Consider the following 56,849-nt stretch of genomic DNA (forward strand, 5'->3'; position numbering starts at 1 on the left):
CGCCAGCAGTAGCGGACCCTCACACAGACGACGACCGCCACCGGTCGCCCGCTGGACGTGACAACGCTCCAGGGACCGGACTACGGCAGGATCCGCTCCACGAACCGCGACTTCCTCGCATCCTGCGCCCACTACTACGTGTGCAACGACGCGGTCGTCTGCGGCCGGTTCGGCGACAGCCGGGCCGCCAGCAGCGGACGCAGCCGCCCAGCAGTGTCTCGGCCGCCCAGCAGCGGCTTCGGTCAACCGGCAGGGGACTCGGTCCCCAGCAGTGTCCCAGCCGCTCAGCAACTGGTTCAGCCGCCCAGCAGCGGGTTCGGCAGGGGCAGATAGCGGGCCGCCGCGCCGTCCGCGTCCGTCCAGCGCAGCAGCAGGTTGGTCTTGCCGGGCAGGGTGGGCGCGGCGAGCAGGGCGGGGATCTCGGGCAGGTCGTGGCGGGCGAGTTCACGGCGGGCGGCGGGCCAGGGGTCGAAGCCGGGGTGGTGTTCGGCCAGGGCCGCGGCGATCTCACCGAGATGGTTGACGACCAGGCAGTACACGAGCCGCTCCCAGCCGGCGGCGCGGGAGACGTCCGCCAGCAGTTTGGCGCCCTCGGCGTCCCGGAACAGCGCCTGCACCGGCGTGCCGGCCCGGTCCACGGCGACCAGGGTGTTCTGCAGGTGCGCCTCGACGACGACCCCGTGGTCGCCGAACGCCGTGAGGGTGGGCGGGACCACCTGCCGCAGGTACGCCTCCCACCAGGCCTGCGAATCGGTTGCGGCGGTCAGCGGGCTGCCCTCGAAGCCCTCCGCGAGCCCGGCAGCGAGCAGCGGGGTGGCGCCGCCCCGGAGGTGGCCGCGCAGCCCGTCCCGGACGAGTACGGCCAGTTCCTCGAAGGCGAAGGCGGCCGTGCGGTAGCCGCGGTCGCTCAGCCAGGCCGCGGGCCCGCCCATGGCGGCGAAGGCACCGGTGGCGGCCGCGTCGGTGCGGCGCAGTTCCAGCAGGTCGTGGCGCCACAGACGGCGGATGTCGTTGGTGATGCGCACGTCGAGGCTGAACTTGAGGAACAGGTCGCGGCGGGGCTCGTACACCGTGCGGATCGCCGCGGTCGGCCAGGTGTCGAAGGCGGTGGTGCCGATCCGGACCAGGCGGCCGTCGGCGAAGGCGGGGGCGAGGTCGTCGGCGACGAGGCCGAGCTGCCAGGGGTGGGCGGGCAGCAGCCGGTAGCCGGGCGGAGCCGTGCCGAGGGCGTCCAGGGCGCGGGTGTCGCCCTCCTCGGCCACCTGGTCCTCGCGGACGCCGAGCAGCACCAGCGGGAAGCGGGCGTGCGCCTCGGGGGCGTACGGCAGCCAGGCCGCGACCGGGCCGCCGCCGCGCGCCTTGGGGGCGGGGTGGCAGGGGTGGCCGGTGATCAGGGACTGCTCGGAGCGCAGGTAGGGGTCCTCGGGCGCGCTCGCCCGGGTGCGGGCGGTGAGCAGGGCGGCGACAGCGTCCCGGCTGTCGATCATCTCGGCGGGCAGGTCGCCGCCCGCCAGCCCGGTGCGCCGGCGCAGTTCCTCGGCGACCAGTTTGACCAGTTCGGTGTGGCCGAGGCGGTGCCAGGCCCCGGCGGCGTACAGCTCGGGGTCGGCGGGTCGCCGGCCGGGGCGCACCCGCAGCAGCCGGCCCGTACCGGGCAACCGGTAGGCCGGCCGGCCGTCGGCGTCCGGGAGGGGTTCGGCGACCTCCCGCAGCAGGCAGTTGAGCAGGGGGGCAGCCGCATAGGCGTCGGCGCGCCGGCCGACGTTGCCGGCGGGGGGGTTGAGGTCCACGCGTTCCATTCGTTCTTCGTCCGGGCCCGTGTGAACAGTATGTCCTCCGTCCCCGACAATCGTGCCCCGCGCTGCCCGTCCCCGAGGAGCCCAGACCGTGTACCAGTCCCCCACCGCCGAGGCCGAGATCGCCGAGGAGCTGGCCGCCGTCCGGCCCGGCCTGCTGCCCCGGTACACGGCCGAGCTGCCGGGTGCCCGCGCCGCGGTGCTGACCCGCCTGTGGCGTGCGCTCGCCCATGAGCCGCTGCCGTGGGTGACCGGCAGGGTGCGCGGGGCGCACAGCCTCGCCCTGCGGCTGGCCGACGGCCGGACCCTGCACGGCCCGCACGCGGACCCGTACGCGACCCGTTCCTACGTCACCGCCGTCCGCCTGGACCGCGAGCGCCACGACGATCCGGCGCGGCTGATGGCCGGCCTCGCGGTGCCGCACGCGACGGGCTTCGCGGTCGAGCTCGGGCACAGCGTGGCCTCGCTGGCGCTGTCCCGCGCGGATGCGGATCACCCGAAGGGGTGGTCCGAACGGGACTGGCAGTGGGAGCAGCGGGTGGTCGACGGCCATCCCTTCCACCCCAACTGCCGTTCCCGGCCGGGCTTCTCGGTGGCGGACCAGCTGGCGTACGGTCCGGAGCACCGCCCGGTGGTCGAGCTGGGCACGGTCGCCGTGCCGGCCTCCGAGTGCCTGGTGTCCGGGCAGTGGCCCGGGGAGCTGCGGGACGGGGACGACCTGTTGCTGCCGGTGCATCCGTGGCAGGCGGCCCATGTGCTCAAGCGGGCGGCCGTGCCGTGGCGGAGCGCCCACCCGCTGATGTCCCTGCGCACGCTGGCCGTGCCCGGCGGCCCGCACGTCAAGACCGCTCTCAGCGCCCGGCTCACCTCCTCGGTCCGGGACATCTCCACGTACTCGGTCGGGGCGTCCGCGGCCCTGTCGGCCCTCGCCACGGACCTCGCCGCGCGCACGGACGGGCTGCTGCACATCACCCGTACCTTCGGCGCGGCGACCGCCCACTCCCCCGATCTGGCCGCGCTGCTGCGTCAGTCGCCGGAGGTTTTCGCGGGCCCGGGCGAGCGGGTGGTTCCGGTGGCGGCACTGCCCGCCACCGGGCTGCCGGACTCCCCCGCCTGGCTGGCCGCCTTCGCCCGCCTCGCTCTCACCGTCGGTCTGCGTCTGCTGGACATCGGGGTGGCTCTGGAGGCCCACGGCCAGAACCTCCTGGTGGTCCTGTCGGCCGACCACACCCCCGTCCGGCTCGTCTACCGCGACCTCGCCGACATCCGCATCAGCCCCGCCCGTCTCTCCCGCCACGGCATCACCCCGCCGGCGCTGACGGGCCGGCTGATCACGGACGACGAGACGGCGCTGCGCCGCAAACTGTTCGGCTCACTGGTAGCCGGCGCGCTCGCCGGCACGGCGGGCTCGGGCCGGGCACTGGGCGCGGCACTGGCAGCGGCCGCACCGCACCTGCCGGCCACGCCCGACCTGGCGGCACTACTCGAAGGCCCGGTCCCGGCCAAGGCCCTGACACTGATGCGGCTGTCCCCGGACATCCCCGGCGACCAGTGGACCTCGCTGCCGAACCCGCTCGTTTTGGAGCCCGGCGCCCGGGATCAATAAGATCCGCCGATGATCAGAAGACAACGGCTGGCGGCGGGCGTCTGTGCTCTGCTTGCCGCCCTGACGGCGGGGCTCGCGTTCCCGGCCCCGGCTGCGGCCGACGAGACGGAACAGGCCGCTCCGAAGGTCGAACTCGTGCTGGACGTCAGCGGTTCCATGCGGGCGCGGGACATCGACGGCGGCTCGCGGATGGCGGCGGCGAAGCAGGCGTTCAACGAGGTGCTCGACGCGACGCCGAAGGAGGTCCGACTCGGCATCCGCACCCTGGGCGCCAACTACCGCGGCAACGACCGCCAGACGGGCTGCAAGGACACCCAACTGCTCTACCCGGTCGGCCCGCTGGACCGGACCGAGGCGAAGACGGCGGTGGCCACGCTGGCGCCGACCGGCTGGACGCCGATCGGCCCGGCGCTGCTGAAGGCGGCCTCCGACCTCGACGGCGGCGACGGCACCCGCCGTATCGTCCTGATCAGCGACGGCGAGGACACCTGCCAGCCGCTCGACCCCTGTGAGGTGGCCCGCGAGATAGCGGCCAAGGGCATCGGGCTGACCATCGACACCCTCGGTCTGGTGCCGGACGCCAAGACCCGCAACCAGCTCAGCTGCATCGCGCACGCGACCGGCGGCACCTACACCTCCGTCCAGCACAAGGAGGAACTGACCGACCGGGTCGGCCAGTTGGTGGACCGGGCCGCCGATCCGGTGGTGACGCCGGTGGCGGCGCAGGGCGCCGACGAGTGCACGAACGCGCCGGCCCTCAAGTCCGGTCTGTACACGGACCGCGAGGAGTTCGGGCAGCAGCGCTGGTACAAGGTGGACGTCAAGCCCGGCCAGGAGCTGCGGGCTTCGGTCAGCGTGGCCGACGACCGGGCGGTCGCCCCCGGCTACGGGGTGCTGCTGCGGGCGGTGACCGAGCACGGCCGGGAGATCGTGCGCGGTGAGGCGGCGGGCAACGGCCGTACGGACGTCGCCTCCACCGGTCTGAGGTACCCGAAGGCCGAGAGCGACGACGAGAACGCCCCCGCCGAGACCGTGTGTCTCCAGGTGACCAACTCCTTCTCGGCCGCCTCGGGCGTCAAGACGTCCCCGGGCCTGCCGCTGGAGCTGACCGTCGATGTCGTGCACGGCCCTGACCAGGCGGGCGACGTGGCCTCCTTCGGTCTCGGGCGCGGCTGGTGGCTGCTCGGCGCACTGGTGCTGGCCGGCTTCGTGGCGGGTCTGCTGTGGGGCTGGCTGTCGCGCTGGCGGATCGCGGTCTGGAGGACGAACTGATGCGTATCACGCGAGTACTGGGGGGCGCACTGCTGGCGCTCGGGCTGGCCGCGGGACCCGCGGCGGCCGACGCCTCGCCGTCGCCGAGCGCCTCGGAGGACGCCAAGGCGCCCACCCAGGCGGGCACGTCGTTCCGTACGGCGACCGAGATCGAGCAGGGGCAGCGGGCGACCGCCTCCGCCTCCACCGGTGACTACCTGTACTGGTCGTTCCCCGCGGACGCCGGGCAGCGCCCGACGGTCAAGGCGACCGTGAAGCTGCCCCCGACGCACGGGGCGCAGACCTGGCAGATCGACGTGTACGACGGTCTGCGCCGCCGCCAGGCCTGCCAGTACGGCGCCGCCACCCGCACCGCGGCGCAGGACGCGTCCTCGGTCGAGCTGGCCTGCGTGCTGCGTACGGTGCGCGCCTGGTCGGAGCCGTGGGCCAACGACCCGCTGCCGGGCACGTACTACGTCCGGCTGACGGTGACGGATCTCGCCGGTTCCGCCGACCTCGGCCTGCCGGTGAGCACCGAGGTGCACGTGGACTCCAAGGACATCGGCGGCGCGGCGGCGGTGGACGGCTCGCTGGCCAAGCCGCTCGTGCCGGGCATCGCCGTCAAGTCCGGTGCGGAGCAGGACGGTTCGAAGGCGGCGAAGCTCTTCAGCATCGAACCCGACGACGGCTGGTCCTCCGGCTGGTGGACCGACCGCTGGGTGTGGACCGCGGTGGGCGGCCTGCTCGCCGCGCTCGCCGGCATCGGCGGATACGTGCTCACGCGCGGCTCGGGGCGGCCGTCCCGGGTGCCGCCGAGCGCCTGAGTCACCGGAAGGCCCGCCCACCCGGCGGGCCTTCTGCTCTCCCGGGCCTCCCGCACCGCCTCTTCCCCAGGCCTCCCGGGGTGCCACGCCCTCGGGCCTCGCGCAGGGCCTCCCCCAGATCTCCCGGGGTGCCTTCTCCTCAGGCCCCGCGCAGCGCCTCTCCCCCAGGCATTCCAAGGGCCGTTCCCCAGGCCTCCCGGGAGCCTGTTTCTCAGGCCTCCCGCAGATCCTTCGCCAGTGTGCCGTCACCGGTGACGGTGACCAGTCCGGCGCGGACGGCCTGGCGCAGGGTGGACTCGCCGCGGGCGACGGCCGCACAGGTCCCGGCGTCCATGACGAGCCGCGCGTCCGCCGTACCGGGCGCGGGTCCGTCGCCGTAGACCGGTCCGTCCCCGGCGCCGACGCGCAGATGGAAGTCCCCCTCCTCCAGGCCGACTTCGACGAGTCCCTCGCCCTCCAGGGAGCGCAGCAGGGGCAGCGCGAACCAGTGGGCGCGCACCGCGTCCGTGGGCCGCCGCTCGCCCAGCTCGGCCTGCCCCCACTCCCCCAGCGCCTGCAGCACCGGCAGCAACTGCCGCCCCCGCTGGGTGAGTTCGTAGACGGAGGCGGCGCCGGGCGGGGGCAGCCGGCGCCGGGTGGCCAGTCCGTCGCGCTCCATGTCCTTCAGCCGTGAGGCGAGGACGTCCGTGCTCACCCCGGGCAGGTCCGCGTGCAGGTCCGTGTAGCGGCGGGGGCCGGCGAGCAGTTCCCGGACGATCAGCAAGGTCCAGCGGTCGCCGACGAGGTCGAGCGCACGGGCCGCGGAGCAGTACTGGTCGTAGCTTCGGCGAGGTGGCATGCGACGCAGTCTAGACGGGTTGTTGGACTTTCCAAGCTCCCACTTGGTAAAACCAAGCAACACGAGTTTCCGGAGGGGCGCAATGGAGTTCCGGCAGTCGAACAAGCTCAGCGAGGTCTGTTACGAGATCCGCGGCCCGGTGATCGAGCACGCCAACGCGCTGGAGGAGGCGGGGCACAGCGTGCTGCGCCTGAACACCGGCAACCCCGCGCTGTTCGGGTTCGAGGCGCCCGACGAGATCCTCCAGGACATGATCCGGATGCTCCCGCAGGCACACGGCTACACCGACTCCCGCGGCATCCTCTCCGCCCGCCGGGCGGTCGCCCAGCGCTACCAGAACCTCGGTCTGGAGGTGGACGTCGACGACGTGTTCCTCGGCAACGGCGTATCGGAGCTGGTGTCCATGGCCGTCCAGGCGCTGGTCGAGGACGGTGACGAGATCCTGATCCCGGCGCCGGACTTCCCGCTCTGGACGGCGGTGACGACCCTGGCCGGCGGCAAGGCGGTGCACTACGTGTGCGACGAGCAGGCCGAGTGGAACCCGGACCTGGCCGACATGGCGTCGAAGATCACCGACCGCACCAAGGCCGTGGTCATCATCAACCCCAACAACCCGACGGGAGCGGTGTACCCGAAGGAGGTCGTGGAGGGCATCCTCGACCTGGCCCGCCGCCACGGCCTGATGGTCTTCGCCGACGAGATCTACGACCAGATCCTGTACGACGACGCCGTCCACCACTCGGCCGCCTCCCTCGCCCCCGACCTGGTGGTCCTCACCTTCTGCGGCCTGTCGAAGACGTACCGGGTGGCGGGCTTCCGCTCCGGCTGGCTGGTCGTCACCGGCCCCAGGCAGCACGCGAAGGACTACCTGGAGGGCCTGACCATGCTGGCCTCCATGCGGCTGTGCGCCAACGCGCCGGCCCAGTACGCCATCCAGGCCGCGCTCGGCGGCCGCCAGTCCATCCGTGAACTCGCCGCTCCCGGCGGACGGCTGTACGAGCAGCGGAACGTGGCCTGGGAGAAGCTCAACGAGATCCCGGGGGTGTCCTGCGTGAAGCCCAAGGGAGCGCTGTACGCCTTCCCGCGGCTGGACCCCAAGGTCCACCGGATCCATGACGACGAGAAGTTCGTCCTGGACCTCCTCCTGCGCGAGAAGATCCAGGTCGTGCAGGGCACGGGCTTCAACTGGCCCGCCCCCGACCACTTCCGCATCCTCACCCTGCCGCACGCGGAGGACCTGGAGGCGGCCATCGGTCGGATCGGGCGGTTCCTCGGCGGATACCGGCAGTGAACGGGTGCCCCGGACCGGAGCGGGGCCGCCGGGCCGCACGGCCGGCGGCCCCGGGGCCTCATCCCGCGAGCCGGTCCAGTTCCTCGCCGATCGCCGCGCGCAGGGCATCGTGGCGCGGACCGAGCAGGTGCCTGCCGTCGCTCCAGGTCTCCCGGGGGTACAGCCATACGGGAAGACCCACGAGACCGGCCGGCTCCCACTCGTACCGGGGCCACACGTGAGCGTGCAGGAACGTGTCCGTGTTGCCGAGGATCTCCAGGTTCACCCGCCGCAGTGCCGGATCCAGCCGCCTGCACGCACGCTCGACGGCCTCACCGAGCCGGTCCATGCCGTCCAGGAAACTCATGCGCCGGGCCTTCGGCAGGTCCGACAGCCGGTCCACGGCGGGGTCGTCGGCCAGCAGTACCGAGTACCCGGGCAGGAACTGGACGTCCCCGATCACCGCGAATCCCGCGTCCAGCCGTCGCAGCACCGTGGGGTTCTCCCCCCGAAGGGCACTGCCGATCCGGTCCTTGCGCCAGTCATCGGTCATGGTCCGACCCTACGGACCGCCCGGGACCGCCTCGCCGCCGGGGACCTCGTACTCGGCGGCCCGTCCGGCCCAGTCCGCCCTGCGGGAGCCGGGCACCGTGTGGCACGGTGCCCTCGGGGCGGGCGTGCCCCGAGAGCGAACGGGAAAGGCGCTGACGTGGGTGACCTCTTTCTCGTCCGGCACGGTGAGACCGAGTGGTCGCGGTCCGGACGGCACACCGGCTGGACCGACGTGCCCCTGACCGAGCACGGGCGGGAGGAGGCACGCCGGCTGGTGCCGCTGATCCGCTCCGAGCGGATCGGCGCCGCCTTCGTCAGCCCTCTGCAACGGGCCCGGGAGACCGCCGAACTCATCGGGATCCACGACGCCCGGATCGACGCCGACCTGCACGAATGGGACTACGGGGGCTACGAGGGCGTGACCACTGTGGAGATCCAGCGGACCATGCCCGACTGGTTCCTGTTCACGGACGGGGTGGCGCCGGGGCCGCCCGAGCACCCCGGGGAGAGCCCGGAGCAGGTCGGGGAGCGCGCCGACCGGATGCTCGGCAAGGTGGACGCCGCCCTCGCCGACACGGACGGCGTCGTCGTCCTGGTCGCCCACGGCCACTTCCTGCGCGTCCTGACCGCCCGCCGGCTCGGCCTGCCCCCGCAGCACGGCGCCCTGTTCCAGCTGGCGACCGGCTCGCTGGGCCGCTTGGGCACCGAGCACGGGCGGCCGGTGGTGGCGGGGTGGAACATCCGGCCACCCGGCTGACCGCCGCGTCAGGCAGGGCCCCGGCCCGTTGTCGGACCCCGGTCGTACGCTTTCGGACGGGCCGCCTTTCCGGCGGTCGCCGAACGACGCACCGGAGGGAGCACGCCGTGACCCGACCGCCGACCGCCGCGCAGCGACGGGTGATCGATGCCGCCGACCCGGTCACCGGGCGCCTGCGCGGGACGGAGGCACAGCTGCTCGCGCTGGTGGGGCGGGGCCTGGCCTTCCGGCATCCGCGGCCGCCGCACGACCACTTCCTCACTCCGGCGGGGCACCGGATACGAGAGGCGGCGCCCGGGGCCCCGGCCCGCCCCGCACCGTCCGCCGAGGTCACCACGCCGCCCGCTCGCGCCATCACGCCGTCTGACGGCGTCTGCGCACCCTCCGTCGGCGTCTCCGCAACTTCCGCCGGGGTCTTCGCGGCGCGTGTCGGCGGCGAGGGACCGGAGGAGGCATCCGCGTCCGGCCCGGCCCGGCTGCGCGAGGTGCACAGCGCCTGGCAGGGGCTGCTGGAGCTGCGCCGGATGACCAACAAGGACGGGGCCACCGACCGTCCGTGCGACTGGGAGCGGACGCATCTGGTACGAGCCGCCGCACTCGCCCTGGAGGCGGCCGGGCACCGGCCGGCGGGCCCCCACGGCGACGGCTACCGGGTGCGGGCGACCCCTCAGCCGGAGGCGGTCGCCGTGCACGGGCCGGACGAGGAGACCCTGCGGTCCTGTGCGGCCACGCTGGAGCGGGCGGGCTGGCAGGCCGGCGCGTACACCGAGCCGCGCACCCGGGTGCGCTATCTGCTGGCCTCCCCGCGCCGGATGTGAGCCGCGTGACAGGATCGGTGGCCCGGAAGAACCGAGCGCGAGAAGGGCAGGCCGTGTCCGAACCGTTTTCCGTCCGTGTGACCGTCCGCGGCTACGAGACCGATGTGCAGGGCCACCTCAATCAGGCGGTGTACCTCAACTACGCCGAACACGCCCGCTGGTCGCTGCTCCAGGCCGCCGGGGTGAGCCAGGCCGAGCTCGTGGGCCGGGGCGTGGGGCCGGTGACCCTGGAGACGACGATCCGCTACCGGCACGAGCTGCTCGCCGGTGACGAGGCCGACGTCACCTGTGCGTTCGAGTGGGGCAGCGGCAAGACCTTCCGGATCCTGCAGCAGATACACAGGGCCGACGGCACGGTGGCCGCCGAGATCACCGCGGTGTGCGGCCTGATGGACCTGAAGGAGCGCAAGCTGCTCGCCGACCCCGGCGAGGCGTTCAGGGAGCTGGCGAAGGACCCCGGCCACTTCGGCCTCTAGCCTCCCGCGGGGCTGTGCGCCGAGCGGCTCGGGAGGCTCCCGCGGGCCTATGCGTCGAGCAGCTCGGGCTGGTGCTCGGCGTCGTAGGCCGCCCGTGCCTCGGCGATGTACAGCCGGTTGTGCTCGGCCCAGTCGGTCAGCCGCTGCAGCGTCTCGTGCAACTCATGGGCGACCGGGGTGAGTTCGTACTCCACCTTCGGCGGGACCGTCGGGTGCACGGTGCGCGTGACCAGGCCGTCGCGCTCCAGGTTGCGCAGGGTCAGCGTGAGCATGCGACGGCTGATGCCCTCGATGCCGCGCTCCAGCTCCGTGAAGCGGATGGGTCCCCGGGCGGCCGCGACGAGGATCTGCACGCTCCATTTGCCGGCCACCCTGTCAAGAACCTCTCGGATGGGGCAGGCGTGCGCGTTCACTGCCTGGACGGTAACACCGGTGTTCCTCTGGGACATCCGACTGCCTCCTTACGCCGGCCTCCATGGTCACTCACGATGGACTCCGTTACAAGTCGTGCACCTAGGTGCACTTGAGGAACGGGGAGCCATGTCGGCCGCGATCGAGAACAGCCCGTCACCGGCAACGGTGGCACCTTCACGAACATACCCCCGCCGGGCCTCCCTCGCCGTTCTGTGCGCGGGCACACTGATGACGGTCCTGGACGGCAACATCGTCACGGTGGCCATGCCGGCCATCCAGAACGACCTCGGCTTCAGCGGGGCCGGCCTCGCCTGGGTCGTCAACGCGTACCTCATCGCCTTCGGCGGGCTGCTCCTGCTGCTGGGCCGGCTCGGTGACCTGGTGGGCCGCAAGCGGATGTTCACGGCGGGGCTCGCCGTGTTCACCGCGGCCTCGGTGCTGTGCGGGGCCGCGACCGGGCAGGGGGTGCTGATCGCCGCGCGGGCCCTGCAGGGCGCGGGCGGGGCGATGGCCTCGGCCGTGGTCCTCGGCATGCTGGTCGCCCTCTTCCCCGAACCCCGGGAACAGGCCCGCGCCATCGCGGTGTTCAGCGCGGTCGGCGCGGCCGGCGGGGCGCTCGGCACCTTCCTCGGCGGCGCCCTCACCCAGGCCCTGGACTGGCACTGGATCTTCCTGATCAACCTGCCCATCGGCGTGGCCGCCTGGCTGGCGGCGGTGCGCGTTCTCGCCCCCGAGCGCGGGGCCGGGCTCGGCAGGGGCGCCGACTATCCGGGGGCCGCGCTGGTGACGGGCGCGCTGATGCTCACGGTGTACGTCATCGTGGGTGCCGGGAGCCGCTCCCCGGCCGCCACCGGGCTCCTGGCGGCCGCGGCGCTCGCCCTGTTCGCGGGGTTCACCCTGCGCCAGGCCCGGGCGGCCCGCCCGCTGCTCAGGCTGCGCCTGTTCCGCTCGCGCGCGCTGTCCGGTGCGAACGCGGTCCAGATGCTGATGATCGCCACGATGTACGGCTTCCAGTTCATCGGCGCGCTGTATCTGCAACGGGTCCTCGGCTACGGCGAGCTGGCCACCGGTACCGCCTTCCTTCCGGCTCCGATCGCCATCGGCCTGCTCATGCTGGGCCTGTCGGCACGGACCGTCGCCCGGTTCGGCGGACACCGGGTGCTGGTGGCCGGCCTGGTGCTGGTCGCCGCAGGCATGGCCCTGCTGGGCCGCGCGCCCACCGACGGCTCGTACCCCCTCGACGTGCTGCCGCCGCTGCTGTTGCTGTCCGCGGGATTCGCTGCGGCGATGCCCGCGCTGACCGGGCTGGCGATGTCGGGGGCACGGGAGGAGGACGCCGGGCTGGCGTCGGGCCTCTTCAACACCACGCAGGTGGTGGGTGGTTCGCTGGGCCTCGCCTCCCTGAGCGCGCTGGCCGCCGCCCGCACCGAGACCCTGGTCGGCCGCGGCGAGGAACTGATCCCGGCCACGGCCGCGGGATACCGGCTTGCGTTCCGGGTTGCTACGGGCATCGCGGTGGCGGCGCTGGTGCTGGCGGCGGCGGTGCTGCGGACGGACGGCGAGTGACAGCCGGCTACCCGGCCGCGAACGCCTCCCTGTGGTCCTCGGCCCACTCCTGGAAGGACCGGGCCGGCCGGCCCAGCACCTCCGGCACGTCCTCGGTGACCAGCGCGTTGCGGCCCTCACGGACGTAGGCGACACCCGTCAGGACGCCTTCGGCCCGTGCCTCGTCGAACCCCCAGGCGGAGCGGAGGAAGTCAAGGGTCTCGTCCGGCGACAGATCCCGTGTGCCGACCGGGCGGCCGAGGACCGCGGCGAGGACGGCGGCCTGGTCCGGCGCGCTGATCGCCTCGGGCCCGGTCAGGGTGTACGTCCGCCCGGCGTGCCGGCCGTCGAGCAGGGCCGACACCGCCACCTCGGCGATGTCGCGCGGGTCGATGACTCCCGACGCCCCGTCACCGGTCAGATTGGGCACCGGCTCGCCCCGGTGGACCGCCTCGGCCCAGCTCAAGGTGTTCGAGGCAAACGACGACGGCCGCAGGACCGTCCACTCGGCCCCGCTCGCCGCGACGGCCCGCTCGCCGTCCACGTGCCACGCGCCGGACGGACCGACCCCGGGCTCGCCCGTCCCGATGGCGGACAGTTTCACCAGCCGACGCACACCTGCCGCACCGGCCGCACCGACCAGCGCCGTGTCGTACCGTCCGGCATCGGGGCCGGGCGGGTTCACCAGGAACGCGGCATTCACCCCCGCCATCGCGCCCGCCAGCGAGTCCGGGTCGGAGTAGTCCCCGCGCACCGGCTCCACCCCGGAGGGCACCCGGGCCCGCGCCGGGTCGCGGGTCAGGGCGCGCACCTTCTCACCGCGCGCCGCGAGCTGTCGTACGACTTCACTGCCGGTGGTGCCCGTGGCACCCGTCACCAGAATCATGGGGTCCACGGTGGCCCGGGCACGGCGTACGGCTCTTGGAAATTCCGGCACGGTCCGCCCGGCCGGAAGGCGGTGCGGTGCCCTTACGGTGGAGGCGTGCCGAACGCCATCGCCGAGCAGGCGCTGACCACTCCTGGGATCTTGCGTCCCTGGATCTCCGGGATGCGGACCATGTCCGTCACCGCCCCGTCCGAGGAGCCCTTCGTCCGTCTTCCCGCCGCGGTCACCAAGGTGGTGCTCCGGGTGGACGCGGACGGGCGGCGCGACGTGCTCGCCGTCGGTCCTCGGGTGCGCGCCTCGTACCACGAGGGCAAGGCCCGCCTCTCCTGCGTCGAGCTGAGCCTCGCACCCGGCACGGCCCGTCCTCTTCTGGGTGTCCCGGCCACGGAACTGGTCGGCCGGGTGGTGCCGTTGCAGGCGCTGCCGGGCGAGGCGGCCGACCGGCTCGCGGCCGAGTTGCGGTGGCTGGACCCCCAGGAGGCCGTACCGCATCTGACCGAGACGCTGCCCGCGCTGCTGTCGGCCGCCGTGGACCCCTCCCGCACCGCGCTCCTGCGGGCCGGGGTCGACGCCCTGTCGGTCCATCCGGACCGGGGACCCGCGCAGGTCCGTGACGTAGCGCGGGAACTCGCGGTCAGCGAGCGCCAGTTGCGCAATCTCTTCGCCGAGGGCGTGGGCGTCTCCCCCAAGCACTACACGCGCATCGACCGCGTCCGCACGGTCGTCACCCGGGCATCGAGCGCCCCCTGGTCCCGGCTAGCGGCCAGTACCGGCTACTACGACCAGTCGCACATGACGTCCGACTTCCGTGCCCTGATGGGTGTGCCGCCGCGCTCGTACTTCACCGGCCGACTGCCCGCGCTCTCGCCCTGCCGGGCGGGCCTGCGCCGCTGAAACGGGATGCGTGGCAGGGCGCCGGCTGCCATGCTCCGGTGTCATGCCCGCTCGACGTGTCAGACCCAACCGCTGCATCTCCGTGGACATCGAGGCCGACGGCCCGATTCCGGGGCCGTACTCCATGCTCAGCCTGGGTGCGGCCGTCGCCGGCACCCAGGACGCCGACGGGTTCACTCCGGCCGACCCCGAACAGCAGACGTTCTACCGCGAACTGCGCCCGATCTCCGACGAGTTCGTGCCCGAGGCGCTGGCCGTCAGCGGCCTGGACCGGGACCGGCTGAAGACCGCGGGCGCCGAACCGGCAGCGGCCCTCGCCGACTTCACCGCCTGGGTCCGCGAGGTCAGTACGGGTGCCCAGCCGGTGATGTGCGGCTACCCGGCGTCGTACGACTGGACGTTCCTGTACTGGTACCTGATCCGCTTCACCGGTGAGAGCCCCTTCGGGCACTCGGGCTGCCTGGACATGAAGACGCTCTACGCCACCAAGGCGGGCCTGCCTCTGCGGGCGGTCGCGAAGGGCACGATGCCCAGGCATCTGCTGCCCAGGCGCCGCCACACGCACCACGCCCTGGACGACGCCGTCGAGCAGGCCGAGCTGCTCGCCGGTCTCATGGCGTGGCCGGGTCCCGGCGCGTAGGCACCGGGACCTGGTTGAACGCGTAGTACAGGGCGAGCAGGCCGTGCGCGGCCAGGGTCAGCGGTGCGGAGACGAACGCCAGGCCGACGGTCAGCGGATAGCCCAGGGAGCCGAGGGCGAAGCGGACCCGGGTGGCTCTGGCGGCCGAGGCGTCCACGCGGGCGTCGAAGAGATGACCGGTGCGGGTGAGGTGCCACCACAGGGCCTGGAAGGTGAGCGCCATCAGGACCATCACCAGGCTGTACACGGCGGCGGCCGCATGGGAGGCGTGGTCCTCGCGCAAGTACTCGGCGAGCATCGCGGTCGGCCAGGGCACCGCGGCCACCACCATGAGCAGGAGCAGGTTCAGGAACATCAGTGTCCGGTCGACACGGGCGACATAGCTGAAGACCTGGTGGTGGTTGACCCACATGATGCCGATGACCAGGAAGCTCACGACATAGGAGGCGTACGAGGGCCACTGGTCGGCCAACGCCCGCCACAAGCCGCCGTGTTCACCGGCCGCAGGGACCTTGATCTCCAGGATGAGCAGGGTGATGGCGATGGCGAAGACGCCGTCGCTGAAGGCCTCGACACGGCTGGACTCGTTCATGGTGGACTCCCCCGTCGGCGCACAGTGACTCCCCATCGTGCCGTACCCGCCGTACCGCACGCACCGCACGCCACACGGTGCTGCCCAGCCGGGCCGCCAAGACGATCTCGTCCCAGTGCTGGTGGACCAACTCGATGACATCCACGGCTCATTCCCTTCGTCCGCTGTCCGTACCGTCGCGCCCGACCGGGGTCTTAGGCCTCGCGGTTCCGGTCTACGTGGCGCGCTCGGCCGGCCTGAAGCAACGGCGGACAGCGGCCGGACACACCCACCGTGACCTGCGGAGAAGGTCGCCGTCCGGGTGTCCGAACGTGTCCGGGTCCGGACACCTGCGCGATCTGGGCGGACAAAACGGCAGACCGCGTAAGCTCGGTAGACGGCACCATGGGGGTGGAGGAGCGCATGAGGACGGGCCGGGAGCAGGAGACGCCGACCGGGGGACTGGTGTTGACGCCCATCGACCCGGAGGCCCCCGAGCAGATACGGGCGTTGGCTCTGCGGCTGCGGGGGCTCCTGTCCGCCGCCGGGTTCAGCAGCGTCCGGGAGATCGCCGCCACTTGCGCCGTGGGCCGGACGACCGTTTCGGACGCCCTGTCCGGGACCCGCGCGCCGACCTGGACGACCGTCACGACGCTGCTCAGGGGCAGCCGGGCGACGCCCGACGCGGGGTGGCGGCGCGCCGTGGACGCGGCGAAGGACGCGGAACGGGCACGGAAGAACGCCCGGCGTGGTGGACCGGCCACGGGCGCGGGGACACGGCCAGGGTCCTTCGGGCTCGCGGCGACCGTTCACGACGGCGATGTTTCTGTGCCCGGCACCTTCTCCGTCCGTGCGCCCTATGGGGAGCTTCCGGTCCAGGTACGGGGACGTGACGAGTTACTGGCCTCGCTGGAACGGGAGTTGCTGGAGGGCACCGACCAGGTCCAGGTGCTGCACGGGCTCGGAGGTAGCGGCAAGACGACGGTGGCCCTGTGGCTGGCCCAGCGGGCTCACCGCCAGGGGCGCCGGGTGTTCTGGATCTCGGCCACCACCCGGGACCGGCTGACCACCGGGATGCGTCAGGTGGCGCGGGAACTGGGGGTCTTGGAGCAGGAGGTCGAGGCCGCCTGGTCAGGACGGTCGAGCGCAACGGACCTGCTGTGGCGGGCCCTCGACCGGGCGGGCGAGCCGTGGCTGCTCGTGGTCGACAACGTCGACGAACCGGCGGTGGCCGCCTCGCAGGACGGTGCGGTGGGTGACGGCGCCGGCTGGATCCGGACCAGCCCGGCCGGGCTCACCGTCGTCACCACGCGGATCGGCAACCCGGTGGTGTGGGGTGGACAGGCTCTGTGCCGGGCCGTAGACGTCCTGTCACCGGCGGACGGGGCCGCCGTGCTGATGGACTTCGCTGGCGACGCGGGTCCGGCGACGGACGCCCGGCTGCTCGCCGAGCGGCTCGGCGGGCTGCCGCTGGCACTTCGGCTGGCGGGGTCGTACCTGGCACGCACCCGGCGAGGGTTCGGGCTCCTGCGCAACTGCGTACAGGACTTCGCCGGGTACGCGCGTGAACTCGAACTGCTGGGAACCGAGTTGCTGGACCGGGGCGAGCCCGAGGACGGGCCGACGGGAGAACGACAACTGCGCCGACTGGTCAGCCGCACCTGGGAGATGAGCCTCGACCTCCTCGCCGGGCAGGGGCTCCCGGAAGCGCGCGTGCTGATGCGGCTGCTGTCCTGTTTCGGCCGTGCGCCGTTTCCGGTGCCGGTGCTGCAGCTGGCCGTGGAGACGAAACCGGACTTCTTCCCCGAGGGGGCCGAGCGCTGCGAGGCGGCTCTGGAGGCGCTGGTGGACCTGAGTCTGCTCACGGTGGAGGGCGTCACGGCCTCGGTCGACCACGAGACCAGTACACGCAGTGTGATGCCGTGCCTGACGGCTCATCCCCTGGTGCTGGAGACGAATGCCCAGCAGATGCGGGTCGCCGCCGAACCCGCCCGCGTCGAGCTCTGGCGAGGTGCGTCCTCGATCGCCGATGTGCTGGCCGCGGTGTCGGTTGCCCCGGAGATGTGGAAGGTCTGGCAGCTCCTGGTACCTCATGTCATGGCCGGGATCCGCGCGGTGCCACCGGAGTACGGCACCTCGCTGGCCGCTTTCCTGAAGGCCGGCGTAGCGGCTGATTTCTTCAGCGCCTCGTCCAACAACCACGACCTCTCCATGGAACTGGTCGCCCTGCTGATGGAGCGCTCCGATGCGCTCCCGCCCGACGATCAGCTCAGGGCCACCATTCACCGCCTGCACCACGACGCTTTCAGGGGCCCCGAGTGGGTGGCTGCGGCGCACGAACTGTTCCTGGCGCTCCGCGAACAGCTGGGGCCCGACCACAAGGAGACGGTTCTGGCTCGCCTGGGATGGGCGAGAGCCCTGCGGAGCGTGGGCGAACTCCGGCAAGCCGAAACCGAGCTGAAGGGCACTGTCGCGTCGCTGCGGCAGGTGCAGCAGGCTTCGGGGCATGTGGTCGTGGCCGTGGCCGACCTGGTCAGCACTCTGGCCGCACTGGGCAGGACGGAGGAGGCCGCGGCCGAGGCGCATTCCCTGAAGCGAGAGATCATGCTGCGCGGGGACACGGTCGACGTCGCCCTGGCTCACCATGCGGCCCATGCCCTCGACGCTGCGCGCCTGCTGCCCGAAGCCGAGGAAGTGTATCGCGGCATTCTTGCCGAGCTGGAGGCGGCGGCGGAGACCCGATCACCGCTCTACCAGGACATGTCCAGGCACCTGGCCAACAATCTCGACCGCCAGGACCGCAGCCGCGAGGCGCTGGATCTGCTCGGCGAGGTGCTCGCACGCCACCGGTCGGACCCGCGCACCCCCGCCGACGCTCTTCCTGCCTTGGTCCATCTCCACCGTGCGCGTGTGGACCTGCAGGTCAAGCTGGGCGAAGCGGCCCGGGCTGAGACGGAGCTGCGGGCCTTGCTGGACCAGGATCTCGCCGCACTCGACTCCTCGGACACAGCCGTCGTCCGGGCCCGGATCACGCTGGTCCGCGTCCTGCTCCACCGCCGACGGGCCGATGCCGCGGCTGCTGAGATGGACCGGGTCGAGGCGGCGGCGACCGCTGCGGGCGAGAGGTCCGTCCCCTGGGACGTCCGGCTGTGGCGGGCCCGCTGCCACACCGCGCAAGGCCGGTATGCGGAGGCGCTCGCCGTGTACGACGAGGTGATCGCCGCGGTGGCCCATGACGCGGACCTGCTGGGTTCGGTCACCGAGGAGTCCGCGAAGTGCCGACGGGTGGCCGCCGACGAAGCCGGGGAATGACCACGGCATCGTCGACGGGCCGGTCCACCGCTCAGTGCGTCGGCGCCAGTTCCTCGCCCGCCTCCATCGGATGGGTCACGTCCTGCGCGTCCCGGCCCCTGCCGAGGTGGTTGAAGACCAGGTTCAGCAGGACGGCCGCGACACAGCCGGTGGAGATGCCGGAGTCGAGGACGATCCGCGCCGTCTGCGGGAAGGCGTGGTAGAAGTGCGGCGTGGTGATCGGGATGATGCCGACGGCCAGGGACACGGCGACGATGAGGACGTTGTTGTCCTTGTCCAGGCCCGCCCGCACCAGGGTCTGGATGCCGCTGGCCGCCACCGAGCCGAACAGGACGACGCCCGCGCCGCCGAGCACCGGGCGCGGTACGACCGCGATCAGCGAGGCGGCCATCGGGCACAGACCCATCAGGACCAGGAAGGCGCCGCCGGTGGCGACGACGAAGCGGCTGCGGATGCGGGTCATGGCGACCAGGCCGATGTTCTGTGCGAAGGCGCTGCACATGAAGCCGTTGAACACGGGGCTGAGGGCCGAACCGAGGGTGTCGGCACGCAGGCCCGCGGCGATGGTCCGCTCGTCGGCGGGGCGCTCCACGATCTCGCCCAGCGCGAGCATGTCGGCGGTCGACTCGGTCATCGAGACGACCATCACCACGCACAGGGACAGGATCGCGGCGAGGTGGAACTGCGGGGCGCCGAAGTGGAACGGCGTCGGGAAGCCGATGACGTCCGCGTCGGCGACCGGTCCGAAGTCCGTGGCCCCGAAGGGAATCGCGAGGAGCGTGCCGATGACCAGGCCGAGCAGGACCGCGATCTGCTTGACGAAGCCGTGGGTGAAGCGGCGCAGCAGCAGGACGATCAGGAGGGTCGCGGCCGCCAGGCCCAGGTTGGTGCCCGAACCGTAGTCGTGCGCGGCGGGATCGGGGCCCTGGGCCCAGCCGAAGGCGACCGGGAGCAGGGACACACCGATGAGGGCGATCACCGAGCCGGTGACGACCGGAGGGAAGAAGCGGACGGCCTTGCTGAAGAAGGGGGCGGCCAGGAAGCCGAGGAGGCCGGCGACGATGACCGCGCCGTAGATGACGGGCAGGGCGTCGGACTTGTGGTGCGCCGAGGCGACGATCGCGGTCATGGGGGCGACGCCGGCGAAGGTGACACCGTTGACGAACGGCAGCCTGGCGCCGATCTTCCAGAACCCGAGGGTCTGCAGGAACGTGGCGAGGCCCGCGGTGAACAGGCAGGCGCCGGTGAGGAAGGTGAGTTCGGTGCCGCTGAGGCCGACGGCGGCGCCGACGATCAGGGGCGGGGCGACGACCCCCGCGTACATGGCGGCCACGTGCTGCAGACCGGTGGTCGCCATCTTGAGGGCGGGGAGCTTTTCGTCAACTGGGTGGATCTCGTCGAGCTCGTGGGGCTCGTCGAGCGTCTCGTCGACAGGGTGGGCGGACACGGGCGGCTCCTCCGGTCGGTTAGACACGTCGCTCTGACGCGGGTTTCAGGGAGGTGGTGCGCGGTCGTGCGGGACCGGAGCCCTTCAGGGGCCTGGGACGGTGACCGTTCCGGGACGCGCGCTTGCACGCGCGCCCCGGAGACGGCCGCCATGGACCCCGCTCGGGTCCACGGCTGCCGGCCGGGAGCCGTCCCTCCCGGCCGGAGTCGGGCGGTGGCTCAGGCCTGGGCGGCGATCCGCGCCAGGCGCTGGGCCTCGTCCCGCGTGGAGCGGGCGATGGCGTCCTCGTCGACCGTCAGCAGGCGGCCGTTCTCGACGATCTGACGTCCGTCGACGAAGGAGGCGGTGACCGGGGCCGCCGCGCCGAAGACCAGGGCGGTCACCGGGTCGGCGATCGAGGCGTGCGCGAGGGTGTCCAGCTTCCAGAGCACCAGGTCGGCGAGCTTGCCCGCCTCCAGGGAGCCGGTCTCGGCCGCGCGGCCGAGGACCTGCGCGCCGCCGTAGGTGCCGAGACGCAGCGCCTGGCGGGCGTTGAGCGCGGCCTCGCGGTGGGCGCCGAGACGGTTGATCAGGAGGGCGTTGCGCAGTTCGGTGTGGAGTTCGCCGGACTCGTTGGAGGCCGTGCCGTCGACGCCTAGGCCGACCGGGACGCCGGCCTTCAGCATGTCGGGGACGCGGGCGATGCCGGCGGCGAGGCGGGCGTTGGAGGACGGGCAGTGGGCGACACCGGTCTTCGTGCGGCCGAAGGCGGCGATGTCGGAGTCGTTCATGTGGACGCAGTGCGCCATCCACACGTCCTCGCCCAGCCAGCCGGTGGACTCGAAGTAGTCGGTCGGGCCCATGCCGAACAGCTCGTGGCAGAACTTCTCCTCCTCCACGGTCTCCGAACCGTGGGTGTGCAGCCGCACGCCGAGGCGGCGGGCCAGCTCGGCACCCTGCCTGAGCAGTTCGGTGGAGACGGAGAAGGGGGAGCAGGGGGCGACGGCGACCTGGGTCATCGCGTCGAAGGAGGCGTCGTGGTGCTCCTTGACGGTGGCCTCGGTGGCGGTGAGCGCGCCCTCCAGGGTCTCGACCGCGAAGTCCGGGGGCAGACCGCCGTCCTTCTCGCTGCGGTCCATGGAGCCGCGGGCCAGGGTGAAGCGGACGCCCGTCTCGCGGGCGGCGCGGATGATCGCGCCGGACAGGTCGCCGGAGCCCTGGGGGTAGACGTAGTGGTGGTCCATGGCGGTGGTGACGCCGCCGCGGGCCATGGTGGCGAGCGAGCCCTGGGCCGCCGCGTACGCCATCGGCTCGTCGATGCGCGCCCAGGTGGGGTAGAGCGCGACCAGCCAGTTGAAGAGGTTGTGGTCCGTGGCCAGACCCCGGGTGATCCACTGGTAGAAGTGGTGGTGGGTGTTGATCAGGCCGGGGGTCACGAGATGTCCGGTGGCGTCGATACGGCGTACGACGTTCTCCAGGCCCTCGGGGGCCTTGCCCGCGCCGACCGCCTCGATGCGGTTGCCGGCGATGACCAGGTACCCGGAGGCGTACTCGGTGTCGTCGGCGTCTACGGTCGCGATGGAACAGTTTTCGATGACGATGCGCTGGGCTGCTGCCATGATTCGTCCTTTTCGCTCAGTGGACTGTAGAGGGAGGGCACGGCAGGACCCTAGGGAGTTTGAGTGCCGCGGCCGGGGATCCGAGAGGTGCGTCGCCCCGGCCACGGGTGCCGAAAGTGCGGGGAGGTCAGAGGTTGGTGAGGTCCACCGGGATCTTCGGCTCGCAGCCGTCCCGGAGGATGGTCGCCTCGATCAGGCCGTAGGGCCGGTCGGCGGCGAAGTAGACCTCGTTGTCGTTCTTGAGCCCGAAGGGCTCCAGGTCGACGAGGAAGTGGTGCTTGTTCGGCAGCGAGAAGCGGACCTCGTCGATCTCGCTGCGGTTGTTGATGATGCGTGCGCCCATCTGGTACAGCGTCTGCTGCAGCGAGAGGGAGTACGTCTCGGCGAAGGCCTGGAGCATGTGCTTCCTGGTCTGCTCGTAGGACTTCTCCCAGTTGGGCATCTTCTGCTCGTCGTCGGTCCAGTTGAACCGCCAGCGGCTGGAGACCTGGGTGGCCAGGATGCGGTCGTAGGCCTCCTGGAGGGTCGTGTACTTGTCCTTGACGTAGCCCCAGAACTCGGAGTTGGTCGAGTTCATCACGACCAGGTCCTTCAGGCCGGAGACGACCTCCCACTTCTCACCGTCGTAGGTGATCTGGGTGAGCCGGGTCTCCTGGCCCTTGCGGACGAAAGAGTGCTTGACCTCGTCGGAGCCGATGAACCGGGAGTTGGCGTCCGAGGTCGCGATCCGCTCCCAGGCGTACTCCTCGATGCGGATCCGCGCGGTCTTGATCGGCTCCTGCGAGGTGACGAAGTGGCGGGCGAGGTGGATGCCGAACTGCTCGGCGGACTCGATGCCGTGCTCCTTGGCGAACGCGTACACCGTGTTCTTGGTGGTGTCGGTCGGCAGGACGTTGGCGTTGGAGCCCGAGTAGTGGACCTCTTCCATGTCGCCGCTCAGCGCCACGGATACGTTGAGGTCCTTGATGTGGTGGGTGGCGCCGTCCCGCGTGATCTTGACGACTCGGTTCTCGGCCTTGCCGTACTGGTTCTGTCCCAGGATGGTGGGCATTTAGCTAGCTCCCTCGGTAAACGGAGTAGCCGAACGGGTTGAGCAGCAGCGGCACGTGGTAGTGCTCCCCGGGGTTCACGGCGAAGGTGATCGCCACCTCGGGGAAGAACACGGCACCGCTGTCCCGATTCGCGGGGGCGTCCTGCTGCGCATCGGCTTGCTTCTTCTCGAAATACGCCTCGACCGCGAAGTCGAGCCGTACGTGTGTCGTGCCTTCCGGCAGGTCCGGAAGGTCCTTGCACCGGCCGTCGGCGTCGGTCGCGGAGCCGCCGAGCGCCTGCCAGTCCGCTTCGCTGCCGCTGCGGGCGGACAGCTGGACGGCGACGTTGCCGGCGGGGCGGCCGACGGAGGTGTCCAGGATGTGGGTGGACACGGAGGCGGTGGTGCTGGTGCTCATGGTCTCAGGCGTCCTCTTCGACGAGTCGGGCCAGTCGGATGCGGTTGATCTTGCCCAGCTCGGTGCGGACGATCTCCCGCTCCTGCTCCGGCGCGTTGCCGATCCGTTCCCTGACCGCGTCGCGCATCTGCTCGCCGGTCCGGCCGGTGGCGCAGATGAGGAAGACATGGCCGAACCTGTCCTGGTAGGCCAGGTTCAGTTCGAGCATCTCCGCCTTGAGTTCCTCGGCGGCGCCGGCCATGCCGGCCTGCTCCCGCGCGGAGGTCGGGTCACCGGGCCGGGGGCGGCCGATCGGCGGGTGGCCGGCCATCGCCTCCTCCAGGTCCGCGGTGCCCAGCTCGGCCATGGCGGCGTCGCTCGCGGTGTAGAGGTCGTCGGCGGTGGCGTACGGGCGGGCGGCCAGCAGCCGCCGGCCCCACTCGGTGGAGGCGCACGCCTCGTGGAGGGCGGCGAGGGCCGCGGCTTCCTCCAGGACGTTGAACCGGGCCAGGCCCGGGGGCGTGGAAGTCGTAGTCACGGGAGCCTCCGTGGCCAGAAACGGCCGTCGTGCTGAACGGGCTGCCGATAGCTAACGCCCTCGGAAACATCCCGTCAACACTTTGTTGAAAATTCCGCGTAACAAGCCGGGGAGGACGTCCGGGGCGGTCAGACGCCCTTCTCCCGGTTCAAATAGTTGTAGACCGTGAAGCGGCTGACGCCGAGGGCGCTCGCCACGGTCTCCACTCCGTGCCGCACGGCGAAGGCACCCCGCGCCTCCAGTATCCGCACGACCTCCTGCTTGGCCTTGCGGTCCAGGTCGGCCAGCGGCCTGCCCTGCCGGCGCTCCATGGCGGCGAGGATGTGATCGAGGGAGTCGGCGAGCTGGGGCAGGCGTACGGCGACGACGTCCACGCCCTCCCAGGCGAGGACGACGTCCTCGGGGCCGGCCTCGTCGGGCGGCATCATCTCCCCGCCCATGGCGTCGACCAGCGGCTTCACGGCCGTGATGAAGGGCTCGTCCCCGGTCATCCATCCCCCTCCCCGATCACGTTGACCTGGAGCGAGACCCGGGTGGCACCGGCCTCCAGAGCCTTGCGCAGCAGCGCGTCCACGGCGGTGAGCACGCTGTCGGCGCCCCCTTCCGCCGTGTTGCCGAACGGGCCGACGTCGACCTCGTCCAGCTCGGCGGCCTCGATGACCTCCCGCGCCACCAGGGCGTGCGCGGGCGCCTCGTCGAGGTCGAAGGGTTCGGTCGTGAACTCCACTCTCAATCGCACGCGCACAACCTAACGCGCGGTACGGGCTTTCGGGCAGCCCTGCCCGGCCCGCGGGCACAGCGGCGGCCGACCCCCCTTGACAAGCGGCGACACACGACGGCAATCTTCCATTAAGCAGAAACGAACTTCCGTAATACGGAATCACTACACGGAAGGGAGCGCCGACCCCCATGGGATTCGCAGAGCAGCGCTTCAACGTCAACCTGTCGATCCTCTTCACGGAACTCCCGCTCCTGGAGCGTCCCGCGGCCGCCGCCGCGGCGGGCTTCACCGCGGTCGAGCTGTGGTGGCCCTGGGTCGACTCGCCCACCCCCGAGCAGTCCGAGCTCGACGCCCTGAAAAGGGCGATCGAGGACGCGGGCGTCCAGCTCACGGGACTGAACTTCTACGCCGGACAGCTGCCGGGCCCGGACCGCGGCGCCCTGTCGGTGCCGGGCGAGGAGTCGGAGAGGTTCCGCGCCAACATCGACGTGGCCGCCGGCTTCGCCGCCTCGCTGGGCTGCAAGGCGCTCAACGCGCTCTACGGCAACCGCGTCGAGGGCACGGACCCGGCCGAGCAGGACGCGCTCGCCCTGGAGAACCTCGTGCTCGCGGCCCGGGCCGCGGACCGGATCGGCGCGACCCTGCTGATCGAGGCGCTGAACCGGCCCGAGTCCCCGCTGTACCCGCTGGTGTCGGCGCCGGCCGCGATCGAGGTCGTGGACAAGGTCAACGCGGCGACCGGCCTCGGGAACGCGAAGTTCCTGATGGACCTGTACCACCTGTCCATGAACGGCGAGGACCTGCCGTCGGTGATCGAGCAGTACACGGCGAAGACCGGCCACGTCCAGATCGCCGACAACCCGGGCCGCGGCGCCCCCGGGACGGGTTCGCTCCCGCTGGAGCAGCTCCTCGACCAGCTGAAGAAGGCCGGTTACGACGGCTGGGTCGGCCTGGAGTACAAGCCCGGGGCTTCACCGAGTGCCGAGGCGTTCGGCTGGCTGCCGGCCGCAGCACGCGCCGCCCGCTGAGGCGGCGCCCCCGCCCCAAAGCTCCGCCCCCAGCCCCCCGTATCGGCCCTTCGGCCGCGTCCTCCCACGCCGGACGGGCTGGATCTTCGCCGACGCCCGCCCCACAGCAGACGTATTTGCCGCAGTCAGAGAGGCACCCCATGAGCAACACCCTCCCCAAGATCGCCTGGATCGGCCTCGGCATCATGGGCTCCCCCATGTCCGAGAACCTGATCAAGGCGGGTTACGACGTCACCGGCTACACGCTGGAGCAGGACAAGCTGGACCGGCTGGCCGCCGCCGGCGGCAGCGTGGCCGGCTCGATCGCCGAGGCCGTGCGCGACGCCGACGTGGTGATCACCATGGTTCCCGCGTCCCCGCACGTCGAGGCCATCTCCTACGGCCCCGACGGCATCCTGGAGAACGCCCGCTCCGGCGCGCTGCTGATCGACATGTCCTCGATCACCCCGCAGACCTCCGTCGACCTGGCGGCGGCCGCCAAGGACAAGGGCATCCGGGTCCTGGACGCCCCCGTCTCCGGCGGTGAGGCCGGTGCCGTCGAGGCCGTGCTGTCGATCATGGTCGGCGGCGAGCAGGCCGACTTCGACATCGCCAAGCCCCTCTTCGAGGCGCTCGGCAGGACCATCGTGCTGTGCGGCCCGCACGGCTCGGGCCAGACCGTGAAGGCGGCCAACCAGCTGATCGTCGCCGTGAACATCCAGGCCTGCGCCGAGGCCGTGGTCTTCCTGGAGAAGTCGGGCGTGGACCTGACGGCCGCGCTGGACGTCCTCAACGGCGGCCTCGCGGGCTCGACCGTGCTGACCCGCAAGAAGGACAACTTCCTCAACCGCGACTTCAAGCCGGGCTTCCGCATCGACCTGCACCACAAGGACATGGGCATCGTCACCGACGCCGCCCGCAACGTCGGCGCCGCGCTGCCGGTCGGCGCGGTCGTCGCCCAGCTGGTCACCTCGCTGCGCGCCCAGGGCGACGGCGGCCTGGACCACTCCGCGCTGCTGCGGGCCGTGGAGCGCCTCTCCGGCGCCCAGGTCTGACGCACCCCGAGACTTCCGGGCGGCGTCGGCGCTGACAACTGTCCTGTCGCGCCCAGGCGTCGGCGCCGCCCGGAATCAGATTCAACAAACTGTTGACGCCCTGTCCACCCAAACCTAGGCTCACGCCAGCGGAAGCTCCATGAAGCGGAAGTCTGTTTCCGAAGACACCGAACATTCCGCAGATTCCCGCTGCCCCCTCGCACGGAAGGTCCACGATGTCGAAGCGCGTGCTCACGACAGAGGCCGGCGCACCGGTCGCCGACAACCAGAACTCCGCCTCCGCCGGTGCAGGCGGCCCGCTCCTGCTCCAGGACCAGCATCTCCTGGAGAAGCTCGCCCGGTTCAACCGTGAGCGGATCCCGGAGCGCGTGGTGCACGCCCGCGGCTCCGGTGCGTACGGCCACTTCGAGGTGACGGACGACGTCACCGGCTACACGCACGCCGACTTCCTGAGCACCATCGGCAAGCGCACCGAGGTGTTCCTGCGCTTCTCCACGGTCGCCGACTCCCTCGGCGGCGCGGACGCGGTGCGCGACCCGCGCGGCTTCGCGGTGAAGTTCTACACCGAAGAGGGCAACTACGACCTCGTCGGCAACAACACCCCGGTGTTCTTCATCAAGGACCCGATCAAGTTCCCCGACTTCATCCACTCGCAGAAGCGGGACCCGTTCACCGGCAAGCAGGAGCCGGACAACGTCTGGGACTTCTGGGCGCACGCCCCCGAGGCCACGCACCAGGTGACCTGGCTGATGGGCGACCGCGGCATCCCGGCGTCGTACCGCCACATGAACGGCTACGGCTCGCACACCTACCAGTGGACCAACGACCAGGGCGAGGCCTTCTTCGTCAAGTACCACTTCAAGACGAACCAGGGCATCCGCTCCCTGAGCGGCGAACAGGCCGCTCAGACCGTGGGCAACGACCCCAACTCCCACCAGACGGACCTGCTGCAGGCCATCGAGCGCGGTGTGCACCCGTCCTGGACCCTGTACGTCCAGATCATGCCGGCGGCCGAGGCGGCCGACTACCGCTTCAACCCGTTCGACCTGACCAAGGTGTGGCCGCACAAGGACTACCCGCTGCAGCGGGTCGGCCGCCTGGTGCTGGACCGCAACCCGGACAACGTCTTCGCCGAGGTCGAGCAGGCCGCGTTCTCCCCGAACAACTTCGTTCCGGGCATCGGCCCCTCCCCCGACAAGATGCTCCAGGGCCGCCTGTTCGCCTACGCGGACGCCCACCGCTACCGGCTCGGCGTCAACCACACCCAACTGGCCGTCAACGCCCCGAGGGCGACGGCCGCGCAGAACTACGGCCGCGACGGCTTCATGGCGGCCAACTCCCAGGGCCGTCACGCCAAGAACTACGAGCCGAACTCGTACGACGGCCCGGTGGAGACCGGCCGCCCGCTGTCGGCCCCGCTGGCCGTCTCCGGGCACACCGGCACCCACGAGGCCCCGCTGCACACCAAGGACGACGACTTCTACCAGGCGGGCGAGCTGTACCGGCTGATGTCCGAGGAGGAGAAGCAGCGTCTGGTCGCGAACATCGCCGGCGGCCTCTCGCAGGTCTCCCGCGACGACGTGATCGAGAAGAACCTGGCCCACTTCCACGCCGCCGACCCGGACTACGGCAAGCGCGTGGAGGCGGCGGTCCGCGCCCTGCGCGAGGACTGAGCCACGGACGGCGTCCGGGCTCCGACGGGGAGGTCGGGCCCGGACGCGAACGACCCGCAACCGAGCGGTCCGGATGAGGGGTGACCACTCGGTACGGCGGGCAGGGCGAGGACCGCGGCGGCATGCGAGCCAGTGCGGTGGTGAAGGATCCGGGTCCCTTCTCGACCAGAGGGAAAGGGCTCCCGGCTCCGTCGCATCCGCCGCGGTCCCCAGCCACACCTCTTTCAGAGAGGTCGCCGACCCCGTCCGGCGGCGCGAATGTCCTGTCGCGCCCAGCCTCGCGCCGTCGGACGGCCAGCACACGACACCGAAGCGCCCCCCTGCCGGGGAGGGCGCTTCGTGCTGTCCCGGTAGGGCCCCGGCGTGCGCGTGCGCCCCGTCCGCAGGACGCTGAAGCCATGGGCAATCCGACGCAGTACCCGCACATCGTGGTCCACGCCCCGGCCCTGGACGGCTCCCGCCGGGTCACCGAGGGAGAGATCACCCTGGGTCTCGCCTCCCACCTGGACGATGTCGTCGAGATCCTGCGGCTGGCCGACCTGGACCGGATCGAGGTCGAGGAGAGCGATCTGATCGAATGGCAGGGCGGCGGCCCGGACGACTGGCCGGGCCTGTCGGAGCACGACATCTGACGGCGCCGCGTACGTCAGCGGCCGTAGCCGGCCTGCGCAACCCTCAAATCAACCTCTGAAACACCGCCCGGGGGGATCCGACCGCCCCCGGAACGGGGCACATTACCGGCACACGGGGCCCGTCGGCACGGGGGCGACGGGCCCCGCCCGGGGGGGGTGTGCGATGGCTGGTACGACGAGAATCCCGACGGAAGCGCACGCGCTGGCGCTGCTGCGCGCGGGGAACCGGGCCGCCGTGACGGTGGCGGTGCTGGACCTGCATCTGCGCGGCGCGGTCCGGGCCGGACGGGCGGGCACCCTGCGGACCTCGGGTCCGGCGCCCGGTGTGCCCCTGCCGGCCCTCACGAAGGCGGTCCGCGCGAGCCTGTACCGGCCTGCCGGTATGGGGCAGCTGCTGGACCGGCACGGCGTGCGCGCGGCGCTCGGCGCGCTGCGCGAGGATCTGGTCGCGGCGGGCCTGCTGCGCTCCGTCCTGCCGGGCCGCACCCGCGCCGGCCGCCGGGCCCTGAAGCGGCTGCGCGCCCGCAATCCCCTGCCCACCGCCCCCGCGGGCCTGTCCGACGGGGACAAGCTGCTCCTGGTGGCCCTGCACGGCGACAGGGCCCTGACCCTGCTGGTCCCCCGCTTCACCCGCGAGGCGGGCCTGACGGGCCGCGGCGGCACCACGGAACGCGGTCTGCGCCAGTCCTGGGCCGGCGGCGGCAGCGACGGGGGTTTCACCTGCGGGGTGGTCTGAGCACGGGCACCACCCACCCGAACGCATGCGTGAGGGGCGGCCCGTCCCCCCACGGGACGGGCCGCCCCTCGTGCACTGCCGCCGGATCAGACCTTCAGCGGCTTGACCGACGTCGGCGCGTGACCGGGCTCGGTGGCCAGGTCCTCGAACTCGGAGATGTCGCTGATGTCCATCGTCCGGCTCATCGAGATGTTGGTGATCCGCTCCAGGATCGCCTCGACGACCACCGGCACCCGGTACTCGGCCGCGAGCTTCTTGGCCTGCTCGAAGGCCGCGCCCAGCTGCTCCGGCTCGGTGACCCGGATCGCCTTGCAGCCCAGGCCCTCGGCGACCTTGACGTGGTCGACGCCGTAGACGCCGAGCTCCGGCGCGTTGATGTTCTCGAACTCCAGGTTGACCTGGAAGTTGATGTCCAGGCCGATCTGCGCCTGCCGGATCAGGCCCAGGTAGGCGTTGTTCACCAGGACGTGGACGTAGGGGATCCGGTGCTGCGCGGCGACCGCCAGCTCCTCGATCATGAACTGGAAGTCGTAGTCGCCGGAGAGGGCGACGACCGGGGCGTCCGGGTCGGCCTTGGCGACGCCGATCGCGGCCGGGATGGTCCAGCCGAGCGGCCCGGCCTGGCCGCAGTTGATCCAGTGGCGCGGCTTGTAGACGTGCAGCATCTGCGCGCCGGCGATCTGGGAGAGGCCGATCGTGGTGACGTACCGGGTGTCGGGACCGAAGGCCTTGTTCATCTCCTCGTACACGCGCTGCGGCTTCATCGGCACGTCGTCGAAGTGCGTACGGCGCAGCAGGGTGGCCCTGCGCTCCTGGGTGGAGGCGACCCAGTCGGCCCGGTCGGGCAGCCTGCCGTCGGCCTTCAGCTCCTTGGCGACCTCGACGAACAGCTCCAGCGCCGCCTTCGCGTCGGAGACGACGCCGTAGTCCGGCGGGAAGATCTTGCCGATCTGGGTGGGCTCGATGTCGACGTGGACGAACTTGCGGTCGCCGCGGTAGACGTCGAGCTTGTAGCCGGTGTGGCGATTGGCCCAGCGGTTGCCGATGCCGAGGACGAAGTCGGACTCCAGGAAGTTCGCGTTGCCGTAGCGGTGCGAGGTCTGGACGCCGACCATGCCGGCGTTCAGCTCGTGGTCGTCGGGCAGGGTGCCCCAGCCCATCAGGGTCGGGACGACGGGCGTCTGGGTCAGCTCGGCGAACTCGACCAGCAGGTCCGAGGCGTCGGCGCCGATGACGCCGCCGCCGGCGACGATGACCGGGCGCTCGGACGCCAGGAGGAAGGAGATCGCCTTCTCGATCTGGGCGCGGGTCGCGGCCGGCTTGTAGACCGGGAGCGGCTCGTAGGTCTCCGGGTCGAACTCGATCTCGGTGAGCTGGACGTCGATCGGCAGGTCGATCAGGACCGGGCCGGGACGGCCGGAGCGCATCAGGTGGAAGGCCTGCTGGAAGACGCCGGGGACCTGCGCGGCCTCCAGGACGGTGACCGCCATTTTGGTGACCGGCTTGGCGATCGAGGCGATGTCGACGGCCTGGAAGTCCTCCTTGTGGATCACGTGGGTGGGCGCCTGGCCCGTGATGCACAGGATCGGGATCGAGTCGCCGATGGCCGAGTACAGGCCGGTGATCATGTCGGTGCCGGCCGGGCCGGAGGTGCCGATGCAGACGCCGATGTTGCCGGGGTGGGTGCGGGTGTAGCCCTCGGCCATGTGCGAGGCGCCCTCGACGTGGCGGGCGAGCGTGTGGCTGATCCCGCCGCCCTCCTTCAGCGCCTTGTAGAAGGGGTTGATCGCCGCGCCCGGCACACCGAAGGCGTCGGTGACGCCCTCGCGCTTGAGGATCTCAACTGCCGCGCGGGCAGCGGTCATACGAGCCATCGAGTACTCCTGCTTCGGCTGTCGGATGCGTACTCCCGTCGCGCCCCGCGGTGAGCACAGTCTCCAGAATCTGCAAATTCCGTAATACGGAATCTAACTTCTACTATCTGGAAGCAATGTAGGGGGGTGGGCGGGCGTCGTCAAGAGAGGGCAGGACGTCAAGAGACGGCAAGACAGCGGCAAGCGGCGGACAAGCGGGGTGGGACAGGAGGACGATGTGGTGCGCTGTCCTGTGCGACCGTCCCGAGGTGACGGATCCGACGCGACGCCTTGGAGTGGCCATGCCCGAGAGCGTGCCGGTGCGCTGTCCGGCCTGTCGGCGCGAGCACGTCTACACCGCGCCGCCGTATCCCTGTGCCTGCGGCAGCCCCGCGGCCCCGCGGGGCTGGACCGGACGTCCGGGCCGGTGGTGCTCGCGCACCGTGCCTGGGACGAGGAGTGGGTCACCGTGCGCTGCGCCGCCTGCGGCCGCAGCAACCAGTGGCCTCACCCGGAGCTGGGCTGCCCGTGCGGCACGGTCCTGCGCATCCCGGTCGGCGACACCACCGCGCCCGCGCCGGAGGCGGACGCGGGGACGGCTCCTGCCCGCCGCGCCCCCTTCCAGCCGCTCACCATCCGCACCGCCCGGGACGCCGTCACCACCGCCGCGCTCTATCTGCGCTGGCTCGGCTACCGGGACATCCGCCGCGCCGACCAGCGGCCCGTGTCCGGGATCGGGCTGGCCGCGCACGGCCTGGTCGCCCAGGTGGACCCTGCCGTGCGCCCGGCCTCCCCACGGGACGTGGAGTGCCTGTGGCTGACGGCCATGACGGAGTCGGCCGAGTGTGCCTACTTCTCCCTGTCGGGGTATGCCGAGCAGGCCCGCGCCCAGGCGGACACGCTGAGCGTCCCGCTGTTCGTCCTCGACCTCACGGGCACCCCGACCCCGGTGAACCGGCCGGGGCGGGAGCTGTCCGAGTCGGGCGCGACCTGATCCCCCGGCCGGGCGCGGCCCGGCCTCTCAGCTGCCGTACTTCTCCCGCAGCTCCACCTTGCGCACCTTCCCGGACACCGTCATCGGGAAGGAGTCGAGGAGCTGGAGGCGGCTCGGGATCTTGTAGTGGGCGAGCCGGTCCCGGCAGTAGGCCTGCAGGTCCTCCAGGCTCACCGGCCGGGCGGGGTCGCGCAGGACGACACAGGCCAGGACCTCCTCGCCGTACTTCTCGTGCGGCACCCCGACGACCTGGACGTCCCTGATGCCCGGGTGGGCGTAGAGGAACTCCTCGATCTCACGCGGGTAGATGTTCTCCCCGCCCCGGATGATCATGTCCTTGATGCGGCCGACGATCTCGACGTATCCGTCCTCGCGCATCACGGCGAGGTCACCGGTGTGCATCCAGCGGCCGGGATCGACGGCCTCGGCGGTCTTGTCGGGCTCGTTCCAGTAGCCGAGCATCACGCTGTAGCCGCGGGTGCACAGCTCCCCCGCCGTGCCGCGCGGCTGCGTGACCCCGGTGGCCGGGTCGACGACCTTGACCTCCAGGTGCGGCAGGACCCGGCCGACGGTGCCCGTGCGGTGCTCCAGGTCGTCGTCCCGGCGGGTCTGCAGGGAGACCGGGGAGGTCTCGGTCATGCCGTAGCAGATGGAGACCTCCTCCATGTGCATCTCGGCGACCACCCGCTTCATCACCTCCACCGGGCAGGGCGAGCCCGCCATGATGCCGGTGCGCAGGGTGGACAGGTCGTACGCCGCGAAGTCGGGGAGGTTCAGCTCCGCGATGAACATGGTCGGGACGCCGTACAGCGAGGTGCAGCGCTCCTGCTGGACCGCCTCCAGGGTGGCCCCCGGGTCGAAGGACGGCGCCGGGACGACCACGCACGCGCCGTGCGAGGTCGCGGCGAGATTGCCCATCACCATGCCGAAGCAGTGGTAGAAGGGCACCGGGATGCAGATCCGGTCCTGCTCGCTGTAGGCGACCATCTCGCCCACGAAATAGCCGTTGTTGAGAATGTTGTGGTGGGAGAGGGTGGCGCCCTTCGGGAAGCCGGTGGTGCCCGAGGTGTACTGGATGTTGATGGGGTCGTCGCAGGACAGCTGCGCGTAGGGGGCGTCACCGGTGCCGCGCTCCAGCAGCGCCTGCCAGCCCGGGTCGCCGATGTGGACGACCTCACGCAGCTCGGGGCACCTGCCCCGCACCTGCTCGACCATCGACCGGTAGTCGCTCGTGCGGTGGGCGAGGGAGGCGAAGAGCAGGGAGATCCCGGCCTGCTTGAGGACGTACTCGACCTCGTGGGTGCGGTAGGCCGGGTTGATGTTGACCATGATCGCGCCGATGCGGGCGGTGGCGTACTGGACCAGGACCCACTCCGCGCAGTTGACGGCCCAGATCCCCACCCGGTCGCCCTTGGCGACCCCGCTCGCGACCAGGGCCTGCGCCAGCTCCTCGACGTCCGCGCCGAACCGGGCGTACGTCCAGCGCCGCCCCGACGGCACGTCGACGAGCGCCTCGCGGTCCGGCCAGGCGGCGACGGCCCGGTCCAGGCTGGCACCGATGGTGTCGCCGAGCAGGGCCGTCCCGCTCGTCCCGTGCGTGTACGACAGCTCGCTCACCGGAAGTCCTCCTCGCGGTACTCGTCGGCCGAGCCCGCGGCCGTGGCCTCGCGCAGCTCGATCCGGCGGATCTTGCCGGAGACGGTCTTGGGCAGGGTGCCGAACTCCAGGCGGCGGATCCGCTTGTAGGGGGCCAGCACCTCGCGGGAGTGCTCGAAGATCACCTTCGCGGTGTCCGGCCCGGGCTCCCAGCCCCCGGCGAGGACGACGTACGCCTTCGGCACCGCGAGGCGCAGTTCGTCGGGCGCGGGCACGACGGCCGCCTCGGCGACGGCCTCGTGCTCCAGCAGCGCGCTCTCCAGCTCGAACGGGCTGATCTTGTAGTCGGAGGCCTTGAAGACGTCGTCCGCGCGGCCGACGTAGGTCAGATGGCCGTCCTCGTCGCGGGCGGCGATGTCGCCGGTGCGGTAGTACCCGCCGGCCATCGCCTCGGCCGTACGGTCGGGGTCGCCGTGGTAGCCGGTCATCAGGCCCGCCGGACGCTCGGACAGGTCGAGGGCGATCTCGCCCTCGACGGCTCCGGGGGCGCCGGAGACCGGGTCGAGGAGTTCGACGCGGTAGCCCGGGCTGGGCCGGCCCATGGAGCCGGTCTTCAGCACCTGGCCGGGGCTGTTGGAGACCTGCACGGCGGTCTCGGTCTGGCCGAAGCCGTCCCGGATCGTGACGTCCCAGGCCCGCCGGACCTGCTCGATGACCTCGGGGTTGAGCGGTTCGCCCGCGGCGACGACCTCGCGGGGCGGGGTGGCCAGCTGGGTCAGGTCGGCCTGGATGAGCATGCGCCACACGGTGGGCGGCGCGCAGAAGGTGGTGACCCGGCAGCGGTCCATCTCGGCCATGAGACGGCGTGCGTCGAAGCGCGTGTAGTTGTGGATGAAGACGGTCGCCTCGGCGTTCCACGGGGCGAAGAGGTTGGACCAGGCGTGCTTGGCCCAGCCGGGCGAGGAGATGTTCAGGTGCACGTCGCCGGGTTGGAGGCCGATCCAGTACATGGTGGCCAGATGGCCGATCGGGTACGAGGTGTGGGTGTGCTCGACCAGCTTGGGGCGGGCGGTCGTACCGGAGGTGAAGTAGAGCATCAGCGGGTCGTCGGCCAGCGTGGGGCCGTCCGGGACGAACGCGGCGGGGGCGGTGTACGCGTCCTCGTACGCCTCCCAGCCCTCCTCGGGCGTCCCTCCGACCGCGATACGGGTGTAGGTGCCGGGCACGTCCGCGAACTTGGCGGCGTCCTCGGCCCGGGCCAGCACGTGCTTGACGCGGCCGCGCTCGACCCGGTCGCGCAGGTCGGCGGGGCCGAGCAGCGGGGTGGCCGGGATGACGACCGCGCGCAGCTTCATCGCGGCCAGCGCGGTCTCCCACAGCTCCGCCTGGTTGCCGAGCATCACGAGGACGCGGTCCTCGGCTCCGACGCCCCGCGCCCGCAGATGGTTCGCCACCCGGTCGGAGCGCTCGGCCATCTCGGCGAAGGACAGGCGGGTCTCGCTGCCGTCCTCCTCGACGATGTGCAGCGCGGTACGGTCGTTGCCGTCGGCGATCACGTCGAACCAGTCCAGCGCCCAGTTGAAGTGCTCGGGCCGCGGCCAGGCGAAGCCCGCGTAGGCGGTGGCGTAGTCCTCGCGGTGCTCCAGCAGGAAGTCCCGGGCACTCCTGAACTCCTCGGTCGCCGTCGTCATCCACGTCCTCCTACTGGGTTCCGGACCATTGCCGGGCGGCTCTCTGGCATCGTCTAATCCGTGATGCAGGTCTCACTACCCCCGAACGGGGGTGTGGTCCACACGTACGGGGGGTCGGGAACGCATGGGAGCCGCGCCGAAGGAGCGATGAGGTGGCAGCAGAGGCCGTGGCGGCGGTGGAGATACGCGGTGCGCTGGCCCGGCTGCGCCACACGACGGGGCTTCCGGTCGCCTTCGGCGGTCTGGTCGAGTCGGGCAGGCCACGGATCCGGATCAGCGAGCTGAGCGGCACGACCACCGCCGCGCTCAGCTCGCTCGCGGTGACCGCGGGAAACGGGCTGGGCGGCAGGGCGGTCGCGCTGGCCCGGCCGTGCGCGGTGACGGACTACTCCAGCTCCCGGCAGATCACCCACGAGTACGACGCGCCGGTGGCCGCCGAGGGCATCCGCTCGGTGCTCGCGGTGCCGGTTGTGGTGCGGCGCCGGGTGCGCGGGGTGCTCTACGGGGCGCTGCGCTCGGCCCAGCCGCTGGGCGACCGCGCGCTGGGAGCGGCGGTGGCCGCGGCGCGGGACGTGGAGCAGGCGCTGGTGGTGCGGGACGAGGCCCGGGGACTGCTGGCGGCCGCCCGGCCGGAGCACGCCGGCGGCCGTGAGGTCCCGGGGGCCGCGTGGGAGCAGGTGCGTGAGGCGCACGCGGCACTGCGCGCGCTGGCGACCCGGATCGCCGACGCGGACCTGCGCGCCGAACTGCTCGCCGCCTGCGGCATGCTGACGACGGCCCGGGCGGCCGACGGCGTGAGCCTGGCGCCGCGCGAGCTGGACGTGCTGTCCTGGGTGGCGGCGGGTGCGACCAACGCGGCGGTGGCCGAACGGCTGGGCCTGCGCCCGGAGACGGTGAAGGGCTATCTGCGCTCGGCGATGCGCAAGCTGGGCACGCACACACGAGGGGAGGCGGTGATGGCGGCACGCCGGGCGGGACTGCTGCCGTAAGGAAACCTACCCATTCATGCGGCGCCGCTTTGAATTTCCCTATGCGTGACCGTTTGTTATTTCCCTCACCACGGCTTCCGTCTGAATTTCAAGGATCGTTGCCTAGAATTTGGCCCGGACACGACACACGAGGGGAGCGGTGACCGTGCGACGGGACTTCCAGGAGCCTGCCCGATGCCGCCCCGACCTGCTCATCGGCCGCGACGAGCTGTTCGCGACGGCGCGCGACCGACTCGCCGCGGGTGGCAGCGCCCTGCTGCACGGCCCCGCCGGAATAGGGAAATCCACCGTCCTGCGGGCATTGGCCGAGGAATACGGCGCCAGTGCGCGCACCGTGTTGCGCTGCTCGGCCACGGAGTCCGAATCCCATCTTCCGTTCCTGGCCCTCGCCGACCTCCTCGGCCTGGTGCTCGACGAGGTCACCCCCGGGCTGCCGCTCGCCCAGCGCACCGCCCTGGAGTCGGCGCTCACCGGCCGGGGCGAGCCCAGCCTGCTGCGCGACGGCCTCGCGCTGCGCCTCGCGGTGCTCTCCGCGCTGCGCGCGCTCGCCGCCCGGGGACCGGTCCTGATCGTCGCCGACGATCTGCAGTGGCTGGATCCGGCCAGCGCCGAACTGCTCGGCTTCGCCGCCCGCCGCCTGGAGGGCACCCCGGTGCAACTCCTGTGCGCGGTGCGCACGGAGGGCCAGGAGAGCCAGGAGTACGACCGGCACCTGCGTGCCTGTCCCCCGGACACCGTCGCCGTCCGGCTCGGACCGCTCACCCGCGCCCAGGTGGCCCAGCTGCTCGACCACCGCGGACACGGCGGCCTCACCCGCTCCACGGTCCGCGAGATCCACCGCACCAGCGGCGGCAACCCGCTGTTCGCGCTGGAGCTGGGCCGTGCGCTGGCCGACAGCCCCACCCCGCCCCGGCCGGGCGAACCGCTGCCGGTGCCGACCTCGCTGCGCGCCCTGGTGCTCAGCCGCCTGGACATGCTGTCGGTCGAGGCCCGCCGCACCCTGCTGGTGGCCAGCGCCGGCGCCCGCCCCACCCCGGCGCTGCTGCACGCGGCCGGCCGGGAGAACGCCGAGGCCGAGTGCGCCCAGGCCGCCGAACTCGGGCTGCTGGCCACGGAGACCGAGGCGCCGGCCGTGCGCTTCGCGCACCCGCTCATCTCCGCCGCGCTGTACGCGGAGGCACCCGCCCAGGAGCGGCGGGCCGCGCACGCCGCGCTGTCCACCGCGGCCTCCGACCCGATCGAGCGGGCCCGGCACCTGGCCCTCGCCACCACCGGCACCGACCCCGAGGTCGCCGCCCGGCTCGCCGGGGCCGCGGCCCTCGCCCGGGACCGGGGCGCCCCCTCGGTCGCCGCCCAGCTGGGGCTGCTCGCCGCCCGGCACACCCCCGCCGACAGCGCGCCCGGACCGGAGGAGCGCCGTCTGCAGGCCGCCGAGGACGCCATCACCGCCGGCGAGGTCGACCTGGCCCGGGACATCGCCCGCGAGGTGCTGACCCGGGCGACCGTGCCCGCGCACCGGGTGCGGGCCTGGATCCACGTCATCGACACCGCCGGCCACACCATGGCGGAGGTCGACGCCGTCTTCCCGCAGGCCCTGGCCGACGCCGGCGACGATCCCCGGCTGCTGGCCCTCGTCCACTACCAGCTGGCGTGGCGGGCGCTGATCGTGGAGGGCGACTTCACCGAGGCCCGTGAGGCCGCCGCGCACGCCGCCGAGCTGGCCGCGCGCGGCGCCGACCGGCGCACCGAACTGCTCGCCCTCGCCCTGCAGGCGCAGACCGAGACCCTGATGGGCCACGCGGAGGCGCCCCGCACCATCAAGCGCGCCCTGAAAGAGCCCCAGGACCCGAGTGTGGCGTGCCATCACAACGGCGCGGGCAGCGCCCGGTTCCGCTGGCTGGTCATGGGCGACCAGCTGGTCGAGGCGAGGGCGACGGTCACCGCGCTGCTGCGTGAGGTGCGCCGGCGCGGCTCGGTGGAGAGCGAGGTGCACTTCCTGCGCGGCCTCGCCGAGACGGAGCTGCGCGCCGGGCACTGCGGCCGCGCCCTCGAACTGGCCCGCGACAGCCTCCGGCTCGCCCGCGACTCCGGGATCGGCGAGACCGCCTCGGCGATGCTCACCTCGCTCGCCGAGGCCTCCGGCGGAGACGTGGACGCGGCCCTGGCCCTCGCCCGGGAGGCGGTGGAACACGCCGAGGAGGACGGCGACCAGATGTACCTCTCCCGGGCTCTGGGCGCACTCGGATACGCCCAGTTGGTGGCCGGCGACCCGGCGGGCACGGTCCGCTCGCTGCGCCGGGTGCGCCGCCTGGAACTGGGCCTCGGCATCACCGACCCGGCCCGCGGCCGCTGGCAGGGCGACCTCGCCGAGGCGCTGGTCCGCATCGGTGAACCCGCCGAGGCACAGGACGTCATCGACGCCAGCCGCGAGCACGCCCTCAGGCTGGGCCGGGAGAGTGTGCTGGCCGTGCTCGACCGGGCGCAGGCCCTGGTGCGTGCCGCACAGGGCGACCTGGAGGCCGCCCTCGGCCAGCTGACGTCCGCTCAGGACCGGCTCGCCAAGCTCGGCTACGGCCTGGAGGAGGCCCGGGCCGCGTTCGCGCTGGCCCAGCTGCGCGCCCGGGGCCAGGAGACCGGCCCGCGCAGGGCGACGGTGTACGACGGGGCGACCCGGCTGTTCAGGCGCTGCCGGGCCCTGCCCTGGCTGCGCCAGGTGGACGAAGCCCTCACCGTGCCGGAGCCGGAGCCGGCGGACCTGGCCGCGCCGGGCACGCTGGACGGCCTCGACGCGCTCGCCCAGCTGGCCTCGATGGAGCGTCAGGTCGCCGCTCTGGTCATGGAGGGCGCCACCAACCGGGAGATCGCCGCCCGCCTGTTCATCAGCGTCAAGACGGTGGAGGCGACCCTGACCCGGGTCTACCGCAAGCTGGGGATCCGCTCGCGCGTGGACATCGTCCGATTGGCGGCGGCTCGACGGGCGCGCTGAGCAGCGCTCTTGTTAACTGAGCCGGACCGAGGGTTTTCCCTCACCCAACCCCCTAGGGGGTTCCCTCATTGGGAGCCAAGGGTCCCGGGTCCTAGCGTAAAGGGCGTGCCGCTCGCCCGGGCACATGGGGGTCGGTCCCGCGGCCCCCATGCTCTCCACCCACCCGCGCGACCCCCCACCGGCAACCCCCACTGAGGAGACTCATGTTCGGGCCAAGACGTGCAAGACAGACCGCCGCGACCCTGGTGGCCACCGCCGCCGCCGCGGCGACCGCGCTGATCGCCTCCCCCACGGCGACCGCAGCGCCCCAGCCCATCGTGGGCGGTACGACCACCACCACGACGGCCTACCCCTTCATGATGCAGATCACCGACGCGTCCGGTAACCAGTTCTGCGGCGGCACCCTGGTGGCCGCCAAGAAGGTCGTCACCGCGGCGCACTGCATGGTGGGCGAGTCGACGGGCAGCGTCCGCGTGGTCGGCGGGCGGACCTATCTGAACGGCACCAACGGTACGGTCAGCAAGGTCAGCAAGATCTGGATCAACCCGGACTACACCGACGCCACCAACGGCGACGACGTGGCGGTGCTGACCCTGTCGACGGCGATGTCGTACACCCCGGCGTCGTTCGTCTCCTCCTCCCAGACCGGTGTGTACGCGGCGGGCACCACGGCCCGCATCCTCGGCTGGGGCACGACCTCGGAGAACGGCAGCTCCTCCAACCAGCTGCGGACCGCGACCGTCCCGATCGTGGCCGACTCCAGCTGCAAGAACTCCTACGGTTCGGACTTCGTCCAGTCCGACATGGTTTGCGCCGGATACACGTCCGGCGGCACAGACACCTGCCAGGGCGACAGCGGCGGTCCCCTGCTCATCGGGGGCGTCCTGGCAGGGATCACTTCCTGGGGCGAGGGGTGCGCGGAGGCAGGTTACCCGGGTGTGTACACCCGGCTGACCGCCTTCTCGGACCTGGTGACCGCGCAGGTCAACTCGTAACCCGGAAGAAGGACACCTGAGCACCCCTCAGGTAGCAGCCAGGGGGGCGTTGCGAGCCACCACGAGCGGCCCGCAACGCCTCCCTATCCATGTCCACCCCCATGGGACGCGGAGGCCACACCCCTGTGGGACGTGGGGACTACCTGTCGGCCGTGAGCTTCCCGGCCGCCCCCCAGCTGTCCGCCGGTACCTCGTGGATCCACACCTGGACGCTCTCCGCCGGGATCCTGTACGCGTCCACGAAGGCGTCGGTGACCCGCTTGACGAGGTCCCGCTTCAGCTCGGTGTCCCGAGGGCCCTGCTGGATGGTGACGATCGGCACGACTGACTCCCTGGTCTCCCGCGATCTGTGGTGATCGCTGGTGGTCGGTTGCGGGACCAGTCCATCGCGTGGCGGTCCGGCGACCAAGGGGCAGATCCCGACCGCAGCGATCAGCTCTCGTGATCGCCGCAGGCCAGCAGTAGTTTCTCCAGGTACGGAGTGGGGGCGGAGGCGGACACCGCGAGGCCGGCGGACAGGGCGAGCCCGGGGGCGCGGAAGGGCACGTACGCCACCCGGGGCGTGTGCAGCACGCGCGCGTGGGAGGCGTAGACGACGGTCCACAGGGGGCGGGAGCCGATGGTGGCCAGGGTGTCCTGGAGGGAGCCGCCGACCGGTCCGGGCAGCGGCTCGAACCCGGCCGCGTGACAGGCACCGACGACGAGGTCCACCAGAGCGGGGTTGTTGCGGCGCGGAGTGAGGGCGAGGGGCAGCCCTGCGAGGTCGGCCAGGCCGATGTCCGGGCGTCCGGCCAGGGGGTGCGTGGCAGGGAGGGCGGCCACCAGCGGGTCGGGCCACAGGGGATGCACCCGCACGCCGGACGGGGGTTTCGCGGACCGGACGAACGCGGCGTCCAGCCGGCCCGCCGCGACCTGGGCCAGCCGCTCGGAGACCGGCAGCGAGACCAGGTCGACGGGGACGTCCGGGGCCCGCTCGGCGAACGCGGCGAGCACCCGGTCCAGATGGGCACCGAGCCCCGTGCTGGTGCCGATGCGCAGTCCTGCGGGCCCGGCCACCGCCGCCCGCGCCTTCTCGGCCGCCGCCAGCACCGCCCGCGCCTCGGGCAGCAGCCGCTCCCCCGCCCCCGTCAGCCGCACCCGGCGCGGCGAGCGGTCGAACAGCTCCGCGCCCAGCTCCCGTTCCAGCCGCTGTATCTGCTGGCTGACCGCCGACTGCACGATGTGCAGGTGTTCGGCCGCCCGCCCGAAGTGCAACTCCTCGGCGACGGCGACGAAGTAGGTGAGCTGCCGCAGTTCCATGCCCCGACTGTAAGGGGACCGCGCCGGCCCCCGGGCGGCTCAGCGCCCCGCGACGGTGCCGAACCGGATGTCGTACGACGCCCCGGGGTGCATCGTCTCCATCATCCGGGCGCCTTCCGCCAGCACGTCCTCGCGCCGGGCCTTCGTCAGCGTCCCGAAGGTCTCGATGACGAGGGTGTCGCCCTCCGGCTTCCACAGGCCGGCCAGGAACCCGTCGACCAGCAGGGTGCGGTGGGCCTGGTTGACCGTCCAGCTGCGGCCCCAGTACTCGGGCGGTACGACGCGGGTGCGGTCCGCGTGGGAGAGGAGGAGGTTGTCGAACTCGGGGAGGAAACGGGGCGGGGCCGGGGTCCCGGGGTCGGGCCGCGGAGCGTCCGGCAGGTCGAACAGTTCGACCCCGTTCGCGTCCCGGAAGGCCAGGAGCCAGGGGCGGAGGCGTTCGAACACGTCCTTCAGGCGGGTGAGGCCGGCCCACGTCTGCATGTCCTTGACGGAGGCGGGTCCGAACGCGGCGAGATAGCGCAGGACCACGGCGTCGGGCGCGGGGGCGGGCCGGGCCGGACGGTCCAGCCAGTGCTCGGCGGTGGTGAGCGCGACCTGGCCGCTGCGGCTCCACAGGCCGCGCGGGGTGACCTGCACCAGGGGCAGCCTGCAGCGGGCGGCGACGGCGAGGGACTGCGGGTCGGCGTGCGGCCACTCGGTGCTCAGCGCCGCGCGCAGCTGGGTCATGGTCCGGGGCTCGGCCTCCACCAGATCACGGGCGAGCGCGGCCAGCCGGTCGAGATCGACACCGGCCAGCCCCTTGCGGAAGGCCGTCAGCTCCCGGTCCCGGGCGCCCTGGACGAGCGGCCGCAGGGTCAGGCAGTCCTCGGCGGTGTGGGTGTGGATGGTGGAGCGCAGGGTGACGATCCGGACGGCCCGGCGGTCGGCCATGAGCCGGGACAGATGCTCCGGGGCGAAGTCTTCGAGGCGGGCGGCGAGGGCGTAGTACGGGGGCTTGACGTTCTGGGCCTGCAGGCCGAGGAGGTGGCCCAGGGCGTCCTCGGCGCACAGCGGGGAGCGGCGCAGCAGGAGCTGCCGGGCGAGGGTGGCGCGGTTCAGGGCGCGGGTGTCCAGGAGGGGAGCCGCGGCTGTGCTGCTCTTCGTCATGCCTGCACGCTAGCGGTGCTTGCGGACAGCTCCCGTCCGCAACTCTCACCGAACCCTGCACCGATTCCGGGCGCCCGCCGGGTATGCCCCCGTTATCCTGCTCGTACCCGTTGCGTGATCACGCCGTACGCAGGCTCGACCGAGAGGGAGCCGATGTCCGAGCGCCCCGTCCGCCCGGCCGCGCAGAATGCCGGGACCGCCGACACCTCCGGCCCCGCCGCGCAGGCCGGGAGTCCCCCTGCCGCCGCGAACGGCGCCAACGGCGCGAGCGCCGTGGGCGGCCGGAACGGCGGCAAGGGCAACGGCGGCGGCCGGGGCGGCGGCCGCAAGCCGGTCTGGCGGCGCGCCCTCGCCGCGCCGCAGCCGGCCGACGAGCCCGCCCCCGCGCCCCGGTCCCCGGAGCCGGCCGAGACCGCGAGCATCGTCCGGGCGGCCCTGTACCGCGACGGCGTCCGTGTCTCCGTCCCCGCCGACCTCGCCGAGACCTACCGTGAGCTGCGCGAGCAGCCCGCCGGCATGGCGTGGATCGGGCTGGCCCGTCCCACGGAGGCCGAACTCCTCTCCCTGGCCGCGGAGTTCGACCTGCATCCGCTCGCGGTCGAGGACGCGATGGAGGCGCACCAGCGGCCCAAGCTGGAGCGCTACGGCGACACGCTCTTCGTCGTGCTGCGGGCCGCGCGCTACCTCGACGCACCGGAGGAGGTCGACTTCGGCGAGCTCCACGTGTTCGTCGGCCCCGACTTCGTCATCACCGTCCGGCACGGCGCGGCCCCGGACCTGTCCGCGGTCCGCCGCCGCATGGAGGACTCCCCCGAACTGCTCAGGCTGGGCCCGGAGGCGGTCCTCTACGCGATCCTCGACGCGGTGGTCGACGGCTACGCGCCCGTCGTCGCCGGCGTCCAGAACGACGTCGACGAGATCGAGACCGAGGTCTTCCGCGGCGACCCCGAGGTCTCCCGCCGCATCTACGAACTCTCCCGCGAAATGGTCGAGTTCCAGCGCGCCACCCGCCCCCTGGTGGGCATGCTGCACGGCCTGATGGCCGGATTCGCCAAGTACGAGACCGACGAGGAACTCCAGCGCTACCTGCGGGACGTCGCCGACCACGTCACCCACATCAGCGAACGCGTCGACGGCTTCCGCCAGGCCCTGACCGACATCCTCACCGTCAACGCGACCCTGGTCACCCAGCAGCAGAACGCGGAGATGCGGGCGCTCGCCCAGGCGGGGTTCGAGCAGAACGAGGAGGTCAAGAAGATCTCGTCGTGGGCGGCGATCCTGTTCGCGCCGACGCTGGTCGGCACGATCTACGGGATGAACTTCAGGGACATGCCGGAGCTGCACTGGGGGTTCGGATACCCCTTCGCGATCGGCCTGATGGGCGTGGTCTGCGTGAGTCTGTACCTGATCTTCAAACGGCGGGGCTGGCTCTAGGCACCCGGATCAGCACCCGGCTCGGCCGACTTCCGTGCCCGGCCTCGGCCGGGCCGCTCTTTCGGCACCGTGCTCCGCCACGGCGAAGGGCGCGATCCGGCGGGTGCCGGTTCTCGTGCGGGTGGGCACCATGACGCCCTGCCGGAGCCGCTCTCAGGAGCCGGACTCCTGCGGGGTGTCCGGAACCGTCCTCGCAGGGAGCGCGCGAACGAGCCGGTTGATCATGTTCCTGCCCTCCTAGCGCCGGCGACCCACGGCGGGCGGCGCGTCTGCTGGGGGTGCTGCATCTGCTGTGGGGACGCTCAGTGCGGCGCCGTTCATGCGCGAGGAGCACCGCCGGTTCGAGGAGTCGGTCCGTGCGGCGCTGTCCGCCGCCGATTTCGCGCGATCCTTCCGCAGCGGCGCCGAGGCCACCGTGGACCAGGCACTGGCCTGTGTGCTGGACGAATCCGCGCCCGTGTCCGGGGAACGCGCCGCCGGCCGGGGCGCCCCTCTCACGCGCCGTGAGTGGCAGGTCGCGGACCTGGTCGCGGAATGCCTCACCAACAAGCAGATCGCCGCTCGCCTCGTGATCGCCCGACGCACCGCGGAGAACCACGTCGAGCGGATCCTCGGCAAGCTCGGATTCACCTCCCGGACCCCAGTTGGCGGTCTGGGTCCGTACCAGGACATGATCATCCGTCCCCGCTGATCCGTCCCGGACGTGGTCCGTCCCAGGTGATCCGTCCCGGACGTGGTCCGTACCGGACGTGGTCCGTACCGGCGGCAGGCTGTCCCGGAGGCGAGGCGCCCCGGCCCGGCGGCGGCACCGGCTCCGCGACCCGGCGGGCGATCTTGTCCGGACGAACCGAGAATGAGCCTGTGAGCGACACAGCCGCGCGCATCGCCGACTTCATCGAGCCCCTGCGGGTGGCGCCGGGCTCGAAGGTGCGCCTGGGCCGGGACTTCGACCCCCGCTACCGGGCCGGCCTGAAGAAGCGGGAGGGCGTGGAGCTGCTGCGCACCGGGGTGGCCCTGCTGGCCGAGTACCAGGAGCGGCTGGCCGCCCAGGACACCTACGGGGTGCTGCTGTGCCTGCAGGCACTCGACGCCGGCGGCAAGGACGGCACCATCCGGCACGTGATGAGCGGCGTCAACCCGCAGGGCGTGAAGGTGAGCAGCTTCAAGGTGCCCTCCACCGAGGAACTGGACCACGACTACCTGTGGCGCTACGCCCGGCGGCTGCCCTCGCGCGGCGAGATCGCCATCTTCAACCGCTCCCACTACGAGGAGGTCCTCGTCGTACGGGTGCACCCCGAGAACCTCGTCCGGCAGAAGTTGCCGGAGCGGGCGCGCGGCAAGGACGTCTGGGAGCGGCGCTACCGCGAGATCAATGACTGGGAGCGCTACCTGACGGACAACGGGTTCAAGGTGGTGAAGGTCTTCCTGAACCTGTCGAAGGAGGAGCAGCGCGTCCGCTTCCTGAAGCGGATCGACCTGCCGGAGAAGAACTGGAAGTTCTCGGCGGCCGACGTCCGGGAGCGGCGCCACTGGGACGCCTACCAGCGGGCGTTCTCCGAGATGCTCTCCGCGACCAGTACGCCGTGGGCTCCCTGGTACGTCGTGCCGGCGGACCGCAAGTGGTTCGCGCGGATCTGCACGGCGGCGATCCTCGCCCACACCCTGATGGACATCGACCCCCGCTACCCCGAGGTGAGCGAGGAGGCGCGCAACGACCTGCTGGCCGCCCGGCAGGAGCTGGAGGAGGAGGCCCCCTCCGGTGCCGCGGCCGATCCGTACGCGGCGCGTACTGCGGAGGCGAAGGACGAGCACGGTGCCGGCCACGGGCGGCCGGCGAGGAAGAAGCACGGCCGGGGCTGACGGACCGGGTACGACCGGCCCGGAACGGAGGCATGGCGATGACGGTGCAGCCTGATCCCGCGGGGGCGAGACCCCCGGCGCCGCGGGAGGCCTGGTACGCGCGGGACGCCCTGGACGCCGTCGCGGCCTTCGGCGTCGATCCTGCGGTCGGGCTCTCCGAGGCCCGGGCGGCCGAACTGCGGGCCGCGCACGGCCCGAACGCCCTGCCCGAGGAGAAGCGGGTCGCCGCCTGGCTGCGGTTCCTGGCGCAGTACCGCAGCTACATGCAGCTCGTGCTGGTGGCCGCGGCGGTCGTCTCGACGCTCATCCGGGAGTGGACCACCGCGGTCCTGCTGCTGGTGCTCACCCTGCTGAACGCCGTCGTCGGGCTGCGCCAGGAGGGCAAGGCCGAGAGCGCGATGAACGCGCTGAATTCGATGCTGCAGGCCACGGCACGGGTGCGCAGGGACGGCGTGGAGGCGGAGATCCCCGCGGAACAGCTCGTCGTCGGTGACATCGTGCTCGTCGCCGCCGGGGACCAGGTGCCGGCCGACGGACGCATCATCGAGGCCAGCGCCCTGCAGATCGACGAGTCGGCGCTCACCGGGGAGAGCGTTCCGGCTGCGAAAGACGCCACGACGGTGCCGGGCGACCGGCTGCCGCCCGGCGACCAGACGGACATGGCGTTCATGAACACGCCGGTCACCCATGGCAGCGGGGTCCTCGTCGTGACCGCCACCGGCTCCGGCACCGAGGTGGGCAGGATCTCCGGGATGCTCTCGGCCACCGAGAAGGAGATACCGCCGCTCACCAGGGAGCTGGACACGCTGACCCTGTGGATCACCGGGGCGGCGGGGCTCACCATGATCGTGATGTTCGTCCTGGGGCGCAGCCGCGGCCAGGCCTGGGACGCGCTGTTCGTCAGCGCGGTCTCCCTCGCCATCGCCGCCATCCCCGAGGCCCTGCCGACCGTGACCCAGGCGATCCTCTCCGTCGGCAGCCTCAACCTGGCGAAGCGGAACGCCATCGTGAAGGAACTGCCGTCGGTCGAGACGCTGGCGTTCACCTCGGCGATCAACTCGGACAAGACCGGCACCCTGACGATGAACCAGATGACCGCCGTCGAGGTGCTCACGCCCACCGACCGGTACACCGTCTCGGGCACCGGCTACGGGCTGGAGGGGAAGATCCGGCATCCCGCGGGCTCCGCCGCCGGCATCGAGGACGCGATCCTGCCGTTCGTCGTGGCCAGCGACGCCAGGCTGGTGGACGGCGAGGTGGTCGGCGACCCCACCGAGGGTGCCCTGCTGGTGCTGGCCCACAAGGCGGGCCTGGACACCGACGCCACCCGGGAGCGGCTCCCCCGGCTCGCCACCCTGCCGTTCGACCCGTCCTACAAGCTGATGGCCACCTTCAACTCGGCGCTCGACGCCTCCGGCCGGCAGGTCGTGCGGTGCTTCGTCAAGGGCGCGGCCCCCGCGGTGACGGCGCGGGCGGCGAGCGCGCTCGGGGCGGACGGGACCGTCCCCTGGGACGCCTCTCTGCGCGGGCGCGCCGAGGCGCAGACCGAGCGGATGGGAGGCGAGGGGCTGCGGGTGATGGCCGCGGCCACCCGCGATCTGGACCCGGCCGGCTTCGATCCGGACGCGGACCTGCTCGCGTACGTCACGGGGTTGCAGGTGACCGGTCTCGTCGGCATGGTCGACCCGCCCCGCGCGGAGTCGAAGGCCGCCGTGGCGGCCGCCCGTTCGGCACACATCACGGTCCGCCTGGTGACCGGCGACGACGTCACCACCGGGGCGGCCATCGCCCGGCAGATCGGCATCCCCGGAGAGGCGATCCTCGGCGCCGACTTCGCCGCCCTCGGCGAGGCGGAGCAGTTGGACCGCATCGAGGGCATCGGCGTGGTGGGACGGGTCGCGCCCGAGCACAAGGTGCTGCTCGCCGACACGCTGAAGAAGAAGAGCCACGTCGTGGCGATGACCGGGGACGGCGTCAACGACGCGCCCGCCATCAAGGCCGCCGACATCGGCATCGCCATGGGCAGCGGCACGGACGTGGCGAAGAACGCCGGACGCATGATCCTGTCCGACGACAACTTCGCCACCATCGTGTACGCCGTCGAACAGGGCCGGACCATCTACGACAACCTCACCAAGTACATCCGGTTCGTGCTGCTCCTGCTGGTCACCTTCGTCCTGACGTTCCTCGGCGCGGCCGTCTTCGACATCGCTGCGGGCGAGCCCTTCACCCCGCCGCAGGTGCTGTGGATCCACTTCGTGGTCAATGCCTCCTTCGGCTTCGCGCTCGGCTTCGACCGGGAGAGCCCGGGCCTCATGCTCCGCAGGCCGCGGCCCCGGGGCGAGTCGGTGCTCACCCGGCCCGTGCTGGTCACGGTCGCTCTCGCCGGCCTTGCCGTCACCGTCGTCCTGCTCGGGCTGATCAGGCTCGGCCGGACCCTCTACGACAGCGTCGCGATCGGCCAGTCCATCGCCTTCACCGCCTTCGCGCTGTGCCTGATCGTGGCCGCGTTCGAATGCCGCAGCGAGACGGAATCGGTGCTGACGCCGTCCACGTTCGACAGCAGGCAGATGAACTGGGTGGCCTTCGCGCAGCTCGCGCTCGCCGTGATGGTGACCCAGCTGGACGGCTTCCGCCGGATCCTCGGGACGACCGAGATCAACGCACGGCAGTTCGGCTGGGCCCTGCTGTCCGCCCTCGCGCTGCTGCTGGTGTGGGAGTCGGGCAAGTTCCTGGCCCGCCGGTCGCGGACGGCCCGGTGAGCCGACGGCCGCGGGTGGCCCGGCGAACCGACGACCGCAGGTGGCCCCGCGAACCGACGACCGCAGGTGGCCCGGTCAACCGACAGCCGCGGGCGGCCCGGCGAGCCGGCGGCATGGCGCCGCGGCGGACCACGCTCAGGCACGGCGGACCACGCTCAGGCGGTGTCGCGTCCCGCCGCGGCCCGTCCCATGGTCAGGGCCAGGCGTCGTACCCTGCGCCAGTCGAGCGGCGGGGCGGGGCGCGGCGCTCCGGGGCGGTGCCGTGGCACGCGGACGCGCAGGGCGCCGGGCGAGAGGCGGCAGCGCACCGGGGTGGGCAGCATCAGGGCCTCGCCGTCGACACCGACCGGGATGGCGGGTGCGTCGGCGTCGACGACGACCTCGCGGGCGGTGACGGCGGTCAGCCCCCGGCTGCGCTCACCGCGCAGCAGCAGGTCCGTCGCCTCCGCCGCGGTGCCGACCTCGACGACCAGCACCCCGAGCCGGCCGGAGTCCAGCCGCTCCCGGCGCCCCAGTCCCGCCGGGTCGCCGGTCGGGTAGGGGTTGTTGCTCACCAGGACGGCCTGGGGATCCGCCGGGACCCGGGCACCGGCGCGGACCGTCAGACGCGCGCCGCTGTGGTGGGTCAGCAGGTCCGGCAGCATCTCCAGGGTGGTGCGGGCCTTGTCCTCGCGGTAGGCGGGACTCTGCACGACGGCCGCGTACACCCCGAACGAGGCGTTGTTGACGAAGACGCGCTCCTCAGCGCCGTCCGTGCCCTGCGCTCCCGCCCGGATTCGGCCGAGGTCGACGCGCAGTTCCACGCCGTCGGTCAGCGCGTCCAGGCACGTCGAGGGGTCCTGCCGGTCCAGGCCCAGATCCATGGCGAAGTGGTTGCGGGTGCCCGCGCTGATCACTACGAACGGGATGTCGTGCGCCGCGGCGACCCCGGCGACCAGCGCCTGCGTACCGTCGCCGCCCGCGACGCCGAGCAGGTCCGCTCCCCGCTCCACGGCCCGTCGCGCCAGCTCGGCCACGTCCTCGTGGCGGGACGGGTCCAGTACGACGACCTCCGCGCCCAGGGTCCTGGCGCGCTCCGCCAGGCGGAACCTGTCGACCTTCCCGCCGCCCGAGCGCGGATTCATGATCAGGAAGGGCCGCCCGGCCCGGTCGGCGGAGCGCTCCGGCATCCCCGGCGCGGTGTCGTCGACGAGTGCGGCCCGGCCCGCGCAGACGGCGAGCGTCCACAGGGCGAGCGAGAGCAGCACGACCCACAGCAGCCCGGCGATCGCGTACCAGGTGAGGACGACGAGCGGCACGGCGAACACCAGCAGCACGGCCAGGGCCCGCAGCCACCCGGTACGGCTCAGCATCCACCAGACACCGGCCGCCGTGAGCACCAGCCCGGCCGCTCCCACCGCCACGAGGACGAAGCCGCCGGGCCCTGCGAAGGCCAGCAGCACCACCACCGCCGCCACGCCCGCCAGCAGGGCCAGACGAGCGGTCCAGCGCCTGTTCATGGGGCAGCCTCCCGTCCCGTGGGTGCCGGCTCTGCGTTCAGGCTACGAGGGGGCACCCGGCACGGCACGTCCGAACGGATCCGCCCGGCGCAGCGGCCGGCCCACGCCGAGGCCGTCGCGCAGTGCCGCCGGGTCGCCGGGTCGCCGGGTCGGCACGACGGCAACCGCCGCCGTTCAGGAACCCGGCCGTCCCGTCCACGCCGCCGGTCAGGAGCCGGGGTCGCAGACCGACGGCAGCCAGGTCAGGTTCTCGTCGGTGCGCAGCCTGTCCAGGTTCTTCAGGAGGCCGTCCAGGCTGTGCGGATCGGCGAGGAAGTCGATCGTCGCCTGGGCGAAGGCGTCGCGGACGGCCGGGGGCATGGCGTCGGAGGCGTCGAAGCAGTGGACCGCGTCGGTGGCGAGGAGGGTCCTGGCCAGGGAGCGGTGCCAGGGTGCCGTGGAGTCGGTGGCGGGCTGTGCCGTGGCGTCCACGGAGAAGCCCGACTCCTTGGCGTTCCACGCCCGTTGGGCTCCGGCGGAGGCGAGATGGCGGATCAGCTTCCGGGCCTGCGGGGTGTCGTGCAGCAGGGCCACCAGGTCGCCGGAGACCTCCCAGGCGTTCCGGGCCGTCGCGCGGGGGATCAGCCGGGACGAGGGCTCGTAGCTGCCGCGCAGGTCGTTCCAGCGCGGGTAGGTGCGGACGAACGACGCCTGGTGTTCCAGCGTGCACTGCGGCGGGTGCGCGGCGGCCGGCTCGGACGCCTTCTGGTACTCGGTCCGCAGGGCGCGCAGGACGAGGTCCCTGGGTCCTCCGGCGCCCACCATGTCCCGCCACGTGGTCCAGGCGTCCTTCACCTCCTTGGACCGCCAGGGCAGCGCGCCGCGCGCCCATCGCTCGTAGGTCTGCGGGCCGTACTGCTGCAGCAGGATGTCCTCGATCCAGTCGGTGCCGGGCCAGCCGCTGGTGGCGCCGGAGCCCATGCCGAGGCACCACTGGTCCGGCCGCAGCGCCGCCTTCTTGCGCTGCTGCTCCTCGGTGAGACGCCCCGGGTACCAGACGATGCTCTTCAGGTCGGCCTTGAGCGGGAACCAGTACACGTGTCCCTTCAGGGGCGTGGCCCAGGACTCGCCGAAGTCGCCCTGCCGGACGAGGTTCTCCAGCGGTTCGAGCTTCTTCTGCGCGGCGTAGGCGGCGAGTTCGCCGGGGCCGGTGAGCACCACCACGTCGGGCGGTGTGCCGGCCTCGACGTCGGCGCTGAGCACCTGGCTCTCGGCGGAGCTGCCCTGGTAGTCGACGTGGACGTGGTACTTGCGCTCGAAGGGGCCGATGACCGTCTCGCGGAAGTACCGGGCGTCCCTGTCCGTCCAGTTGGCCAGCAGGGTGACGGTCGGTTCCTGTCCGAGGGTGCGTACGCCCACCACGGCGGCCGCCGCCAGCACGGCCAGGCAGCTCGCCACCACGGTGACGGTGCGCGCGGTGCGGCGCGAGAGGCGGCGCCGGGGCCCGGGGGCCGCTGCGGGGCTGCTTGCGGGGGCGTTCACCGGAGCCTGAACCGGTAGTCGTTGATGTGCTGCCGCAGTCCGGTCTCGGTCAGCGTCATGAGCACGATGCCTCCTATCACGATCCATGCCGCGGCCGCCGCGCGCAGGCCGGTGTGGGCCAGGTACGAGGCCGCTTGCGGCCCCGCGTCCGTGACGGGCCGCCCCGGCTCCAGCCCGCCGAGCAGGCCGCGCGTGTCCGTCATGCCCTGGCGCGTCCACACCGTGAACAGCACGAGGACGGCGAACCCCGCGGCCAACAGCACGCCCGCGGCGAGGAGTTGACGGTTGTACCGGCGCCGGAAGCGGCGCCGCAGGAAGAGCTGGGTCTCCGCCAGGGCCGATCCCAGGGCGAGGACGAGCAGCGCGGCCACGCTCCAGCCGAGCCACAGCGGCCATCCGAAGGAGGTCTGCCGTCCCACCACGGCCCGCTGCTGGTCCTGCAGCAGCACCAGCCGGTCCTGGATGCCTGACTCCTCGGCCTTCAGCATGCTGGTCGCATAGCTCAGGTAGGCGTCCCGCAACACGCTTCCCCCGGGCTGCAGCTGGGCCTTCTGCACCATCCCGGTGTACCCGGTGATCAGTCCGGCGACGGTCTGCAGGGCCTGCCGGTCGGCCTGGCCGCCCGCGTCGTCGGCGGCGGCCACGGCGAGGCTCTGCGCGGCCACCGAGATCTGCTTCTGGAACTCGCCGGCCGACGGGACCGGCCCGGTCGCGTTCGCCTGTGCCTCGCCGAGTGCGTACAGCGCGGTGTCGATGGCGACGACGGCGGGGGCGCTGGAGGTGCGCAGTGGACCGGCGTCCGCGTGGACACCCTCGTAGGAGAGGAACAGGCACAGGGTCAGCAGGGCCGACAGGGCCAGCAGCAGCCGGCGGCGCACGGCGAGGTCGTACGCGGTCGTGCTGGCACCGTCCGCCGGACGCCGCCCGGCACCGAGCAGACGGCCGATCCCCGCGCGCCCGGCCGCACCAGCACCGGCACCGGCACCGGCACCGGCGGCCGTGTCGACGGTCATGAGGCCCCCTTCAGCATCCGCCCGCAGTCGCCCCCGCAGTACACGGAGTCCGCCGGGCCGATCCATGAGCAGTCCGGGCAGGCGACGAGTTCGCCGGGGCCGGACGCCGCCGCTGGGCCGGCCTCGGGCGGAGGGGCCTGCGGAGCACCGGCGGCCGGCTGGCCCGGGGGTGTGGTCATGGCGCTGGAGAGGATCAGATGCTGCCAGTCGACGTCCTTGAGGCCGTCGCGGACCCGGCCCGCGCCCGGCGCGGCCTCGACCCGGCGCAGTGCGTCCAGCAGGGGGGTGTCGCCCAGCTCCGCGGCCAGCGCCAGGGCCCGGGCGAGTTCCCGGTCCGCGGTGGCCCTGCCCTCCGTGCGGCGCAGCCAGGCCCGGTAGGCCCGTGCCACGGCGGCGCTCGCCTGCTGGTACAGCTCGTGCCGGCGGACCCCGGGGTGCTGCCGGGAGGCGTCGAGCGGGTTGTCGGTCCAGCGGACCAGGATCGGCTGCGGTGCGGGCAGCTCCACCGTGCGCCCGAAGTCGGGGACGGTCACGTCCACGGCGGCGAGCTGGAGGTCCTCGCCGATCTCGCGGCCGGTCGGGTCGGCGCTCAGGACGACCTGGAAGTGCCGGGTCTCCTCGCCCCAGGCCCGGGTGACGTACTCGGCGCCGCGTTCGCCGAACCCGTCGCCGGTGGCGAGGAGTTCCTGCTCGTTCGGCACCACCTGCTTGACCTGGCGGATCACCGTGCCGGGGGTCGGGGTGAGCCTGATGCGCAGTTCGGGTACGGCCGTGCCCAGCAGTGCGCCGACCAGTTCCTCGTACGCGGCGGGCAGTTCGGATGCCCGGCGCACCGCTCCCGCCCGGCCGTGCAGCCGCCTGGTGATGCGCAGCAGGAGACCGGCGTCCCAGTCGTCGCCGATCCCCCAGGCGTCGCAGACGAACCGGCCGTCGCAGGCGTCGAGGACGGTGTCCAGCTGCATGGCGCTGCGCTCGTCGTGCTCGTTGCGCCCGTCGGTGAGCAGCAGGACGTGCTTGACCGGCGCGGACTGCTGTTTGAGCAGCCGGCGGGCCAGGTCGAGCCAGGTGCCGATGGCGGTGCCGCCGTCCGCCTGAAGGATCCGTACGGCGCGCTCGGCGGCCTCCCGCTCGGCGGGGGTGGCGACGGCCATCACCGTACGGCCGGGCCCGGGGTGGACCACGGTGGCGTCGAACCGGCCGGAGAGCACGGCGAAGGCGGTGCCCTCGGGCAGCAGCCGGATCGCGGCGGCCGTGGCGTCCTTGGCCGCGTGCAGTTTGCCGGCCGGGTGGAGCATCGAGCGGGAGGTGTCGACGATCAGTACCTCGGCGAGTGCGGGTCCGGAGCCGCGGGCGGGTCCGGTGGCGATCCCCGCGGTGCCGGAGCCGCTGACCCCGATCTCCAGGATGGCGTGCATCTCGCGGTCGGGTGGCCGCCCGGCCGCGGCGGGGACGGCGGGCAGTTCCTTCTGCTGGCCGACCGCGAGAGTCACCTCGACGCCGTTGTCGGCGTTCTGGGCGTCACCGGCCACGCTCATGGCTGCGTCCCCCGCTTCCTCGTGGGCCCTGCGTGCTCCTGAGTGCTGCTGGGTGCTGCTGTGCACTGCTCGGGTGGTCCTGTGTACTGCTGGATGCTGCTGTGCACTGCTCGGGTGGTCCTGTGTACTGCTGGATGCTGCTGTGCACTGCTCGGGTGGTCCTGTGTGCTGCTGGGTGCTCAGAACGTGGTCATCGGCCGTACGGCGTGCGCGAGGTCGAGCAGCCGGCCGTGTTCGCCCGCGGTGCGCGCCTGGGCCGCAAGGTGCCGGAAGGACTGCTCCAGCAGCACGCGCAGGCTGTCCGCGGCGCCGGAGCCGAGCAGCTCACCGGCGGGGAAGTCCGGTCCCCAGCCCTGCTCGGGGCGGCCGTGCAGGGCGTTCTCGCGGACCTCGGCGACCAGCCGGGCCCGTGACTCGCCGCCTGCGGCGCCGCCGTCAAGGTGCAGTTCGGGCAGCCGCCGGTCGGCGTCCCGCAGGTCGGCCACCGACGGCGGGCTGCCGTGCAGGATGCCGGCGCGGATGCGGACGGCCGCGATACGGGCGGCGTCGTAGTGGCGGGAGGTGGCGGGGACGTCGTCGAGGACGTGTACGGCCGCGTCCCGGTCACCGGCGGCCAGGTGGCCGCGGGCCAGGCCGAACGCGGCGGCGGTGTGGGCGAAGTCCCGCGCCCACACGGCCTCGTGGAACCGCATGGCGCGGGCAGTGCGCTGCTCGCCGCCGTGCTCGGCGCAGTGGCCGAGAGCGAGCTTGGGCACGTACTCGCCGGGCAGCGCCTGGTAGACGGCCTCGAAGCAGCTGCCGGCCTCCCGCACCTCGTCCCGGCTCAGGTGCAGGACGCCCCGGTGCCAGGCGATCCGCCAGTCGTAGGCGGCGGCGCGTTCGCCGAGCTGGGTGGCGGCCTCGGCGAGCCAGCTCTCGGCCTCGTCCTGCTCGCCTCGTCTCAGGTAGGCGCGGCACAGCCACAGCGCGGTCTCGGGGGTGCCGAGGCGGGATTCGCGCGGCCACTGGCGGGCGACCCGGTCGGGGGCGTCGGGCGGGAAGGTGTCCAGCAGCAGGGCGGCGCCGTCGTCGGGGTCGGGGACCGGCTCGGGGAGGGCGCCGGCGATCTCGGCGGCCGGGGGCGGGCAGACGTCCAGACCGGCGGGGTGCTCGCCGGGGCGGCGGGTCCAGTGGTCCAGGGAGGGGATCGCGCCGAGTCCGGCGTGCAGGCCGGCCTCGGTGGCGCGGAACCGGGTGGAGCTCTCGGGCAGTTGCTCGCCGAACTGCAGCGAGCGGAACTCGCGCAGCGCCTCCCACAGTTGCCGGGACATCTCGGCGGCCGAGCGGAACCGGGCGCGGGGTTCGGCGTGGGTGGCGCGGTCGACGAGGCGGCGGAAGGAGTCGCCCGCGAGGCCGCGGGCCGGTTCGGTGCCCCGGGCCAGGGCCTGCAGGGTCATGCCGACGGTGTAGAGGTCGCTGTCGACGTGCCAGCCTCGGCTGTCGACCTCCTCCCTGGGCGGCGCGAACGTCGCGGTGTACACGTAGGCGGAGACGCGGTCGCCGATCGCGCGGACTGCGCCGAGGTCGATGACCTTGACAGCCCGCCCGAAGTGGATGACGTTGGCGGGTTTCATGTCGCAGTAGAGCAGCCCGCGTTCGTGCAGGTACTGCAGGGCGCCGAGGATCTTGCAGCCGTAGGTGAGGACGTGGTCGAGGCGGGGGCGGCCGTGGAAGATCCGCTCGGCGTCGTCGGCGTCGAAGAGCTGCTGCAGGGAGCGGCCGCCGATGTAGTCCATGACCAGGTAGCCGGTGGACGGGCCGCCGCCGGCGGCGTGTTCGGCGTAGGTGATGATGCGGACGATGTCGGGGTGGTGCAGATCGGTGAGCGAGCGGCGTTCCTCGACGGCGTTGCGGCGGGCGAGCGCGTCGTGGACGTTGATCAGCCCCTTGAGGACGACGCGGTAGCCGTCGGCGCGGGTGTCCTCGGCGAGGTGGATCCAACCGAGGCCGCCGCGGGCCAGACAGCCCAGGACCCGGTAGTGGCCGGCGACCACGTCGCCCTTGTTCAGCTGGGGCAGGAAGGAGTAGGGGGTGCCGCAGCGCGGGCAGCGGCCGGTGGCGCGGGCGCTCTGGCCGCCGTAGCCGATGCCGATGGTCATGGTGCAGCCGAGGGCTCCGCAGCGGCGGCCGCCGGTGGGCGGGCGGGGGTCCTCGACGAGCCCGCCCTCGGGGACCGGGACGTCGGGCAGCCGGACCAGTGCGTGCTGGTCGAGTTCGCCGACGCCGGCGACGGCGTGGGTGGGCTGCGGGCCGGCAGGCTCCTCGCGGCCGGGTCCGGGCGGCGGGCCGGACGGTGCGGCGGGCTGTTCGGTGCGCGGTTCCTGGTGCCGGTGCCCGCAGGTGTCGCAGT

Annotated in this window: 48 protein-coding genes and 2 pseudogenes (2 of these 50 only partly in view); 26 read left to right on the forward strand and 24 right to left on the reverse strand. The window is 72.5% G+C overall.

Annotation, left to right across the window (positions count from 1 at the left end; genetic code table 11):
• Together ACFZCP_RS09490 and ACFZCP_RS09495 are read left to right on the forward strand one after the other, a co-directional pair.
• Nucleotides 1-12 carry the final stretch of a hypothetical protein gene (locus ACFZCP_RS09490; RefSeq protein WP_391425603.1) on the forward strand. Its footprint begins 165 nt before the window's first position, so 12 of the gene's 177 nt are visible here — the last part of the coding sequence; the start codon falls outside the window, past its left edge; the stop codon is at nt 10-12.
• Between the two features lie 15 nt (nt 13-27).
• Nucleotides 28-333 (forward strand): annotated as a pseudogene (locus ACFZCP_RS09495) (hypothetical protein); the annotation flags it as partial.
• Here ACFZCP_RS09495 and ACFZCP_RS09500 read toward each other — a convergent pair.
• Complete coding sequence (locus ACFZCP_RS09500; RefSeq protein WP_391425605.1) at nt 297-1,799, reverse strand: IucA/IucC family protein; 1,503 nt, start codon at nt 1,797-1,799, stop codon at nt 297-299. The pseudogene ACFZCP_RS09495 and the gene ACFZCP_RS09500 overlap by 37 nt on opposite strands.
• A gap of 88 nt (nt 1,800-1,887) precedes the next feature.
• On the opposite strand from ACFZCP_RS09500, the gene ACFZCP_RS09505 reads away from it, so the two are divergent.
• From ACFZCP_RS09505 to ACFZCP_RS09515, 3 genes are read left to right on the forward strand one after another with little or no spacing between them, the layout of a single operon-like run.
• A complete protein-coding gene (locus ACFZCP_RS09505; protein ID WP_391425607.1) occupies nt 1,888-3,402 on the forward strand; it encodes an IucA/IucC family protein in 1,515 nt (504 codons plus the stop codon).
• A 9-nt stretch (nt 3,403-3,411) separates the two neighbouring features.
• Nucleotides 3,412-4,674 (forward strand): VWA domain-containing protein, encoded by a 1,263-nt coding sequence (locus ACFZCP_RS09510; RefSeq protein WP_391425609.1) that lies wholly within the window; start codon nt 3,412-3,414, stop codon nt 4,672-4,674.
• Nucleotides 4,674-5,477 carry a hypothetical protein gene (locus tag ACFZCP_RS09515; RefSeq protein WP_391425611.1) on the forward strand — a complete coding sequence of 268 codons (804 nt, stop codon included), beginning with the start codon at nt 4,674-4,676 and terminating at the stop codon, nt 5,475-5,477. Before ACFZCP_RS09510 ends, ACFZCP_RS09515 begins: the two co-directional genes overlap by 1 nt.
• Nucleotides 5,478-5,688: 211 nt before the next feature.
• On the opposite strand, the gene ACFZCP_RS09520 is transcribed toward ACFZCP_RS09515, so the two are convergent.
• Nucleotides 5,689-6,315: a winged helix-turn-helix transcriptional regulator gene (locus ACFZCP_RS09520; protein WP_391425613.1), complete on the reverse strand. Its 627-nt coding sequence runs from the start codon at nt 6,313-6,315 to the stop codon at nt 5,689-5,691.
• Between the two features lie 82 nt (nt 6,316-6,397).
• Here ACFZCP_RS09520 and ACFZCP_RS09525 point away from each other — a divergent pair, with 82 nt between their 5' ends.
• On the forward strand, nt 6,398-7,606 hold the full coding sequence (locus tag ACFZCP_RS09525; RefSeq protein ID WP_362685124.1) for a pyridoxal phosphate-dependent aminotransferase: 1,209 nt from the start codon (nt 6,398-6,400) through the stop codon (nt 7,604-7,606).
• 58 nt (nt 7,607-7,664) lie between these two features.
• Here ACFZCP_RS09525 and ACFZCP_RS09530 read toward each other — a convergent pair whose 3' ends face one another.
• Nucleotides 7,665-8,138 (reverse strand): HIT family protein, encoded by a 474-nt coding sequence (locus tag ACFZCP_RS09530; protein WP_391425614.1) that lies wholly within the window; start codon nt 8,136-8,138, stop codon nt 7,665-7,667.
• A gap of 156 nt (nt 8,139-8,294) precedes the next feature.
• On the opposite strand from ACFZCP_RS09530, the gene ACFZCP_RS09535 reads away from it, so the two are divergent.
• The 3 genes from ACFZCP_RS09535 (at nt 8,295) to ACFZCP_RS09545 (ending at nt 10,188) form a co-directional block, all read left to right on the forward strand.
• Nucleotides 8,295-8,894 (forward strand): histidine phosphatase family protein, encoded by a 600-nt coding sequence (locus ACFZCP_RS09535; RefSeq protein WP_391425616.1) that lies wholly within the window; start codon nt 8,295-8,297, stop codon nt 8,892-8,894.
• Nucleotides 8,895-9,001: 107 nt separating this feature from the next.
• Nucleotides 9,002-9,712: a hypothetical protein gene (locus tag ACFZCP_RS09540; RefSeq protein WP_391425617.1), complete on the forward strand. Its 711-nt coding sequence runs from the start codon at nt 9,002-9,004 to the stop codon at nt 9,710-9,712.
• Between the two features lie 53 nt (nt 9,713-9,765).
• Entirely contained in the window at nt 9,766-10,188 is a 423-nt protein-coding gene (locus ACFZCP_RS09545) for a thioesterase family protein (RefSeq protein WP_391425618.1), read from the forward strand.
• Between the two features lie 47 nt (nt 10,189-10,235).
• On the opposite strand, the gene ACFZCP_RS09550 is transcribed toward ACFZCP_RS09545, so the two are convergent.
• The gene (locus tag ACFZCP_RS09550) at nt 10,236-10,637 is read right to left on the reverse strand and encodes a winged helix-turn-helix transcriptional regulator (RefSeq protein WP_391425620.1); all 402 of its coding nucleotides are present in this window, start codon (nt 10,635-10,637) and stop codon (nt 10,236-10,238) included.
• Between the two features lie 91 nt (nt 10,638-10,728).
• Between ACFZCP_RS09550 and ACFZCP_RS09555 the strand changes: the two genes are divergently transcribed.
• Nucleotides 10,729-12,168, forward strand: a complete 1,440-nt coding sequence (locus ACFZCP_RS09555; protein WP_391425622.1) for an MFS transporter — start codon at nt 10,729-10,731, stop codon at nt 12,166-12,168.
• Between the two features lie 7 nt (nt 12,169-12,175).
• Here ACFZCP_RS09555 and ACFZCP_RS09560 read toward each other — a convergent pair whose 3' ends face one another.
• Entirely contained in the window at nt 12,176-13,033 is an 858-nt protein-coding gene (locus ACFZCP_RS09560) for an NAD(P)H-binding protein (protein ID WP_391425623.1), read from the reverse strand.
• Between the two features lie 96 nt (nt 13,034-13,129).
• Between ACFZCP_RS09560 and ACFZCP_RS09565 the strand changes: the two genes are divergently transcribed.
• Nucleotides 13,130-13,927 carry a helix-turn-helix domain-containing protein gene (locus ACFZCP_RS09565; RefSeq protein WP_391425625.1) on the forward strand — a complete coding sequence of 266 codons (798 nt, stop codon included), beginning with the start codon at nt 13,130-13,132 and terminating at the stop codon, nt 13,925-13,927.
• A 43-nt stretch (nt 13,928-13,970) separates the two neighbouring features.
• A complete protein-coding gene (locus ACFZCP_RS09570) occupies nt 13,971-14,567 on the forward strand; it encodes a 3'-5' exoribonuclease domain-containing protein (RefSeq protein WP_391425627.1) in 597 nt (198 codons plus the stop codon).
• On the opposite strand, the gene ACFZCP_RS09575 is transcribed toward ACFZCP_RS09570, so the two are convergent.
• Nucleotides 14,539-15,159: a TMEM175 family protein gene (locus tag ACFZCP_RS09575; protein WP_391425629.1), complete on the reverse strand. Its 621-nt coding sequence runs from the start codon at nt 15,157-15,159 to the stop codon at nt 14,539-14,541. The two genes, ACFZCP_RS09570 and ACFZCP_RS09575, sit on opposite strands and share 29 nt — an antisense overlap.
• Before the next feature lie 402 nt (nt 15,160-15,561).
• On the opposite strand from ACFZCP_RS09575, the gene ACFZCP_RS09580 reads away from it, so the two are divergent.
• Entirely contained in the window at nt 15,562-18,450 is a 2,889-nt protein-coding gene (locus tag ACFZCP_RS09580; protein ID WP_391425631.1) for an AAA family ATPase, read from the forward strand.
• A gap of 31 nt (nt 18,451-18,481) precedes the next feature.
• Here ACFZCP_RS09580 and ACFZCP_RS09585 read toward each other — a convergent pair whose 3' ends face one another.
• From ACFZCP_RS09585 to ACFZCP_RS09615, 7 genes are all read right to left on the reverse strand, one after another.
• Nucleotides 18,482-19,897, reverse strand: a complete 1,416-nt coding sequence (locus ACFZCP_RS09585; protein ID WP_391425632.1) for a solute carrier family 23 protein — start codon at nt 19,895-19,897, stop codon at nt 18,482-18,484.
• A gap of 218 nt (nt 19,898-20,115) precedes the next feature.
• Nucleotides 20,116-21,495 (reverse strand): 8-oxoguanine deaminase, encoded by a 1,380-nt coding sequence (locus tag ACFZCP_RS09590; protein WP_391425634.1) that lies wholly within the window; start codon nt 21,493-21,495, stop codon nt 20,116-20,118.
• 127 nt (nt 21,496-21,622) lie between these two features.
• Entirely contained in the window at nt 21,623-22,546 is a 924-nt protein-coding gene (pucL, locus tag ACFZCP_RS09595) for a factor-independent urate hydroxylase (protein ID WP_362685085.1), read from the reverse strand.
• Between the two features lie 4 nt (nt 22,547-22,550).
• Nucleotides 22,551-22,943 carry a hydroxyisourate hydrolase gene (gene uraH / locus ACFZCP_RS09600; RefSeq protein ID WP_391425637.1) on the reverse strand — a complete coding sequence of 131 codons (393 nt, stop codon included), beginning with the start codon at nt 22,941-22,943 and terminating at the stop codon, nt 22,551-22,553.
• Nucleotides 22,944-22,947: 4 nt separating this feature from the next.
• Nucleotides 22,948-23,460, reverse strand: coding sequence for a 2-oxo-4-hydroxy-4-carboxy-5-ureidoimidazoline decarboxylase (gene uraD / locus ACFZCP_RS09605; RefSeq protein ID WP_362685079.1), 513 nt, complete (start codon nt 23,458-23,460; stop codon nt 22,948-22,950).
• Between the two features lie 128 nt (nt 23,461-23,588).
• Nucleotides 23,589-23,951, reverse strand: a complete 363-nt coding sequence (locus ACFZCP_RS09610) for a helix-turn-helix domain-containing protein (protein WP_362685076.1) — start codon at nt 23,949-23,951, stop codon at nt 23,589-23,591.
• Complete coding sequence (locus ACFZCP_RS09615; protein WP_362685073.1) at nt 23,948-24,199, reverse strand: hypothetical protein; 252 nt, start codon at nt 24,197-24,199, stop codon at nt 23,948-23,950. Before ACFZCP_RS09615 ends, ACFZCP_RS09610 begins: the two co-directional genes overlap by 4 nt.
• 170 nt (nt 24,200-24,369) lie before the next feature.
• Here ACFZCP_RS09615 and ACFZCP_RS09620 point away from each other — a divergent pair, with 170 nt between their 5' ends.
• The 5 genes from ACFZCP_RS09620 (at nt 24,370) to ACFZCP_RS09640 (ending at nt 29,284) form a co-directional block, all read left to right on the forward strand.
• A complete protein-coding gene (locus ACFZCP_RS09620) occupies nt 24,370-25,209 on the forward strand; it encodes a TIM barrel protein (protein WP_391425639.1) in 840 nt (279 codons plus the stop codon).
• A 140-nt stretch (nt 25,210-25,349) separates the two neighbouring features.
• Nucleotides 25,350-26,243 carry a 2-hydroxy-3-oxopropionate reductase gene (locus ACFZCP_RS09625; protein WP_391425640.1) on the forward strand — a complete coding sequence of 298 codons (894 nt, stop codon included), beginning with the start codon at nt 25,350-25,352 and terminating at the stop codon, nt 26,241-26,243.
• 215 nt (nt 26,244-26,458) lie between these two features.
• The gene (locus ACFZCP_RS09630; RefSeq protein ID WP_391425643.1) at nt 26,459-27,916 is read left to right on the forward strand and encodes a catalase; all 1,458 of its coding nucleotides are present in this window, start codon (nt 26,459-26,461) and stop codon (nt 27,914-27,916) included.
• A gap of 398 nt (nt 27,917-28,314) precedes the next feature.
• Nucleotides 28,315-28,548, forward strand: a complete 234-nt coding sequence (locus tag ACFZCP_RS09635) for a hypothetical protein (RefSeq protein WP_362685061.1) — start codon at nt 28,315-28,317, stop codon at nt 28,546-28,548.
• Between the two features lie 163 nt (nt 28,549-28,711).
• The gene (locus ACFZCP_RS09640) at nt 28,712-29,284 is read left to right on the forward strand and encodes a TIGR04222 domain-containing membrane protein (RefSeq protein ID WP_391425645.1); all 573 of its coding nucleotides are present in this window, start codon (nt 28,712-28,714) and stop codon (nt 29,282-29,284) included.
• Between the two features lie 86 nt (nt 29,285-29,370).
• Here ACFZCP_RS09640 and gcl read toward each other — a convergent pair whose 3' ends face one another.
• Complete coding sequence (gene gcl / locus ACFZCP_RS09645) at nt 29,371-31,158, reverse strand: glyoxylate carboligase (RefSeq protein WP_391425647.1); 1,788 nt, start codon at nt 31,156-31,158, stop codon at nt 29,371-29,373.
• A gap of 281 nt (nt 31,159-31,439) precedes the next feature.
• Here gcl and ACFZCP_RS09650 point away from each other — a divergent pair.
• Nucleotides 31,440-32,131: pseudogene (locus ACFZCP_RS09650) on the forward strand (hypothetical protein).
• Nucleotides 32,132-32,158: 27 nt separating this feature from the next.
• On the opposite strand, the gene ACFZCP_RS09655 reads toward ACFZCP_RS09650, so the two are convergent.
• The gene (locus tag ACFZCP_RS09655) at nt 32,159-33,748 is read right to left on the reverse strand and encodes an AMP-binding protein (RefSeq protein WP_391425649.1); all 1,590 of its coding nucleotides are present in this window, start codon (nt 33,746-33,748) and stop codon (nt 32,159-32,161) included.
• Nucleotides 33,745-35,418, reverse strand: a complete 1,674-nt coding sequence (locus tag ACFZCP_RS09660; RefSeq protein WP_391425651.1) for an AMP-binding protein — start codon at nt 35,416-35,418, stop codon at nt 33,745-33,747. Before ACFZCP_RS09660 ends, ACFZCP_RS09655 begins: the two co-directional genes overlap by 4 nt.
• A 152-nt stretch (nt 35,419-35,570) precedes the next feature.
• Between ACFZCP_RS09660 and ACFZCP_RS09665 the strand changes: the two genes are divergently transcribed.
• The 3 genes from ACFZCP_RS09665 (at nt 35,571) to ACFZCP_RS09675 (ending at nt 40,388) form a co-directional block, all read left to right on the forward strand.
• Nucleotides 35,571-36,407 (forward strand): LuxR C-terminal-related transcriptional regulator, encoded by an 837-nt coding sequence (locus ACFZCP_RS09665; RefSeq protein ID WP_391425653.1) that lies wholly within the window; start codon nt 35,571-35,573, stop codon nt 36,405-36,407.
• 139 nt (nt 36,408-36,546) lie between these two features.
• On the forward strand, nt 36,547-39,393 hold the full coding sequence (locus ACFZCP_RS09670; RefSeq protein ID WP_391425655.1) for an AAA family ATPase: 2,847 nt from the start codon (nt 36,547-36,549) through the stop codon (nt 39,391-39,393).
• Between the two features lie 203 nt (nt 39,394-39,596).
• The gene (locus tag ACFZCP_RS09675) at nt 39,597-40,388 is read left to right on the forward strand and encodes a serine protease (protein ID WP_362685037.1); all 792 of its coding nucleotides are present in this window, start codon (nt 39,597-39,599) and stop codon (nt 40,386-40,388) included.
• 139 nt (nt 40,389-40,527) lie between these two features.
• Here the strand turns inward: ACFZCP_RS09675 and dmpI are convergent, their stop codons facing one another.
• From dmpI to ACFZCP_RS09690, 3 genes are all read right to left on the reverse strand, one after another.
• A complete protein-coding gene (gene dmpI / locus ACFZCP_RS09680; protein ID WP_391425657.1) occupies nt 40,528-40,710 on the reverse strand; it encodes a 4-oxalocrotonate tautomerase DmpI in 183 nt (60 codons plus the stop codon).
• Between the two features lie 110 nt (nt 40,711-40,820).
• Nucleotides 40,821-41,687: a LysR substrate-binding domain-containing protein gene (locus tag ACFZCP_RS09685; RefSeq protein WP_391425659.1), complete on the reverse strand. Its 867-nt coding sequence runs from the start codon at nt 41,685-41,687 to the stop codon at nt 40,821-40,823.
• Nucleotides 41,688-41,726: 39 nt separating this feature from the next.
• On the reverse strand, nt 41,727-42,836 hold the full coding sequence (locus ACFZCP_RS09690) for a DNA glycosylase AlkZ-like family protein (protein WP_391425661.1): 1,110 nt from the start codon (nt 42,834-42,836) through the stop codon (nt 41,727-41,729).
• 153 nt (nt 42,837-42,989) lie between these two features.
• Here ACFZCP_RS09690 and ACFZCP_RS09695 point away from each other — a divergent pair, with 153 nt between their 5' ends.
• From ACFZCP_RS09695 to ACFZCP_RS09710, 4 genes are all read left to right on the forward strand, one after another.
• Nucleotides 42,990-44,270 carry a magnesium and cobalt transport protein CorA gene (locus tag ACFZCP_RS09695; RefSeq protein WP_362685020.1) on the forward strand — a complete coding sequence of 427 codons (1,281 nt, stop codon included), beginning with the start codon at nt 42,990-42,992 and terminating at the stop codon, nt 44,268-44,270.
• Nucleotides 44,271-44,562: 292 nt separating this feature from the next.
• A complete protein-coding gene (locus ACFZCP_RS09700; protein ID WP_391425663.1) occupies nt 44,563-44,961 on the forward strand; it encodes a LuxR C-terminal-related transcriptional regulator in 399 nt (132 codons plus the stop codon).
• Nucleotides 44,962-45,131: 170 nt separating this feature from the next.
• A complete protein-coding gene (locus tag ACFZCP_RS09705) occupies nt 45,132-46,130 on the forward strand; it encodes a PPK2 family polyphosphate kinase (protein WP_391425666.1) in 999 nt (332 codons plus the stop codon).
• A gap of 38 nt (nt 46,131-46,168) precedes the next feature.
• The gene (locus ACFZCP_RS09710; RefSeq protein ID WP_391425667.1) at nt 46,169-48,892 is read left to right on the forward strand and encodes an HAD-IC family P-type ATPase; all 2,724 of its coding nucleotides are present in this window, start codon (nt 46,169-46,171) and stop codon (nt 48,890-48,892) included.
• A 155-nt stretch (nt 48,893-49,047) separates the two neighbouring features.
• Here the strand turns inward: ACFZCP_RS09710 and ACFZCP_RS09715 are convergent, their stop codons facing one another.
• The 5 genes from ACFZCP_RS09715 to ACFZCP_RS09735 form a co-directional block, all read right to left on the reverse strand.
• Complete coding sequence (locus ACFZCP_RS09715; RefSeq protein WP_391425671.1) at nt 49,048-50,391, reverse strand: diacylglycerol kinase family protein; 1,344 nt, start codon at nt 50,389-50,391, stop codon at nt 49,048-49,050.
• Between the two features lie 207 nt (nt 50,392-50,598).
• Entirely contained in the window at nt 50,599-51,912 is a 1,314-nt protein-coding gene (locus ACFZCP_RS09720; RefSeq protein WP_391425673.1) for an extracellular solute-binding protein, read from the reverse strand.
• The gene (locus ACFZCP_RS09725) at nt 51,909-52,925 is read right to left on the reverse strand and encodes a hypothetical protein (protein ID WP_391425675.1); all 1,017 of its coding nucleotides are present in this window, start codon (nt 52,923-52,925) and stop codon (nt 51,909-51,911) included. Before ACFZCP_RS09725 ends, ACFZCP_RS09720 begins: the two co-directional genes overlap by 4 nt.
• Nucleotides 52,922-54,460 (reverse strand): VWA domain-containing protein, encoded by a 1,539-nt coding sequence (locus ACFZCP_RS09730; RefSeq protein ID WP_391425677.1) that lies wholly within the window; start codon nt 54,458-54,460, stop codon nt 52,922-52,924. Before ACFZCP_RS09730 ends, ACFZCP_RS09725 begins: the two co-directional genes overlap by 4 nt.
• A 179-nt stretch (nt 54,461-54,639) precedes the next feature.
• Nucleotides 54,640-56,849: the 3' portion of a tetratricopeptide repeat protein gene (locus ACFZCP_RS09735; protein ID WP_391425679.1), read on the reverse strand. 52 nt of this gene lie beyond the right edge of the window; the window shows 2,210 of its 2,262 coding nt (coding positions 53-2,262); its start codon lies off the right edge, out of view; its stop codon occupies nt 54,640-54,642.

Origin of the sequence: Streptomyces sp. NPDC007971 (assembly GCF_042958635.1) — a bacterium.
GTDB lineage: Bacteria > Actinomycetota > Actinomycetes > Streptomycetales > Streptomycetaceae > Streptomyces.

Coding starts and splice junctions, on each gene's coding strand:
- ACFZCP_RS09500 (WP_391425605.1), bottom strand. CDS start 1,799: ATGGAACGCGTGGACCTCAACCCCCCCGCCGGCAACGTCGGCCGGCGC.
- ACFZCP_RS09510 (WP_391425609.1), top strand. CDS start 3,412: ATGATCAGAAGACAACGGCTGGCGGCGGGCGTCTGTGCTCTGCTTGCC.
- ACFZCP_RS09515 (WP_391425611.1), top strand. CDS start 4,674: ATGCGTATCACGCGAGTACTGGGGGGCGCACTGCTGGCGCTCGGGCTG.
- ACFZCP_RS09520 (WP_391425613.1), bottom strand. CDS start 6,315: ATGCCACCTCGCCGAAGCTACGACCAGTACTGCTCCGCGGCCCGTGCG.
- ACFZCP_RS09525 (WP_362685124.1), top strand. CDS start 6,398: ATGGAGTTCCGGCAGTCGAACAAGCTCAGCGAGGTCTGTTACGAGATC.
- ACFZCP_RS09530 (WP_391425614.1), bottom strand. CDS start 8,138: ATGACCGATGACTGGCGCAAGGACCGGATCGGCAGTGCCCTTCGGGGG.
- ACFZCP_RS09550 (WP_391425620.1), bottom strand. CDS start 10,637: ATGTCCCAGAGGAACACCGGTGTTACCGTCCAGGCAGTGAACGCGCAC.
- ACFZCP_RS09555 (WP_391425622.1), top strand. CDS start 10,729: ATGTCGGCCGCGATCGAGAACAGCCCGTCACCGGCAACGGTGGCACCT.
- ACFZCP_RS09560 (WP_391425623.1), bottom strand. CDS start 13,033: ATGATTCTGGTGACGGGTGCCACGGGCACCACCGGCAGTGAAGTCGTA.
- ACFZCP_RS09570 (WP_391425627.1), top strand. CDS start 13,971: ATGCCCGCTCGACGTGTCAGACCCAACCGCTGCATCTCCGTGGACATC.
- ACFZCP_RS09575 (WP_391425629.1), bottom strand. CDS start 15,159: ATGAACGAGTCCAGCCGTGTCGAGGCCTTCAGCGACGGCGTCTTCGCC.
- ACFZCP_RS09580 (WP_391425631.1), top strand. CDS start 15,562: ATGAGGACGGGCCGGGAGCAGGAGACGCCGACCGGGGGACTGGTGTTG.
- ACFZCP_RS09590 (WP_391425634.1), bottom strand. CDS start 21,495: ATGGCAGCAGCCCAGCGCATCGTCATCGAAAACTGTTCCATCGCGACC.
- pucL (WP_362685085.1), bottom strand. CDS start 22,546: ATGCCCACCATCCTGGGACAGAACCAGTACGGCAAGGCCGAGAACCGA.
- uraH (WP_391425637.1), bottom strand. CDS start 22,943: ATGAGCACCAGCACCACCGCCTCCGTGTCCACCCACATCCTGGACACC.
- ACFZCP_RS09610 (WP_362685076.1), bottom strand. CDS start 23,951: ATGACCGGGGACGAGCCCTTCATCACGGCCGTGAAGCCGCTGGTCGAC.
- ACFZCP_RS09620 (WP_391425639.1), top strand. CDS start 24,370: ATGGGATTCGCAGAGCAGCGCTTCAACGTCAACCTGTCGATCCTCTTC.
- ACFZCP_RS09625 (WP_391425640.1), top strand. CDS start 25,350: ATGAGCAACACCCTCCCCAAGATCGCCTGGATCGGCCTCGGCATCATG.
- ACFZCP_RS09630 (WP_391425643.1), top strand. CDS start 26,459: ATGTCGAAGCGCGTGCTCACGACAGAGGCCGGCGCACCGGTCGCCGAC.
- ACFZCP_RS09635 (WP_362685061.1), top strand. CDS start 28,315: ATGGGCAATCCGACGCAGTACCCGCACATCGTGGTCCACGCCCCGGCC.
- ACFZCP_RS09640 (WP_391425645.1), top strand. CDS start 28,712: ATGGCTGGTACGACGAGAATCCCGACGGAAGCGCACGCGCTGGCGCTG.
- gcl (WP_391425647.1), bottom strand. CDS start 31,158: ATGGCTCGTATGACCGCTGCCCGCGCGGCAGTTGAGATCCTCAAGCGC.
- ACFZCP_RS09660 (WP_391425651.1), bottom strand. CDS start 35,418: ATGACGACGGCGACCGAGGAGTTCAGGAGTGCCCGGGACTTCCTGCTG.
- ACFZCP_RS09675 (WP_362685037.1), top strand. CDS start 39,597: ATGTTCGGGCCAAGACGTGCAAGACAGACCGCCGCGACCCTGGTGGCC.
- ACFZCP_RS09685 (WP_391425659.1), bottom strand. CDS start 41,687: ATGGAACTGCGGCAGCTCACCTACTTCGTCGCCGTCGCCGAGGAGTTG.
- ACFZCP_RS09690 (WP_391425661.1), bottom strand. CDS start 42,836: ATGACGAAGAGCAGCACAGCCGCGGCTCCCCTCCTGGACACCCGCGCC.
- ACFZCP_RS09695 (WP_362685020.1), top strand. CDS start 42,990: ATGTCCGAGCGCCCCGTCCGCCCGGCCGCGCAGAATGCCGGGACCGCC.
- ACFZCP_RS09710 (WP_391425667.1), top strand. CDS start 46,169: ATGACGGTGCAGCCTGATCCCGCGGGGGCGAGACCCCCGGCGCCGCGG.
- ACFZCP_RS09715 (WP_391425671.1), bottom strand. CDS start 50,391: ATGAACAGGCGCTGGACCGCTCGTCTGGCCCTGCTGGCGGGCGTGGCG.
- ACFZCP_RS09725 (WP_391425675.1), bottom strand. CDS start 52,925: ATGACCGTCGACACGGCCGCCGGTGCCGGTGCCGGTGCCGGTGCTGGT.
- ACFZCP_RS09730 (WP_391425677.1), bottom strand. CDS start 54,460: ATGAGCGTGGCCGGTGACGCCCAGAACGCCGACAACGGCGTCGAGGTG.